The organism is Streptomyces fagopyri, assembly GCF_009498275.1.
Taxonomy (GTDB): domain Bacteria; phylum Actinomycetota; class Actinomycetes; order Streptomycetales; family Streptomycetaceae; genus Streptomyces; species Streptomyces fagopyri.
This window is the reverse complement of record NZ_CP045643.1, coordinates 5,977,384-6,035,054: the sequence shown is the minus strand read 5'-3', so window position 1 is coordinate 6,035,054 and position 57,671 is coordinate 5,977,384. Positions and strand designations below refer to the sequence as shown.

Here is a 57,671-nt window from a genome sequence, read left to right as displayed (position 1 = left end):
CGGCAGGTCGACCAGCGGAACGCCCTGCACGTCGCCCCGCGTGACCAGGTTGAACGAGATGTCGACGGCGTCCAGCGAGGCGACGTGCGCCTCGACCGCCGCCTCGTCGAGGGCGTCGAGCACCGCGGTCTCGGCGTGCCCGCCCGCCGCCGTGATGTCCTTCGCCACCGCGTCCAGCGTCTCGCCCGTACGCCCCACCAGGTGCACGCGGGCGCCCTCCTGGGCGAAGGTGCGTGCGACGGCGCCGCCGATGGATCCGCCGGCGCCGTAGATGATCGCGGTCTTGTCGGTGAGCAGCATGATGGTCTCTCCTGAAGATGCGTGACCGTACGCGTGCGTCGTCGTACGGGTCCGTCGAACGTGTCGGCCATACAGACGTACGCGCCCTCCCGCACTCATCGGTTTCCACTCGTCGGTTGTCACTCGTCGGTTTGCACTCGTCGGTCGTCACTCGTCACTCGTCGGCCGACACGCCTCGGCCCGCGCGCACGGCGGGTCGCTCATCGGCCGGCCGGGAGCCGCAGGGGCAGTCCGAACGCCGGGAAGAGGTGCGGCTCGAAGGAGGTGATCTCCACGACGCGGTCGCCCTCGATGCGCAGTACGTCGAGGACCTGGGCGCGGTACACGGTCGTACCGGGACGCCGTACGTAACCCCCGGCCGCAGGCTGCCCGTTGGCCCGAGCGGGAAGGTGACGCCAGTGGCCGAGGAACAACGGGGACGCGGGGTCGAGACTGATCCCGAGGAACTCGGTGATCGCGGCGCGGCCGACGAACCAGTACGGGTTCGGCGGCATGGTGAGCCTGATGTCCTCGCTGAGCAGGTCGGTGAAGGCGGCGAGGTCGAGGCTTTCCGCGGCGGCCATGTAACGCGCGAGGACCTGGCGCTCGCGGGCGTCGGCCTCGGCGGTCCATTCGGCGCGGCGGCGGGGCAGACGGTCACGCAGGGTCGGCCGGGCCCGCTGCAGAGCACTGTTCACCGAGGCCACCGTCGTCTCCAGGGCCTGCGCGGTCTCGGCCGCGGAGAGTCCGAGCAGGTCACGCAGGACGAGGACGGCACGCCGGCGGGGCGGCAGGTGCTGGATGGCGGCGAGAAGGGCGAGCTCCATGGTCTCCCGGGAGACGGCGAGGGTGTCCGGCTGGTCGTCGGCGGAGGGCAGGTCCTCGTCGGGGTACGGCTGGAGCCAGGTGATGCGGGCCGGGGGTTCGGCGCTGCCGTGGTTCATGCCGGGCAGCGGCTCGTAGCGCTGGGGACGGCGGGCGGTGCGCCGCAGGAAGTCCAGACAGGTGTTGGTGGCGATCCGGTACAGCCACGTCCGTACGCCCGCCCGCCCCGCGAAGCCGTCCCGAGCCCGCCAGGCCCGCAGGAACGTCTCCTGTACGAGGTCCTCGGCGTCGTCGTACGAGCCCGCCATGCGGTAGCAGTGCACGCGCAGCTCGCGCCGGTACGGCTCGACGAGCGCGGCGAAGTCGCCCTCCCCGAGGGTGACATGCGTACCGGAGTCCTGCGTCACGGAGGTCCGCGTGACGGAATCGGGCGTGACGGAAGGCCGAGTGTGGGAGGTCTGCTCCGCGGAGGTCTGCTCCGCGGAGATCCGGCCTCCGGAGGTCGTGCCTGCGGCGGTCCGGTCTACGGAGATCCGGCCCCCGGCGGTCGTACCTGCGGGAGCCTGGCCCCCGGATATCCGGCCTCCGGAGGCCGTACCTGCGGAGGCCCGGTCCGCGGCGGTCTCGCCGGCAGGTGTCCCCGTGGCGGAATCCCGCGTACGGGAGCCCTCGTCCGGGGAAATCCGCGGCGCGGTGGCGAGAGACGCGGCGCCGTCCGCGGTGGCGGGTTCGCCGACGGGGGCCGGCGGGCCCGGCGCTTTCGTCACGACGGCCCGCGTGACGGAATCGTCCTTCGCGGTGTCCCGGGCGACCCGGGCGATGCGGCGCAGCCGTCCGACCGAGGAGGCCAGGTCGCTCACGCCGGAGTAGAAGACGGACGGCGGCTGCGGAACCAGCGCCTCGACCTGCCGCCCGACCTCCTCGATCAGCCCGCGTACGGTGTCGACGGGCTCCGCCCGCCGCTCCCGGTACGCCTTCTGCCGGCAGGCGGCGGAGCAGTACACCGAACTCCGCCCCACCCGACCGGCCCGCCCGGCCAGCGGCTCGGCACAACTGCGGCACACGGCATCGGTCACGGGAACCTCCGGGGGACACGTCACACGGGATCGACGTGACGCTATCGCCGCGACCCGGCCCCGCGAAGGCGATCGGCCCGGTGCGAACGGCACTCCTCAGTCGCCCACCGCGGCTGTCACCGCCGCCTCGACCGCCTGCTCGTCGGGGTTCTCCGCGGCCCAGGCCACGTATCCGTCGGGCCGCACGAGCAGCGTCGTCCGCCGGTCGCTCGCCCAGTCCTCCACCACGAGACGGTCCTTGCGATTGCCGGCCTCGTACGGCCGGGGGGCCGATCCCGGCGTCACCAGGACGAACCTGCCGCCCCGCAGCGCCTCGTAGAGACGCCCGCCGCGCAGGGCGACGTCGGGGACGCGGGTGCCGACGAGGGCGTGCGAGCCACGCGGCGCCCGGTACGCGTACCCGATGCCGGTGATCTGGCCGACCGCCTTCCGGCCGACGGGTCCGACGCTGTTGAGGACCGTGGTGAGCGCGGCGCGCAGTGCCAGCGTCCACGGCCGCTTGGCCATCGCGAGCCGTACGATCCCGCCGCTGCTGCGCAGCACCGACCTGCCGACGGGGTGACGCTCGGCCTGGTAGGTGTCCAGCAGGGCGGGCGCCGCGTGACCGTTGACGACCAGGGCGAGCTTCCAGCCGAGGTTCGCCGCGTCCTGGAGGCCGGTGTTCATGCCCTGGCCGCCGGCCGGGGTGTGGACGTGCGCGGCGTCCCCGGCGAGGAAGACCCGGCCGACCCGGTACGCGGGTGCCTGGCGCTCGTCACTGTGGAAACGGGACATCCAGCGGGCGTCGTGCATGCCGTAGTCGCGGCCGAGGGAGAGCCGGGTGATCTCCTTGACCTCGTCGAGCCCGAGCGGTTCGCTGTCGGGGACGTCGCGGCCGCGGTGCCAGCCGATCACGCGGTAGTAGCCGTCGCCGAAGGGCGCGATGAAGGCGAAGGCGTCACCGACGGCGTCGGCGGTCAGCAGCGACTCCGGCTCCTCGGCCAGCCGGACGTCCGCGAGGACCACGGACCGGATGACCGACCTGCCGGGGAACGGCAGTCCGACCGCCTCGCGCACCACACTGCGCATCCCGTCCGTGCCGACGACGTACACGCCCCGCAGTTCCCCCGGTTCCCCGCCCGGGCCCCGGACGTCGAGGGTCACGCCGTCCGGGTCCTGGCGCAGCCCGGTCACCTCGGTCTCGTACACGAACCGCACCCCGGCCTCGACCGCCCGCCGGGTCAGCGCCTTCTCCACCTCGTACTGCGGGATCACCAGCAGGTGGTTGAACCGGGAGGGGAGGGTGTCGAGCTCCACGGTCAGCCGGTCGAAGAGCCGGATGCGGTCGAGGGTCCGGCCCCGGGCCTCCAGCTCGTCGGCGAGGCCGCGGGCGTCGAGCTGCTCCAGGGTGCGGGCGTGCAGGACGAAGGCGCGGGAGAGGTTGCTGATCTTGTGCGGGCGCTTCTCGACGAGGGTCACGGGGACGCCGGCGGTGGCGAGGTCGGCGGCCAGCAGCAGGCCGGTGGGGCCGGAGCCGACAATGATCACGGTCCGGGAAGCGGTGGCGGTGCGGGTCTTGCCGTTCATTGCGGCCTCCTGATGCCAACAATCGTGGTCCAACACTCGTTGACCGACCATCCCGCCGGGCGGCCCCCGCCGGGTGATGCTCAGCGATCGCCGGCCGCCCTCATGTCAACACTTGTTGGCCAACGCTCGTTGACAACGGTAGAACGGCCGCACTGGACTGTCAACACGTGTTGGCCTACGGTTGTTGGCATGCCCGTCAAGGAACCTTCGGCCACCACGTCCCAGACCCCGCCCCGCCGCTCCGACACCACCCGGACCGCGATCCTCACCGCCGCCCGCGAGCGCTTCGCCGCCGACGGCTACGAGCGCGCCACCATCCGCGCCATCGCCAAGGACGCCCGTATCGACCCGTCCATGGTCATGCGGTACTACGGCTCGAAGGAGGGACTGTTCACCGCGGTCCTCGACGTCGACCTGCGGCTGCCCGCGCCGGAGCAGCTGCACCGCGCGGACGTGGGTCACGCCCTCGTCCAGCACTTCCTGGACCTCTGGGAGGAGAACGAGGTGCTCACCGCGGTCCTGAGGGTGGGCGTCACGAATCAGGCCGGCGCCGGGCGCATGCAGGGCATCCTCCGCGACCAGCTGGTGCCGATCGCCCTGCACCTGTGCCCCGACGCTGAGCAGGCACCGGCCAGGGCCGCGCTCACCGCCTCACAGCTGCTGGGCCTAGCCCTCGCCCGCTATGTGCTGCGATTCCCGCCCGCCGTCGCGCTCACGCCGGAGGAGATCGTGGCGTGGCTGGCGCCGACGGTGCAGCGGTATCTCACGGCGCCGCACCCCTAGAGAGCGCGCCGCGCATCCGGAATCCCCGGAACTCCTGGAACTGCCCGGAACTCCTGGAACTCCCAGAACTCCCGGAACTCCCGGAACTCCCGGAACTCTTGGCGCTTTTGGCGCTTTTGGCGCTCCCGGCGCTCCCGGAAGGCGCCGCCCCCGGAAACGCGTCGAGGGAGTCCGCGCACACCCGGGCGGGTGGGCGCGAACTCCCTCGGCGGAGAGACGGAAGGGCGGAGGAGAGCCGGGGTCAGCCCCGCTTCGCCGGCTTGGGGGACTTGTCCAGGACCATCACGAGGCCGGCGATGATCGCGAACAGCAGGATCGGCGCGACGACGTAGAGGCCGACGGTGTCGATCACGCTCAGACCCTTGCCGGGGTCGTCACCGTCGTCGCGGGTCAGCGCGAGCGCGGGGGACGACATGAGCAGCATCATCAGCGTCGTACCGGAAGCCAGGGCGCCGGCGCGCAGGGCGTTCTTCTTGTCCACGGTGCAAACGTAGCGAACACCCGGATGAGCCGCGCGCCCGGGGGTGCCGTACGGAGGTCTCAGCGCGATGGGCGGCCTCCCCCGCCGTCTCCCGGACGCGCCCGCAGCACGTCGATGAGGGCGTACAGCCGCGGCGAGGCCGCCAGTTCCTCCAGCGTGACCGGGCGGCCGGCCGCGTCGGCGACGGGCAGCCGCCAGTTGGGGTACTGGTCCCAGGTGCCGGGCAGGTTCTGCGGGCGGCGGTCACCGACCGCGTCCGGGAGCCAGACCCCGACCATGCGGGCCGGGGTGCGCAGCAGGAACCGGTGCACGGCCTGGATCTCGGCCTCCTCCGACACCGCGGAGCCCGAGCCGCGCAGCAGCCCGAGCCGGGCGAAGAGCGCCAGCCACTCCCCCATCTCCGCCGAGGCCGCGGCGCGCTCGTCCGCCAGGACGCCGGTCAGCAGTCCGAGCCGGTCGCGGAGTTCGACGTGGTCGCCGGTGAGACGGGAGGCGGTGGGCGGCAGGTCGTGGGTGGTGGCGGTGGCCAGGCAGTCGGCGCGCCAGCGTTCGGGCGGAAGGGGCTGCCCGTCGCCGTCCCAGTCGCGTTCGAACCACAGGACGGAGGTGCCCAGCACCCCGCGCTCCTGGAGCGTCTCGCGCACCCCGGGCTCGACGGTGCCGAGGTCCTCGCCGATCACCAGGGCCCCGGCCCGCGAGGCCTCCAGCGTCAGGACGGCGAGCATCGCCTCGGCGTCGTAGCGGACGTACGTGCCCTCCGTGGGCGGCCGGCCCTGCGGGATCCACCAGAGCCGGAACAGACCCATGACGTGGTCGATGCGCAGCGCGCCTGTGTGGCGGAAGAGGGCGCGCAGCAGGTGGCGGTAGGGGGCGTAGCCGGAGGCGGCCAGCCGGTCCGGGCGCCAGGGCGGCAGCCCCCAGTCCTGGCCGCGCGCGTTGAAGGCGTCCGGGGGCGCGCCGACCGACATGCCCGCCGCGCAGTACTCCTGCTGCGCCCAGGCGTCGGCCCCGCCCGGATGCACCCCGACCGCGAGGTCGTGCACGAGTCCCACGGGCATGCCGGCGTCGCGCGCGGAGCGCTGTGCGGCGGCGAGCTGGGCGTCGGTGAGCCAGGCGAGGCGGCTGTGGAAGTCGACGCGGTCCATCAACTCGGCCCGGGCGCGGGCGGTTTCGGGTGAGCGGGGGTCGCGCAGGCCCACGGGCCACTTCTGCCACTCCGGGCCGTGGACCTCGGCGAGCGCGCACCAGGTGACATGGTCCTCCAGCGCCTCGCCCTCCTCCGCGAGGAAGTCGGCGTACGCGGCCCGGCGTCCCGGTCCGAGCGGCACCTCACGGATCAGTTCCAGCGCCTCGCGCTTGAGTTCCCAGACGGCGTCGCGGTCGATCAGCGCGTCCTTGTCGAGCACGGACGCGCGCAGTCGCCCGGCGCGCTCCAGCAGCGTACGGACGCGGTCGCGGTCGTCGACGTACGCGAACTCGGGGATGTCCTCGATCCGCAGGTGGACCGGGTCGGGGAAGCGCCGGGAGGAGGGGCGGTAGGGCGACGGGTCCGTGGGGGTGCCGGGCACGGCCGCGTGCAGGGGGTTGACCTGGACGAATCCGGCGCCGAGTGCCCGTCCGGCCCAGGCGGTCAGTTCGGCGAGGTCGCCGAGGTCGCCCATGCCCCAGGAGCGGCGGGAGAGCAGGGAGTAGAGCTGGACGAGGAGTCCGTACGCGTGTCCGGGCGGGGTGGGCAGCCGGTCGGGGGCGACGACGAGGTGGGCGTCGGCGGTGCGGCCGTCGGGTGCGGTGGCGCGCAACGCGTGGACGCCGGGCGGGAGTTGTTCGGCCGCGGCGCGGGTCTCGCCCTGTTCGGTCGTGATGCGCAGACGGGTGCCGTCGGGCAGCGCGGCGAGCGCGTCGGGCGGTCGGCCGCCCCAGCTGACCACGGTCGGCGGCAGCAGCCGGTCCCGTGTCTCGGCCTCGCGGGCGGCGAGGGCCGCGCGGACGGCGTCCGGGGTGCTCGCGTCGACGCCGAGCGCCGCCAGGGCGGCGACGACCGCGGTGTCGGTGGCCGCGACCGTGCGGCCGGGCGAGGGGCTGTAGGAGGTGGCGACGCCATGCAGTGCGGCGAGCCGGGACAGCGGCATCTAGACCCCCGAGGCATCCGTGGCGGCGCCGGTGGAGATGGGTTCGCTGGTCAGGTGCGCGGTGTCGGCCAGCGGCGGCTCACTGGTCAGCGGCTCGGCGTCGGGCAGAGGAGGTTCGCTGGTGAGCGGAGGCTCGGCGGCGGTGCCCTCCGAGGTGAAGAGGCAGAAGCGGGGTTCGGCGGAGAAACGGGGTTCGACGGTCGGTTCCGTCGGACGTTTGGAGAGGGCCGAGAGCAGAAGATGTGCCGATGCGGCCACGGGGGCCTCCTTGTCGGGTACGGCGGCGGGCGGGTTACCGCAGCCCTACCCAACGCGCGGGGCGGCAGACGTACACGGGCGAACAATGTGCTGTTGGTCACGTTCTGTTCCGGCGCGACCCTGCGGGGCCGGGGGTGGACACGGCACACCGGTCCCCGCCGTCGACACCCTCACCGGACGCACGCGCGATGGCGCGGACGGAGTGGAGCGGGCGGGGCCGAGCGGACAGGACGGAGTGGAGCGGGCGGGGCCGACCGGACAGGGCGGAGTGGGCGGGGCAACGGTGAACGCAGTGGGCGGCGCGAGACGGAGCGCAGTGGGCGGCGCGAGACGGAGCGCAGTGGGCGGCGCGAGACGGAGCGCAGTGGGCGGCGCGAGACGGAGCGCAGTGGGCGGCGCGAGACGGAGCGCAGTGGGCGGCGCGAGACGGAGCGCAGTGGGCGGCGCGAGGGTGAACCGGTGGCTCACGTGGGGTCGATAGACGGGGTGTGAGACTGTTCCGCCCCGTGAGGGGCCACCGGGAGGACGCCACGGACGCGGCACTGCTGCGGGCCGTCGCGGACGGGGACTCGGCGGCGCTGGCCGCACTGTACGACCGGCACGCGGGATGGCTGCACACGCGGCTGACCCGGCGCTGCGGTGATCCCGAGGTCGTCCGGGAGGTGCTGCAGGACACCTTCGTGACCGTGTGGCGGTCGGCGGCCGGACACCGGGGCACGGAGGCGGGCGGCTGGCTGTGGACGATCGCCGCGCGCCGGCTCGTCGACGCCCGGCGGGCCGGAGAGCGGGCCCTGCGCGCCGAGCGGACCGAGTACGCGCCGCCGCCCGCGCCCTCCGCGGAGGAACGTGTGCTGGCGGGCCTGGAGTACGGGGACGTGGGCACGGCCCTGGACCGCATCTCCCCCGAACTGCGCGAGGTGCTGCGCGCCACCGTCGTCGACGGGCTGACCACGCGCGAGACGGCCCGGCTGCTCGGGATCCCCGAGGGCACGGTCAAGACCCGCGCGATGCGGGCCCGCGCGGAACTCAGGGCGGCGCTCGCCCACCTCGGCCCCTCCGGGGACCCGTCACCGCTGGGAGGACCAGCATGACCGGCTGGCACGCCGCCGACGATCTCGTCGCCCGTTACACGGACGGCTCCCTTCCGGAGCCGGACGCCTGGTCCCTGGAGAAGCACCTGGAGAGCTGCGGTTCCTGTGCCGCGCGGGCCTCGCAAGCGGCCCGCGCGGGGGCGGCGGGACCGGTACTGGCGCAGGTGCGGGACGCGGTCCTGGACACCGTCCCGCACGTGCGCCGGGCCCGGACCCCGCTTCCGGCTCCCCCGACCGCTCCCCCGCTTCCCGCACCGCCCACGCCCGCCGTGCCGGCCTCCGCGCCACCGCGGCGCGCCCGAGCGGTCGGGGGACGGCTCGGGCGGATCGTCTGGGCCGCCGGGCCCGCTCTGCGCGGTGCCTGGACCGGAGCCGTACTGCTGGTGGCCGTGGGGGCGCTCGCACTGGCGTACGGCGGCGGGTCCGACAGTGCGCGCCCGCTGCTGCTGGCCCTCGCGCCGGTGGTCCCCGTCGCCGGGGTCGCCCTCTCCTACGGCCGGTACGCCGACCCGCTGTACGAGCTCGCCGCGACGTCGCCCTCCGGCGGACTGCGGCTGCTCCTCACCCGGACGGCCGCCGTGCTGGCGGTGAGCGTGCCGCTGCTGACGGTGGCGGGGCTACTGCTCCCCGCCGCGGGTCCCCGCCTGCCGCAGGCGCCCGCGGCGGCGGCCTGGCTGCTGCCGGGACTCGCCCTGACGCTGGCCGCGCTGGCGTTGTCCGGATACACCAGCTGCCGTACCGGCTCCATGGTGGTCGGCGGCGGCTGGCTGCTCGCGCTGGCGGCACCGGTCCTCGCGGCCGGCGGCGCGGGTCCGGCGTCGACCGGTTCGGGTCTGACGGCCCGTCTCGCCCAGCAGCTCTCCCTCTACTTCACCGGCGCACCCGCGCAGTGGGGATGGGCGGCGGGGGCCGCGCTCTGCGCCCTGCTGCTCACCGCGCGCCGTACCGCGTACGACCGTCTGGAGACGATGTGAACACCCCTGCCCCGCCCGGCACTTCCGTGAAGGGCGCGGGTCCGGACACCGGATCCGCCGCGATACGGGTGTCGGGGCTGACCGTCCGGCATCGCAGGACCACCGCGCTCGACGCGGTCGACCTGGACTTCGGCCCCGGCGTCCACGGGCTGCTCGGTCCCAACGGCGCCGGCAAGACCTCCCTCATCCGGGTCCTCGCGACCGTGGCCGAGCCCGCCCGTGGCCGTGTGGAGATGCTCGGCAACGATCTGCGCCGGCACCGGGAGCGCGGCGCCGTCCGCCGCGAACTCGGCTATCTGCCACAGGACTTCGGGTACTACCCGGGGTTCACGGTCCGGGAGTTCGTGGCGTACGTGGCCTGGCTGAAGGAGCTTCCGGCCGCCGGCGCCCCGGCATCGGTCGAGCGGGCCGTGGCCCGGGTCGGGCTCGCCGACCGCATCGACGCGAAGGTCCGGACGCTGTCCGGCGGCATGATCCGCCGGGTCGGCATCGCCCAGGCCATCGTGAACGACCCCCGCGTCCTGCTCCTCGACGAGCCCACCGCGGGACTTGATCCGGAGCAGCGCGTCGAGTTCCGGGCGCTGTTGCGGGAGTTGGGCGAGGAGGCCACCGTGATCGTCTCCACCCACCTGGTGGAGGACGTGGCCGCGGCGTGCACGGGGGTGACGCTGATCGAGGCGGGCCGGGTCGCCTATCGCGGCACCCCCGAGACGCTGGCCGCCCTCGGCGCGGACGGCCACGAGTCCGACGGCAACGCGATCGAGCGCGGCTACACCACGGCGCTGCGCGGCCACCGCTCGGCGACGGTGACGGGCGCGACCCGATGACCGTACGCAGCCGACCGGACGGGGACCACCCGGCCGACCATCGCCCCCACCCCCACGACACCGCCGGGACGAGCACCTCGGCCCCGGACGCCCCCCTCCGCACCGCAGACGCCCCCGTCCACGCGGTGGGCACCTCACTCCCGGTGGGCGCCGGAGCCACGGCACACACCTCACCCACGGCGGGCGCCCGGCCCGCGACGGCCGCCGGAGCCACAGCGGACGCCCGAACCCCGGCAAGCACCCCACCCACAGCGGCCGCCCGGCCCGCAGCAGCCGCCGGAGCCACAGCGGACGCCCGAACCCCGGCAAGCACCCCACCCACAGCGGGCGCCCGGCCCGCGACGGCCGCCGGAGCCACAGCGGACGCCCGAACCCCGGCAAGCGCCCCACCCACAGCGGCCGCCTCACCCACGGCAGGAGCCGGACCCACGGCAGCCGCTCCACTCCGGGCGGCCGCCCGGCCCGCGGCAGCCGCCCCCCATCCCCTCCGTATCGAGTTCCGGCGCGGGTTCGCCCCCTGGGCGGCCGCCGCGCTGCTGCTCGCTCTCGCCTGGGCGCTCGCCGCCACGGCGTCGCAGTGGCAGGGCAGTTGGGGTGACACGACGGGCAGGCTGAGCAGCGCGGCCGGGGCGATCGGCGTTCCGTTCGCGCTCGCCGCGGGAGCCTGGCAGGGCGGCCGCGAACGTCGCCTGCGGATGACGGAGCTACGGGCCACGACCCCTCGTCCACCACTCGCCCAGCTCCTGACGGCCGCCCTTCCCCTCGCCTGCGGGCCGGCGGCGGCCTACCTGGTGGTGGCGGCCGGCGCGCTGCTGGCCTGCGCGCCCTACGCGTCGGCGGGCGGCCCGGTCCCGACCGTCTTCGCCGGGACCGCGCTCTCGCTCGCCGCGTGCACGCTGCTCGGTCATGTGGCCGGGCGGGTGATGCCCTGGCGACTGACCGCCCCCGCGCTCGCGATCTGCGGATACGTCCTGGCCGGCGCCAGTACCCTCCACGCGTGGTCGGGCCCGGCCGACCTCGCTCCCGCGCACCTGCCCCTCCAGGGCGACGCCGACGTCCCGGTCTGGTGGTATCCGCTCGTGTCGGCCCTGTGGGTCACCGGGCTCGCCGCCGCCGCGATGCTGGCGCATTCCGCCCGCCGCCGCGTCACCGCGCTGCTGCCGCTCGCGGCGTCCTTCGCCGCCGCCGCGCTGCTGCTCCACACGGGTGACGGGATGCTGCGCGACAACCCACTCGCCCACCGCCAGGTGTGCGACGACTCGACCACCCCGCACGTCTGCGTCAACGCCACCCGTCCGGACCTGCTGCCGGAGGCGGTCCGCGTGCTGTCCGGTGTCACCGCCCGACTGAAGGGCGTACAGAACGTACCGGTCCGCTTCGAGGACCTGCCGCGCCGTCCGCGCGGGGACGAGGCGGAGCTGCCGCTGCTCACCCCGCTCGGCTGGTGGTCGGTCCGCGGCAGGGTGATCGATCCGCAGGGGTTCGCCTGGCAGGGTGCGCTGAACCTGGTCCGGGTCCGTCCGGAGTGCGGGGGGACTCCGGACGCGCGACGCGTCCAGGCCACCGACGGAGCCGTGCTGCGCTGGCTGGCACCGCGCTCCGCGTGGCAGGACGACCGCGAACGCTTCGTGGCCTCGGCCCGCGAGCGCCACGACACGGGGGAAACCGCGAGGTTCCGCGCCGAGGACACGGCGTACGCGCGCCTCACCGCCATGACCGACGCCGAGCGCCGTTCCTTCCTCAGCCGCTACTTCGCCACGGTCCAGGACTGCGGCCCCGGCGCGAGCGAGGTCCCGTCCCTGTGAACGCCCCGCGCGACGTCACCCGGCCGGCCCCTCTCGCCCTCTACGCCCGCTCTCGTGCCGTCCCCACCGTCCTGGCGGCCCTCGCCTGCGCCGCGCTGCTCACTGTCTGGGCCGCGAGCCGCACGGACGCCTTCCTCGACCCGTACCACAGGGTCCCGCTGCTCTCTCTCGCCCCGCTGCTGGCCTCGGCGGCGATCGGGACGAGCCTGCACACGTACACGCGGGACCTCGACGACACCGCGGTACGCCCCTGGTGGCCCAGGCGGCTGGCCCATCTCCTGGTCCTCACCGCGCTCGCGGCCACCGCGCTCGCGCTCACCGTTCCGGGTGACGCACAGGTGTTCGGTGCGGTGGGGATGGTCCGCAACACGCTGGGAGCCGTCGGTGTCACCGCGCTCGGGGCGGTGCTGTTCGGCGCGCGGGCCGCCTGGATGCCCACGATGCTGTACTTCAGCGCGGTGTACCTGTCGGCCGCCTCGCCGCACGTGAGGGCGGCGACGGTCCTGGCCTGGCCGGTGCAGACGGGCCCCCAGCGCGGCGCGTGGGCCGCCGCCCTCGCGCTGTTCGCGCTGGGCGCCGGACTGTACGCGGTGCGTGGCGCCCGCCCCGAAGGACCCCGCGACTGATCACGGGGCGCGGGGCGGGCCACGGCGCACCCGGGCCGGGGGTGCACAAAAGCCCGGATCGTCAGGCGGAAATGCCGTCGATCCGGGCCATCGCATCCTCCGCGCCGTACGGCTGCAGGTACGGCAGCCAGCGCGGGTCCCTGTGTCCTGTTCCGATGATGCGCCAGGCGAGCCCCGTCGGCGGGGCCGGTTTGTGGCGCAGGCGCCAGCCGATCTCGACCAGGTGGCTGTCGGCCTTGGTGTGGTTGCAGCGGCGGCAGGACGCCACCACGTTGTCCCAGGCGTGCTGACCTCCGCGGGAGCGCGGGACGACGTGGTCGACGCTGGTTGCGACGCCACCGCAGTACATGCACCGGCCGCCGTCGCGGGCGAACAGTGCCCGACGGGTCAGCGGAACGGGCCCCCGGTAAGGGACCCGCACAAACCTCTTCAGCCGGACCACGCTGGGTGCGGGGACAGTAACGGTCGCGCTGTGCATGAAGGCGCCGGATTCCTCGAGAGAGACGGCCTTGTTCTCAAGGACGAGGACGAGCGCGCGGCGGAGCGGTACGACGCCGAGTGGCTCGTACGACGCGTTGAGGACCAGGACATGCGGCACGGATGCCTCCTTGTACGCCGGCGGCGCGTGGCTCGCGCCGGGACGATCTGCAGTCAGTCTCCCCTCTTGCCTGGTGGAAGCGCCACCATGTCCCGGTAACGGGCTGGGAGTGTTTTCGACCACATTCTGTTCATCCCCAGGTGAGTACTGTCTCTCCCCCGAACATCACAACGATCCACACACGATGCCCCGTTAGTGTGGTTGTTCTGCCCGGCGGCGCCCCGTACCTGTCCCCCGGCCGCGGGCAGACCGCTACGCCTGGAGGTACCTGCTGTGTTCTCGACCGTCCTGCGGGCCGCAGGGTCCGGCCCGTCGCCCTCTCCCTCGGCGACGACGCACCCTACGGTCGCCACGCTCCAGGACGCCCAGGAAAGCGCGACCAACGCCGCGAGCTGGGTCGAGCAGAACTGGTCCACATGGCTCGCCATAGGCCTGCGTGTGCTGCTGATCCTCGTCATCGCGGCGGTACTGAGAGTCGCGGTCCGGCGGGCGATCACCAAATTGATCGACCGCATGACCCGCACCGTCCAGGCCGTCGACGGGACGGCCCTCGGCGGGCTCCTGGTGAACGTCGAGCGCCGCCGCCAGCGCTCACAGGCCATCGGCTCCGTCCTGCGCTCGGTGGCGTCCTTCCTGATCATGGGCACGGCCGCCCTGATGATCCTCGGCACGTTCGAGATCAACCTCGCGCCACTGCTGGCCTCGGCCGGTGTCGCCGGTGTCGCCATCGGTTTCGGCGCCCGCAACCTGGTGACGGACTTCCTCTCCGGCGTCTTCATGATCCTGGAGGACCAGTACGGCGTGGGCGACACGATCGACGCGGGGGTCGCCTCCGGCGAGGTCATCGAGGTCGGCCTGCGCGTCACCAAGCTGCGCGGCGACAACGGCGAGATCTGGTACGTCCGCAACGGCGAGGTCAAGCGCATCGGCAACCTCTCCCAGGGCTGGGCCACCGCAGGCGTCGACGTCACGGTCCGCGCCTCCGAGGACCTGGACCACGTCCAGTCCGTGCTGAACGAGGTCGCCGAGGCGATGAGCAAGGAGGAGCCCTGGAACGAGCGCCTCTGGGGCCCGGTCGAGGTCCTCGGCCTGGAGAGCGTGCTCCTCGACTCGATGGTGGTGCGGGTCTCGGCCCGGACCATGCCCGGCAAGTCGCTCGCCGTCGAGCGTGAGCTGCGCTGGCGCATCAAGCGCGCCTTCGACGCCGCGGACATCCGCATCGTGGGCGGCCCCACCGCCGCCGTCGAGGAGGAGCCCGTCGATCCGAGCGCCGCGGTGGCGGCCCCGTCGGTTCTCGGCAACCCGGCGTCCCCGCAGTCCGAGGCGGCCGCCCCGATCCTGCCGGCCACGGCACCGTCGGGCGCGCCGAAGTAGGCACGGCCCCACCGGTCCCCCACTCCCGCCGATCCCGCTCACGCTTCTTCCCGTCTTCTTCCTGTCGTCCCGGTACGACGAACACCGCCCCCGAGGTAACGACTCTGTTGCCTCGGGGGCGGTTTCTCTTGACGCCCCCTCGACACCCGGCCTAGGTTGCCCCCACCGAACAGGAAACTTTCCTAACAGTGATCTTGCGGTGTCGCCTTCTGGACGCCTCCGCCCACTCACTGGGAGGCTGGGCCGCACAGAGAGGCAGGTGTCGACACCATGGCAGGATCCGCCGGAACGCCGGGCACCCCGCGCGTCCTGCGCGCCATGAACGACCGCGCCGCACTCGACCTGCTGCTCGCGCACGGGCCGCTCTCGCGGACCAGGATCGGAAAGCTGACCGGGCTGTCCAAGCCCACCGCCTCCCAGCTCCTGGCCCGCCTGGAAGCGGCCGGGCTGGTGCTCGCCACCGGCACCAGCGAGGGGCGGCCCGGCCCCAACGCCCAGCTGTACGCGGTGAACCCGGTCGCCGCCCACGCGGCGGGCCTGGACGTCACCCCCGAGCGCATCCTCGCCGCCGTCGCCGACGTCACAGGGCGGACCGTGGGCGAGTACGAGCTGCCGACACCCGGCCGGCGCCCCGCGCAGCCCGTCGTGCGCCAGGTCACCGACGCCCTCGACGGCGCGGTGAAGGAGGCGGGGCTGGCCCGCGACGACGTCCACCGCCTCGTCATCGGCACACCCGGCGCCTTCGACCCCAACACCGGACGGCTGCGGTACGCCTCCCACCTGCCCGGCTGGCACTCCCCGAGCCTCCTCGACGAACTCGCGGCCGCGCTGCCCATGCCCGTCGAGTACGAGAACGACGTGAACCTCGTCGCCATCGCCGAACAGCGGCTCGGCGCGGCACGCGGACACGAGGACTTCGTCCTGCTCTGGAACGAGGGGGGCCTGGGCGCCGCCCTCGTTCTCGGCGGACGGCTGCACCGCGGCTGGACCGGCGGCGCCGGCGAGGTCGGCTTCCTGCCGGTGCCCGGCGCACCCCTCGTACGCCAGGTGACCAAGGCCAACAGCGGCGGCTACCAGGAGCTCGCGGGTTCCCAGGCCCTCCCGAAACTCGCCCGCGCGCTGGGCGTCCACCCGATTCCCGCCGGGTCGTACGCCGAGGTCGCCGCCGCCCTCGTCGGGCAGGCCGCCACCCGCGACGAGGGCCCGCACCGCAGGCTCCTGGAGACGTACGCGACCGGGCTGGCCACCGGTCTCGCCTCACTCGTCTCCGTGCTCGACCCCGAACTCGTCGTCCTCAGCGGCTCCTCACTCACCGCCGGCGGCGAACCGCTGCGCGCCCTGGTGCAGGCCGAACTGGAGGAGCTGGCCGCGTCCCGTCCGCACCTCGTGGTCGGCGACGTACACGAACACCCCGTGCTGCGCGGCGCGTTGGAGAGCGCGCTGGCGGCCACCCGCGACGAGGTGTTCGACACCTCCCGCTGAACCCCCGACCCACTCGTCCGTCCCGCCCACACCACCGCCCCGGCCCTGCCCTAGGGAGACCCCGCCATGCCCGGAATATCCAGGAAAGTCGCCACCGCTCTCGCCGCCTCCGCGTCCCTCGCCCTGCTCACCACCGCCTGTACCGGCCAGTCCGACTCCGGCGCGAGCGACGACGCGTCCAAGGAGACGACGATCAACTTCTGGCACGCCTGGAGCGCGCCGGGCGAGGTGCAGGGCGTGAAGACCCTGATCGCGGGGTTCGAGAAGGCGCACCCCAACATCCACGTCAACATCGTCGCCAACGTGACCGACGACAAGATCAACCAGGCGCTGCGCTCCGGCGGCACCAAGGCGCCCGACGTGATCTCCTCGTTCACCACCAACAACGTGGGCAAGTTCTGCTCCTCGGGCGCGCTCGTCGATCTCAACCCCTTCTTCAAGAAGGCGGGCATCGACCCGGCGACGACCTTCCCGAAGGCGATGAACGAGTACACCCAGTTCGACGGCGACCGCTGCACCGTGCCGCTGCTAGGTGACGCGTACGGGCTCTACTACAACAAGGACGCCTTCAAGAAGGCCGGGATCGCCGCTCCCCCGAAGACCTGGTCCGAGTTCGGGACGGACGCCAAGAAACTGACGGTCGCCAAGGGCGACTCGTACTCGCAGCTCGGCTTCATGCCGAACTACCACGGCTGGGAGTCGACCACCGAGCACTACTTCGGTCAGTTCTCGCCGACGTACTTCGACAGCAGCGGCAAGTCGAACATCGCCAAGGACCCCGCGTTCACGGCCGGTTTCACCCTCCAGAAGAAGCTGGTCGACGAACTCGGCGGCTTCAAGAAGCTGGAGACCTACCGTTCCAAGCTCGGTGACGAATGGGGCCCCAAGCACCCCTTCCACACCGGTCAGGTCGCCATGCAGCTGGACGGCGAGTGGCGGCTGGGCATGGCCGAGGAGGCCAAGCCCGGATTCGAGATCGGCGTCGCCCCGCTGCCCGTCCCCGACGACCAGGCCGACCAGTACGGCAAGGGCTACATCACCGGCACCATCGCGGGCATCGCCGCCACCAGCAAGAAGCAGAACGCGGCCTGGGAACTCGTCAAATACATGACCACGGACACGGACGCCGTCGTCGGCTTCGCCAACGCCATCCACAACGTCCCCTCCACGCTCGCGGCGCTCAAGTCGCCGAAGCTGAAGTACGACCCGCGCTTCAAGACGTTCCTGGACATCGCCTCGAACCCGAACTCGACGACGACCCCCGCGTCCATCAACGGCGGCACCTACCTCGTGACGCTCCAGCAGTTCGGCTACGACTACGAGAGCGGCAAGTCCAAGGATCTGAAGGCCGGTCTGGAGAAGACCGCCGCACAGATCGACACGGACATCGCGCAGGCGAAGTAGGAAGCGGCACGGACATGAGCGCCACCTACACCCTGCGCGCCAAGCGACGCCGGGCGGCCCTGAGAACAGCCGCCTTCATGTCGCCCTGGCTGATCGGCTTCGCGGTCTTCTTCGCCTACCCGCTGCTCTCGACCGTCTACTTCTCCTTCATGCACTACGACGGCTTCAAACCGCCGACGTGGAGCGGGACGAAGAACTGGTCCTATGTCTTCCAGCACTACCCGCTGTTCTGGCCCGCGCTGCGCAACACCCTGTGGCTGGTCCTGGTCATGGTGACCCTGCGGGTCGTCTTCGGACTGGGCGTCGGACTGCTCATCACGAAGATCAGGACGGCCACCGGGGTCTTCCGCACCCTCTTCTACCTGCCCTACCTCGCGCCGCCCGTCGCCGCCACGATGGCCTTCGCCTTCCTCCTCAACCCCGGTACGGGGCCGGTCAACTCGATCCTGGAGAAGGTCGGCATCCCGGCGCCCGGCTGGTTCAACGACCCCACCTGGTCCAAACCGGCCCTCACCCTGCTCGCCCTGTGGGGCATCGGCGACCTGATGGTCATCTTCATGGCCGCGCTGCTCGACGTACCGGCCGAGCAGTACGAGGCGGCGGAGCTCGACGGCGCGTCGGCCTGGCAGCGGTTCCGCTTCGTGACGCTGCCGAACATCTCGCCGATCGTCATGTTCGCGGTGGTCACCGGCGTCATCCAGACCATGCAGTACTACACACAACCGCTCATCGCCGGGAAGGTCGCCTCGGGCGTCATCCAGGGCGCCGGCACACAGTTCGAACCCGGCTACCCCGACAAGTCGACGCTCACCCTGCCCCAGCTCGTCTACAACCTCGGCTTCCAGCGCTTCGACTACGGCTCCGCCTGTGTGGTCGCGCTCGTGCTGTTCGCCCTGTCCATGGTGTTCACCGCGTTCCTGATGCGGCGCCGGGGCGGTCTCATCCAGGCAGGTGACTGACCATGACCCAAGCACCTCAGGTGTCCCGTGTGCTCGACCGTCCGGCGCAGCCGTCGTCGAGGACCGTCTCCCCCGCCGAACGCACGGCCCGCCGCAGGACGCTCCTGGAGTGGATCGCGGTCCACGCGCTCGGCGTCGCGGCCGCCCTCTTCTTCGTCCTCCCCTTCGTGTTCGTGTTCCTGACCTCGCTGATGAGCGACACCCAGGCGCTCAGCCGCGACCTGATCCCGCACACCTGGGAATGGGGCAACTACAAGAAGGTCTTCGACACCCCCGGCTTCCTCACCTGGTGGAAGAACACCCTGCTGTACGCCGGCGCCGGCACCGTCCTGACCGTCGTGTCGTCGATCCCCGTCGCCTACGCGCTCGCCAAGTTCCGCTTCCGCGGCCGGAATCTGTCGCTGATGCTGGTCATCTCGATGATGATGCTGCCGCCCCAGGTCGTCATCATCCCGATGTACCTGTTCTGGGCGAAGCAGCTGGACCTGTCCGGGACCCTCTGGCCGCTGATCATCCCGATGGCGTTCGGCGACGCCTTCTCCATCTTCCTGCTGCGGCAGTTCCTGATGACCATCCCGAACGAGTACCTCGACGCGGCGAAGGTCGACGGCTGCGGGGACCTGCGGACCCTGCTGAAGGTCGTCCTGCCGATGGCGCGGCCCGGGATCGCCGCCGTGGCCCTGTTCCAGTTCTTCTACGCCTGGAACGACTACTTCGGGCCACAGATCTACGCCTCCGAGAACCCCGGCGCCTGGACCCTGTCCTACGGCCTGGAGTCGTTCAAGGGCGCGCACCACACCGACTGGAATCTCACCATGGCCGCGACCGTACTGGTCATGGCCCCCGTGATCCTCGTGTTCTTCTTCGCGCAGAAGGCGTTCGTCGAGGGCGTCACGCTCACCGGAGTGAAGGGCTGACTATGAAACTGGCAGTAGTGGGCGGGGGCTCCACCTACACCCCTGAACTCATCGACGGCTTCGCCCGGTTGCGGGACACCCTGCCGGTCGAGGAGCTGGTCCTCGTCGATCCGGCCCCCGAGCGGCTGGAGTTGGTGGGCGGCCTCGCCCGGCGCATCTTCGCCAAGCAGGGGCACCCCGGCCGGATCGTCACCACCGACGACCTGGACGCCGGCGTCGAGGGCGCCGACGCCGTCCTGCTCCAGCTGCGCGTCGGCGGCCAGGCGGCCCGCGAGCAGGACGAGACCTGGCCCCTGGAGTGCGGTTGCGTCGGCCAGGAGACGACGGGCGCGGGCGGCCTGGCGAAGGCCCTGCGCACGGTGCCGGTGGTGCTGGACATCGCCGAACGCGTCCGCCGCACCAACCCGAACGCCTGGATCATCGACTTCACCAACCCCGTCGGGATCGTCACCCGCGCCCTGCTCCAGGCCGGACACCGGGCCGTCGGACTGTGCAACGTGGCGATCGGATTCCAGCGCAGGTTCGCCGGGATGCTCGGGGTCGCGCCCGCGGACGTCCATCTGGACCATGTGGGCCTCAACCACCTCACGTGGGAGACCGGTGTGCGTCTGGGCGGCCCCGAGGGCGACAACGTGCTGCCCAAACTGCTCGCCGAGCACGGCGACGCCCTCGCGGACGACCTGCGCCTGCCGCGCGACATCATCGACCGGCTGGGTGTCGTCCCGTCCTACTACCTGCGCTACTACTACGCCCACGACGAGGTCGTACGAGAGCTGCGCACCAAGCCGTCGCGGGCCGCCGAAGTCGCCGAGATGGAACGGGAACTGCTGAAGATGTACGGCGACCCGGCCCTCGACGAGAAGCCGGCGCTGCTCGCCAAGCGGGGCGGCGCCTACTACTCGGAGGCGGCCGTCGATCTCGCGGCCGCGCTGCTCGGCGGGGGAGGCAGCCCGTACCAGGTGGTGAACACGTACAACAAGGGCACGCTGCCGTTCCTGCCGGACGACGCCGTGATCGAGGTGCAGGCGGCGGTCGGTCCGCACGGGCCGACACCCATGCCGGTGCAGGCCGTGGACCCGCTGTACGCCGGGCTGATGGCCAACGTCACCGCGTACGAGGACCTCGCGCTGGAGGCCGCCCTGCGAGGCGGCCGCGACCGGGTCTTCCGGACCCTGCTCAGCCACCCCCTGGTCGGCCAGTACGAGTACGCCGACGCCCTGACCGACCAGTTGATCGCGCACAACCGGGAGCACCTCGCGTGGGCATGACCTCATCGGGATCCGAAGCCGGGACGGCCTCCGGGTCCGGCCCCGCGGGTCCGGTGCTCGCCATCGACGCGGGGAACAGCAAGACCGACGTCGCGGTGGTCGCGGCCGACGGCACGGTGCTCGCCACCGCGCGCGGCGGCGGGTTCCGGCCGCCGACGGTCGGTGTCGACGTGGCCGTCGACGCGCTCGCGGAGGCGGTCGGCCGGGCCTTCGCCGAGGCCGGGATCGACTCGGTCGCCCATGTCTCGGCGTGCCTGGCCAACGCCGACCTCCCCGTGGAGGAGGCCCAGTTGGCGGACGCGCTGCGGGCGCGGGCCTGGGGCGCCGGCGTGGAGGTGCGCAACGACACGTTCGCGATCCTACGGGCCGGGATCGCGGAGCCGCGCGGGGTCGCCGTGGTGTGCGGCGCCGGTATCAACTGCGTCGGCATGCTGCCCGACGGCCGCACCGCCCGCTTCCCCGCGCTGGGCCGCATCTCCGGTGACTGGGGCGGCGGTTGGGGCCTGGCGGAGGAGGCCCTGTGGCACGCCGCGCGGGCCGAGGACGGGCGGGGCGGCCCGACCGCGCTGACCCGCACGCTGCCCGGCCACTTCGGGCTCGACTCCATGTACGCGCTGATCGAGGCGCTGCATCTGGAGCGCATCGGGCAGGCGCGACGGCACGAGCTCACGCCGGTGCTGTTCGCCACGGCCGTGGAGGGGGATCCGGTGGCCCGCGCGCTCGTCGACCGGCTCGCCGACGAGGTCGTCGCGATGGCGACGGTGGCGCTGGCGCGGCTGGACCTCATGGACGAGGAGGCTCCCGTCCTCCTCGGCGGCAGCATTCTCGCCGCCCGCCACCCCCAACTCGACGACCGCATCCGCGAACTGCTCTCCGAACGGGCCCCCAAGGCCGTCCCCCGAGTGGTCACGGCCCGTCCCGTGCTCGGTGCCGCGCTGCTGGGTCTGGATCACATGGGTGCCGTGGGCGAGGCCCAGGCGCGCGTACGGGCGTTCTACGAGGGTTCCTGAGGTCACCCCGTCCCTGAGGGCTGCCGCCCCCGGGCCCCCGCATCGGCCTCAACGGCCTTGTCCTCAAACGCCGGACGGGCTGGGGGTGCGGGCGTGGCCGGATGATGTCCGCTCCGGCCGGAGCGGGAGGTGCGCGCGTTCGCCGCAGACGCGGACCCCGGCTGAGGACGCGGGCTCCGGCCGGAGATTCCGGGCGTGTGCTGATGGTTCCGGCCGGGGCCATGCCTTTCAGCCCGTCCGGCGTTTGAGGACGAGCCCTTCGGGCGAGCGGGGGTCCAGGGGGCGCGGCGCCCCTGGCGTGGGTCCAGAGGGGCGCGGCGCCCCTGGCGTGGGTCTGGGGGCGGAACCCCCAGGGATGCGTCGGGTAGGGGCGGCGGCGGCGAGGGAACCGAACGGATACCGAACGCGTATTCATGGTCAGGGGGATACCGCGAAGCGCCGACGTCGTAATCCGAACAAGATCCAGTCAAGGCCTGTGCGGATGTCGGCCCCGGCGGCGATACTTGCGGCCGTGCACCTCCCCTCGCGCTCCCGCGCGCGCGGGGGACGGTGACCGACGGATGACCATGGGGGAGGTCGGGTGACACACCCGCCGCGAGGCAGCACGGCACCACCACGGCCCACGGCCGCGGCCACGACGCCGGCCGTCCCGCCACAGTCCGGCTCCCCCGCACCGCCGGGCAGGCCCCCGGCGACGGCCCCCGACGCGATGCCCGCACGCCGCACGGCCTGGGCGGAGGGCGTCGACCGGCTGCGCGTCGCGGCGACGACGGAGCCTGGCCGGCTCCGTGTCATCGGCGCCGTACTCGCCCTGCTGGTCGTCGCGTTCGGCGCGGTCACCGCCTGGCAGACGACGGAGCGTTCGGCGGCGGCCGACGACGTGCTGCACAGCAGCCAGCCGCTGAGCGCCGGCGCGGCGGACATCTACCGTTCGCTCGCGGACGCCAACACCGCGGCCTCCAGCGGCTTCCTGGCGGGCGGCCAGGAGACGGCGGCCTCCCGCGACCTGTACGAGAAGGACATCCGGACCGCGGCCCAGGGACTGATCACCGCCGCGGCCAGCTCCGATCCCGGCTCCCCCTCGGCGCACACCATCACCCGGCTCAACCAGCTCCTGCCCGAGTACAAGGGCCTGGTCGAGCGGGCCCGTGCCAACAACCGTCTGGGCTACCCGCTGGGCGGCGCCTATCTTCGGTACGCGAACGAGAAGATGCAGGGGGAGATGCTTCCCGCCGCCAAGGACCTCTATGAGCGGGAGAACGAGCGGCTGGACGCCGACTACGCGGACGCCAAGCCCTACCCGTGGGCGGCCATCGGTCTCGGCGTCCTGGTGCTGGCGGGACTCGCCTGGGCCCAGCACCGCCAGTACCGGCACACGAACCGGGTGCTGAACCAGGGCATGGTCGCCGCCACCACCGCCTCGGCGGTCGTCCTGCTCTGGCTCGTCGTCGGCCACACGGTGGCCCGGGCCGAGCTGAACGCCTCGTACGACCACGGTGTCCGTTCGCTGAACGTGCTGCACGACGCCCGGATCGCGTCCCTGAACGCCCGGGGCAACGAGAACCTGACGCTGGTCAGCCGCGGCGCGGAGACCAAGAAGGTCTCGGCCACCGAGGTCGTGGACCGGTACGACTACGACTTCCAGCAGGACATGAAGACGCTCACCAAGGGCCTGGCCCTGGCGGCGGACCTCGCCGACGACAAGGCGGGCGAGGCCCCCGTGACCGCGGCGACCGGCAACATGAAGGTCTGGAAGGCCCGTCACCTGGAGGCCCGCAAGGCCGACGACGACGGCAACTACCAGGGCGCGCTGGACAAGGTCATAGGCGCCAAGGGCGCGACGGGCGAGTGCTTCGACGGCGTCGACACCAACCTGGCGCTGGCGCTGACGCACGAGGAGGACGAGTTCAAGCGGGCCGCGGGCGACGGACTGGGCGCGATGACCGGTCTGCCGGCCGGTGCGGCGGCCCTCGCGGTGCTGGCCGCCGCGGGCGCGCTGCTGGGCATCGGGCGCAGGCTTTCGGAGTACCGGTGAAGGGGGGACCGGCGATGACCGCACGGCGTCTGCGGGCGAGTCTGAAGGGCTGGGGCGGCGTGGGGGCGATGGCCGTCGCGCTGGCCGTCACGGCGCTCTTCGCCCTGCTGCTGCCGCTGAGCAGCGCCCGCGGGGAGGGCACCGCGGGCATCGGCGGCCAGGGTGTGGCCCGGGGCACCCAGGCGAAGGCCGGCTCGTGCACCGACGGCACCGCGCAGGACAAGAGCCCCGCCCCGTCCGGTGACGAGAGCGGCGACACGATCGCGGCCATCAAGGAGCGCGGCTATCTGTCGGTCGGCGTCGACCAGAACAGTTACCGCTGGGGCTACCGCGATCCGAACAGCACGAAGAAGAGCAGTGACCTGGAGGGCTTCGACATCGATCTCGCGCGCGAGATCGCGAAGGAGATCCTCGGCAGCCCCACCGCCGTCCGCTTCCACGCCATCCCCACCAACCAACGCGTCCCCGCGATCCAGAACGGCCAGGTCGACATGGTGGTCCGCACCATGACGATCACCTGTGACCGGCTGAAGGACGTCGCGTTCTCCGACCCCTACTTCGTGACCGGCCAGCAGGTACTGGCCCCGAAGGCCTCGGACATCAAGGGGTACGACAAGTCGCTGGCCGAGCAACGGATCTGCACGGCGTCGGGGTCGACCGCCCACGACAAGCTGGCCGCCGACCAGAAGGCGGGCAGGCTCGCCTCCTCCGCCGACATCTCCACCACGGTGCCCAACCAACTCGACTGCCTGGTAAGGCTCCAGCTCGGCCAGGTCGACGCCGTGGTCACCGACGGCGCGCTCGCCGCGAGTCAGGCGGCGCAGGACCCGACGGTCGAGCTGAAGGGCAACACCTTCACCACCGAGTACTACGGCGTGGCGATGAAGCGGGGCCCGGAGGATCTGGTACGCCGGGTCAACCAGGTACTCGTGGACTACGTCAAGAGCGGTGGCTGGCAGGCCTCTTACGACAAATGGCTGTCCCCGACCCTGGGAGCGGACTCGCCGTCGTCGAAGCCGCCCACGACGTGACACCGGCGGACACCTCGGGGCGAGCCGCGGGGACGACCGAGCTGATACGACTGGAGAGTTACCCCCGCACACCGGACGGGTGCGCGGGACACGACCGAGAGCGAGAGGTGATCGATGGGCGTCACGGGACCCCCCGGGCCGGTGATGGACCGGGACGAGGTGGACCGTGCGCTGGCGCGGCTCGGCGCGGAGCACGAGGCCATCGAGACCTCGCTCCTCGCCCTGCAGGACCACGCGGGCCGCAGACTCCTCGAAGGCGCCGAGCTCACGGGTACGACCAAGGAGCGCTGGTCGACCGCGGACGCGTCGATCACGCTGCTGTGGGCGTACTTCGACGCGTACACGGACGCGCTGCGCTCCGCCCGCGACATCCGTTCGCGGCGGCGCTGGTCGAGCCGTGAGGACCTGGTCGAGCTGACCGAACTGCTGCGTGGCGCGAGCGTCACGGTCGCCGGTTCGGCCACCGCGACGGCGAACGCCCCGACGCTGTCCGGAGCGGGCCGGCTCAGCGAGCAGTTCTCGCTGGCCGCCCTGGTCGAGCGGATGAACGAGTTGTACGCGTCCTCGCTCGACATGGTCGTGACCGCGGACGCCGTCTGGTCCGCGCTGCCCGCCCGGATCGATTTACTGGCCGCGGAGCTCCAGCGCACCCGCCGGCTCGCGCACTCCGTGGGTGTGCGCCCCGGCGAGCACCCCTCGGGCGACGATCTGGAACGGATCACCCGGACGCTGACCACCCTGCGCGAACGTGTCGTCTCCGACCCGCTGGCCTTCTGGACGCCCGCGCAGGGCAGTTCGGCGCCCGGCGGCGGCCGTCCCGACACGAAGGCGTACGACCGCGAGGCACGCGCCCTGGAGGACGTGCGCCGGGAGATCGACGCGGTGCTCACCGTCCGGCAGGACGCGGAGGCGCGTCTGGTGCGGCTGCGCGACCTGCTCAGCCGTGCCGACCGCACGCTCGCGGAGGCGCGCAGCGCCCGCGGTGAGGTGCTGGCGAAGATCGCCGCGTCCGAGGTGCCCGCCGTCAGCGGCCCGCCGACGGCGCTGCAGGAGCAGCTGGCGACGGCCGCGGAGTACCGCAGGCATGCCCAGTGGCACCGCCTCTCGCCGCTTCTGGAGGCCCTGGAGGAGAAGGCCGAGGACGAACTGCTGCGTGCCCGCGAGTCGTTGACGGCGGTCACCGCGCCGCTGGCGATCCGCGCGGAACTGCGCGGCCGCCTCGACGCGTACAAGGCGAAGGTGGCACGACACGGCCTCGCGGAGGATCCGTTCCTCATCGAGCGCTACGACGCGGCACGGCGCATGCTGTGGAGCGCGCCCTGTGACCTGCGGGTCGCGGAGGACGCGGTGCTGCGCTATCAGCACGCGGCGGCCGATCTGTTGAGCCCGCGGGTGCCGGAGCAGGGCGGGCCCACCGACCGGAGGGGGCCCCAGGCGTGAGCGTTGAAGGTGATGCGGCATGAGTGAACAGCCTGTGGGCGAGGAGCGGCGCGCGTGCCAGCGGCCCGGTTGCCCGGGGTCGTACGAGGACATGGGCGACGGCGAGCTGTACTGCGACACGTGCGGCCTGGCGCCGGTCGTCTCGGCGACCGGCTCGGTGGGCTCGCCCCCGACCGGGATCACGGCCGGCGGGCGGGGTTCGCGCGGGTCCGGCAGCCGCAGTGCCCGCTCCGGTTCGCCCGCCAGCTCCCGTACGTCGTCGCGCTCCTCGCAGTCCCGGCGCTCGGTCTCCGGCCGGCTCTCGCGCTCGGTGTCGGGCACGTCGACCGGCCGCTCGGTGTCGGTGCGCAGTTCCGGCTCGTCGACCGGTTCCAGTGGGCGCGGGCGGCTCGGCGCCGGTCTGGTTCAGGTCCCGGACGTGCCGCGGCCGGACCCGCGCGCGATGGTCCTGGAGAACCCGGAGGTGCCGGAGCGCAAGCGGTTCTGTTCGCGCTCCGACTGCGGTGCGCCGGTGGGGCGTTCGCGGGGTGAGCGGACCGGCCGCACCGAGGGGTTCTGCACGAAGTGCGGTCACCCGTACTCGTTCGTGCCGAAGCTCCAGGCGGCCGACATCGTGCACGGCCAGTACGAGGTGGTGGGCTGCCTCGCGCACGGTGGCCTCGGCTGGGTCTACCTCGCCGTCGACCGGGCCGTCTCCGACCGCTGGGTGGTCCTCAAGGGCCTGCTGGACACGGGCGACCAGGACGCGATGGAGGCCGCGATCTCCGAGCGGCGCTTCCTCGCGGAGATCGAGCACGCCAACATCGTGCGGATCTACAACTTCGTCGAGCACCTGGACCAGCGGACCGGGTCGCTGGACGGGTACATCGTGATGGAGTACGTCGGCGGCAAGTCCCTCAAGGAGATCGCCAACGGCCGCCGGACGGCGGACGGGAAACGTGATCCGCTGCCGGTGGAGCAGGCCTGCGCGTACGGGATCGAGGCCCTGGAGGCGCTCGGCCACCTGCACAGCCGCAACCTGCTGTACTGCGACTTCAAGGTCGACAACGCGATCCAGACCGAGGACCAGCTCAAGCTGATCGACATGGGTGCGGTGCGCAGGATGGACGACGAGGAGTCGGCCATCTACGGCACGGTGGGCTACCAGGCGCCGGAGGTGGCGGACGTCGGCCCGTCGGTCGCCTCCGACCTGTACACCGTCGCGCGCACGCTCGCCGTCCTCACCTTCGACTTCCAGGGCTACACGAACGTGTTCGTGGACTCCCTGCCGGACCCGGACACCATCGAGGTCTTCCGTCAGTACGAGTCGTTCTACCGGCTGCTGGTCCGCGCCACCGATCCCGACCCGGCCCGCCGGTTCGCCTCGGCGCAGGAGATGGCGGAGCAGCTGACGGGAGTGCTCCGGGAGGTCGTGTCCCTTCAGACGGGGCGTGCCCGTCCGGCGCTGTCCACGCTGTTCGGGCCCGAACTGAAGCTCACGGACACGGAGTTGTTCGGGAAGCTGGACGGGGACGTGTCGCGGCTGGGCGCGCGGGTGGTGCCGGTGAGACGAAGAAAGGGCACGCCGGCGCGGCGGGCCGACGTCCGGGGCACACCGGGCGCCGACGGCGTCCCCGCGCTCCCGACGTCTCCCGCCCCGGCTCCGGCTCCGGCTCCGGCGACTCTGGTCAAGCCGCTGAACGCCGCCGCCACGGCCCTCGCGCTGCCGGTCCCGCTCGTCGACCCGGGCGATCCCAACGCGGGCTTCCTCGCGGGCCTGATGGCGTCCGTGCCCGCCGAGCTGATCACCGCGCTGCGGTCGGCGCCCGCCGGTTCCCTGGAGCTGCGTCTGCGGGAGCTGCGGGCCCGCCTGGAGATGGGCGAGCCGACCGGCGCGGCCGGCACGCTGGAAGCCCTGGAGGCGGACCATCCGGACGACTGGCGGGTGGTCTGGTACCGGGGCGTCGCGGCGCTGGCGAGCGGGGAGTACGAGATCGCGGCGCTGTCCTTCGACGCGATCTACGACGCCTTCCCCGGCGAGCCCGCGCCGAAGCTGGCCCTCGGCCTGTGCGCGGAGGTGCTGGGGCAGCTGGACAACGCCGCCGAGTACTACCGCCTGGTGTGGACGACCGACCCCAGTCATGTCAGCTCGGCGTTCGGCCTGGCCCGCGTCCAGCTCGCGGCGGGCGACCGCCGTGGTTCCGTACGCACGCTGGAGTCCGTACCGGAGTCGTCGATCCATTACACGGCGGCGCGGGTCGCGGCCGTGCGGGCGCGGCTGCGGGAGCGGCTGGCCGAGGAGGCCGCGGCAGCACCGTTCCTCGATGATCTGACCGCCGCCGCGGGCCAGGTCGAGGCGCTGGACGGATACGGTCTGGACGCCGTGCGACGTGAGCAGTTGTCGACGGAAGTCCTCGGCTGTGCCCTGGACTGGGTACTCTCCGGTAGCCAGGGTTCCGCCCCGCACTCCGGCGGCGGACGGGTGCTGCTCGGCAGTGAACTGGACGAGCGCGGTCTCCGCTTCGGTCTGGAGCGCTCGTACCGCACGCTGGCCCGGCTCGCGCGGGGCGGCGAGGAGAGGATCGACCTGGTGGAACGTGCCAACCGTTACCGCCCCCGGACGTGGGTGTGATTGATGTCCCAGATGCCCCAGCCGACGGCTCTTTCGCGGTGCCCCAGTTGCGAGGAGCCGCTGGAGGCGGGTGACCGCTTCTGCGGTGCGTGCGGGTTCGACCTGTCCGCGGTGCCCGCACCGCCCGAGGACCACCCCACGATCACCATGAACGGCGCGGCGGCGCTTCCGCCTCCGCCCGGCGCCCCGGTGGACTGGCCCGTCGCGCCCGAGCCGACGAGTTCCGGCACACCCGTGCACCGGGCCACCGACATCCAGGGGACGGACTCGGGCGGCTCGGAGCTTCCGCACGGGCACGAGCACGGAGACGAACACCGGCACGGACACGGGCGTCCGGAGTCCGCGGACCCGCGGCCCCCGGACGTCCAGCCCTCCGGCGCGCAGTCCTTCGGCACTCAGCCCTCGGGTGAGCGTCCCTCCGCCGGGCACCCGGCCGGTACGCAGCCCTCGGCCGTCCAGCCGTCCGCCGTCCAGCCCGCCGGCGCGCAGCCCTCCGGCGCGCAGCCCGCCGGTGTGCGTTTCGACCGGCCCCCGGAGCCCGACGAGTACCCGCTCGCTCCCCCGGCCGGAGCGCCCGCGGAGGCGCCCGCCGGGCATCCGGCCGATCCGCGGACCGCCGATCTCGGGACGCCCCCCGCGGGCACCAAACTGTGCGTCGCCTGCCGCTCGGGTCACGTCGACAGCGACGGCTACTGCGAGAACTGCGGTCACGCCCAACCGCGCGAACGCGACCACATGGAGCAGGAGTTGACGGCGGTGGCCGCGGTCAGCGACCGGGGCCTGCGTCACCACCGCAACGAGGACGCCTTCGCGATCTCCTCGACGGCGCTGCCCGACGGCTCGCCCGCCGTCGTCGCGATCGTCTGTGACGGCGTCTCCTCGGCGACCCGCCCCGACGAGGCCTCGCTCGCCGCGTCCCGAGCCGCCGCCGAGGCACTCCTCGCGGCCCTGCCGGTGGGCACCCACCCGCAGCAGGCCATGCACGAGGCGATCGTCGCCGCCGCGGAGGCCGTCAACTCCCTGGCCGAGGCGCCCCCCGTCCACGACGAACACGCCCCGCACCAGAACGCGCCCGCCTGTACCCTGGTCGGCGCCGTCGTCACCCCCACGCTGCTGATCGTCGGCTGGGTCGGTGACAGTCGCGCCTACTGGGTCCCCGTCGACCGGAGTTCGCCCCCCGCCCGACTCACCGAGGACGACTCCTGGGCCGCGCAGATGGTCGCCGCCGGCCTGATGAGCGAGGCGCAGGCGTACGCCGACGAGCGCGCCCACGCCATCACGGGCTGGCTCGGCGCGGACGCGTACGAACTGGAGCCGCACACCGCTTCCTTCAAGCCGGACCGGCCGGGTGTGGTGGTGGTGTGCACCGACGGACTGTGGAACTACGCCGAGGCGGCGGAGGAGATGGCCGAGGTCGTCCCGCCCGACGCCGCCGAACGGCCGCTGCACAGCGCCCAGGTGATGGTCGGCCACGCCCTGGACGGCGGGGGCCACGACAACGTAACAGTGGCCGTCGTACCGTTCCCCGCGCCGTCGCAGGGGGCAGGATCGGCCTGAGGCCGCAAAAACACACAACCGCCGACACCGCCGACACCGACGACAACGGCGACCATGGCGACAACGGCGACAACGGGGTCGGCCTCGGACCGGAGGGGACCGGTTCGCGGACAGTCATCACCTCCGTCAACCACCGGAGGCCTTGAGGGGGACGAAGAAGGCATGGCCAATTTCTCGAAGTCGAACGTGCCGCAGTTCTCGGTCGACGTGTACCAGAACGAGTACCTGCCCGAGAACGGCCGTGAGGTCAACGCGATCGTCACGGTGAGCGCCACCGGCGGCGGCACCGTCGGGAGCGCGGTCGGCGCGCCCCATCTCTACACGGCGGGGCAGAGCCCGGACGCGGCCGTGGCGATCATGGTCGACTGCTCGGGCTCGATGGACTATCCGCCGACCAAGATGCGCAACGCGCGGGACGCGACGGCCGCCGCGATCGACACCCTGCGCGACGGTGTGCACTTCGCGGTCATCGGTGGCACCCACGTCGCCAAGGAGGTCTACCCGGGCTCCGGACGGCTCGCGGTGGCCGACGCGGCCACCCGGGAGCAGGCCAAGCAGTCGCTGCGCAGGCTGAGCGCGGGCGGCGGTACGGCGATCGGCACCTGGCTGCGCCTCGCCGACCGGCTGTTGTCCTCGGCGGAGGTGTCGATCCGGCACGGGATCCTGCTCACCGACGGCCGCAACGAACACGAGGCGCCCGAGGACCTGAAGGCCGCGCTGGACTCCTGCGCCGGACGGTTCACCTGTGACGCGCGTGGAGTGGGAACCGACTGGGAGGTCAAGGAGGTCACCGGGATCGCCTCGGCGCTGCTCGGCACCGCCGACATCGTCGCCGACCCCGCCGCCCTGTCCGCCGACTTCACACAGATGATGGAGACGGCGATGGGCAAGGAGGTCGCGGACGTCTCCCTGCGGCTGTGGACCCCCGTCGGTACGGCGGTCAAGTTCGTCAAGCAAGTCGCCCCCACCGTCGCGGAACTGACCGGCCGTCGCACCGAGGCGGGCCCGCGCGCCGGCGACTACCCCACGGGTTCCTGGGGCGACGAGTCCCGCGACTACCACGTGTGCGTCGAGGTCCCCCTGGCCGGGGTCGGCCAGGAGATGCTGGCCGCCCGGGTCTCGCTGGTGATCCCGCAGGGTGACGGGAGCGTGCAGAACCTCGGCGCGCAGGGTCTCGTACGGGCGGTGTGGACCGACGACATGGTGGCCTCGACGAGGATCAACTCACAGGTCGCGCACTACACAGGTCAGGCGGAACTGGCACAAGTCATCCAACAAGGTCTCGATCTTCGCAAATCGGGAGATGTGGACGGCGCAACGGCCAAGCTGGGCCGTGCCGTTCAGCTCGCGAACGTGTCCGGCAACGCCGATACTGCGAAACTGCTTGCGAAGGTGGTGGACGTGGTCGACGCCGCGGCAGGTACTGTGCGATTGAAGGCAAAGGTCGAAGAGGCCGACGAAATGACGCTCGAGACACGGTCCACAAAGACTGTTCGTGTAAAGAGGTAGCGAGCCCGGCTCCCGTGGGGGGCCGGAGAAACCCGGTCAGAACGACCGGAAGAGGAGAGGGGGAAGCGCCGACATGCCGACCTGCCCGAACGGACACCAGTCGGGTTCCGACGACTGGTGCGAGGTCTGTGGTCACCGCATGGCCGGTGCCGTGCCTCCGCCCCCACCGCCGCCGGCCGGATACGGCTATCCGGCGCCGGGCTCACCGCCCGGTCCCGGTGGACGGCCGCACCTCTCCGGCATGCCCGGCTCCGAGCCGGAACTCTGCCCGCAGTGCCGTACGCCCCGCGAGGGCGGCGCGCCGTTCTGCGAGGAGTGCCGGTGGAACTTCCTGACCAACACGGCGACCTCCTACACCCCGGCGGCGCCGCGTCCGCAGGCGCCCGCGCCCGGCCTGCCCAATCCCGCGCTGCGCTTCCAGCAGTCCGGTCCCGGACAACCGGGCGGTCCGGGCCAGCCCGGCGGTCCCGGCGGTGGCCCCGCTCACGACCCGTTCGACTACCAGAGCTCGCGGCCCTCGCAGATGAACCGTCCCGCGGAACCGATTCCGCCATACGGGGGTGACCCCTCCGGTTTCCGCGGTGATCCGTCACGCCAGGGCGGCCCTCCCGGCGGACCCGGTGCTCACGGCGGCTTCGGTGGCGACCCCTCGCGGCCGGGCCCAGCGGGCGGCGGCCAGGGCGGTCCCGGTGCCCCGCAGGCCTTCACGCAGCAGCCCTCCGCACCCGCGTTCCCGCAGCAGGGGCAGCAGGGCCCCGGCGGCCCGGGGACCGGGGGCCCGTCCTTCGGCGGCGGTGAGGACGACTGGGTGATCTCCCCGCCGGCCGGTGGCCAGGGCGGTCCCGGCGGCCGCCCCGGCGGTCCCGGCCCCGGTCAGGGCGGCGGCTACGGCTACCCGCAGCCGGGCGCGACCCAGGCCCCGCCCGGTGTCGGCTACCAGCAGCAGCGCCAGCCGCTGTCCTGGACCGTGACGATCGGTCCCGACCGCGACTACTTCATGGCGATGATGCAGCGCTCCGGCCCCGAGGCCGCGGGCCTGAACCTGCCCGCGTACTCCCCGGAGCAGCAGCGCCCGCTCACCGGCAACCAGCTGACGATCGGCCGCCGCAGGCACTCCACCGGCGAGTCCCCGGACATCGATCTCTCGGTGCCCCCGGAGGACCCGGGGGTCTCGCACCAGCACGCGGTCCTGGTCCAGCAGCCGGACGGCAGCTGGGCGGTCGTCGACCAGAACTCGACGAACGGCACCACGGTCAACGGCGGCGAGGAGCCCATCCAGCCCTTCGTCCCGGTTCCGCTCCAGGACGGGGACCGGGTGCACGTCGGCGCCTGGACGACGATCACCATCAGGCTCGGCTGAGGCGCTGGGCCCTGAGCGGCGCGTACCGGCGCGTACGGCGGCCTGTGCCGCGCGTGTGCGCCGGTTCACGCGGCCCTACGGCAGCGGCCAGACGTGCGGCCCCCCGGGGTCGTCCAGCCACGCCCACGCGTCCGCGCCGCTGACCGTGATCCCGTACCGCTCGCGCACCGGTCGCCGCTCGCGTTCCCACAGCGTGAACGCCTCGTAGGGATCGAGGCTGCCCGCCGTGAGCGTCAGCAGGAACCGGAACAGTTCGTCGCCGCGGGCCCGGCGCGGCAGCCCGCCGAGGTGCTGCGGCTGCGGGTCGTCGGGCCGGGTGTCGCCGCGCAGCGGGACGAAATAGGCGGGCGTGTGCAGGAAGCGCCCCTCGGCGTGCCCGGCGTCCCGGACCCGCAGCGCGATCAGGCCGGTGGCCAGCGGTGTGAGAATGAGCGCACCCGGGCGGCACTGGGCCAGCCACGGGCGCGGGATCGAGGTCAGCGTGCAGGTGGCGATGATCCGGTCGAACGGGGCCCGTTCGGGGACCCCTCGGGTGCCGTCGCCGGTGACGACGGCGGGATGCCTGCCGACGGCGTCCAGGTGCTGTCGTGCGGACTCGGTGATCTCCGGGTCGAGGTCGACCGTGGTCACCAGCCCGTCACCGAGGCGGTGGGCGAGCAGCGCCGCGTTGTAGCCGGTCCCGGCGCCGATCTCCAGTACGGCGTCCCCGTCCCGTATCTCCAGCGCGGTCAGCATCAGCGCCATCAGCGACGGCTGGCTGCTGGAGGAGACCAGTTCGGCGTCGCGGACCCGGGTGGCCAGCGCGGTGTCCGCGTAGGCGCCGCGCAGCCAGCGCTCCCGCTGCCCGGGGTCGGGGTCCTCGCACCACACCCGCTCGAAGCCGTCCGAGGTGCCGACGTAGTAGTAGGGCACGAAGAGGTGGCGCGGGACCTGCTGGAACGCCTCCCGCCAGACCGGGTCGGCGTCCCAGGCCCCGCTGGCCTCGATCACGCGCACCAGCGCGGCCCGCGCCGAGGTGGCGAGGTCGTCCAGATCCTTGTCGACTGTGTGCGCGCCCATACCTCCACTGTGCTGCCGCGAGGGCCGGGAGGCGAGCGCCGGCCGGGCCGATCGGGTGCCGGACGGCCGGGGGCGCGGACCTGGCCCGGCGCGGAGGACCGGACCGGCCTGATCCGCGGGCCCCAGGTGTGGTCCTAAGCCTGGAGTCCTCGGTCACCGGGTCTGAGACCATGGGAGACGTGAATGAGATTCGGCGCGGCACGCTTCAGGAGCAGACCTTCTACGAGCAGGTCGGCGGCGAGGAGACCTTCCGGCGCCTCGTCCACCGTTTCTACGAGGGAGTCGCCGAGGACCCGCTGCTGAAGCCCATGTACCCCGAGGAGGACCTCGGGCCGGCCGAGGAACGCCTCAGGCTGTTCCTGATCCAGTACTGGGGCGGCCCGACGACCTATGGCGAGAACCGCGGCCACCCCCGGCTGCGAATGCGGCACGCCCCGTTCGCCGTCGACCAGGCGGCGCACGACGCCTGGCTCAAGCACATGCGCGTCGCCGTCGACGAGCTCGGCCTCTCCGACGAGCACGAGCACACGCTGTGGAACTACCTGACGTACGCGGCGGCTTCGATGGTGAACACGGCGGGTTGACGGGCCGGGCGGCGCCGGCCCGGCCGTGAGCCGCCGGCAGTGAGGCGCCGGCAGTGAGGCGCCGATCGCGCGGTACCGGCCGTACGGTGCTTGCCGAGCGTTGCTGGTCGAACGTTGCTGGTCGAACGTTGCTGGTCGAACGTTGCTGGTCGCATGATGTCGGTCACGCGGCGCCGGTCGCACGAGAGTGGCCACGCGGCGTCGGTCGCACGATGGTGTCGCGTCGCGCGACGGTGATCGCGCGACGCCGGGAGCCGCCGGAAGGTCCGATCGTGCGGGCGGAGGCGGAGGCGGTCGACAGCCGGCTCAGCGGACGCTGACGTCCAGCGCCCCGAGTCCCGCCCCGCGTACGGCGATCGACCCGTAGGGCGTGCGGAGCCGGAGCCACGCTCCCGACGAGTACAGGACCAACGGGCTCTCCCCGAGGACGGACCGGCCGGCCGCGCGGAGGAACCCCAGCGACTGCGCCGCGTGCGCGGCCCGTACCGGAAGGCCGCTGTCACCGATCGGACGCGACCAGATCTCCCGCCCGATACCGTCCAGTTCGGCGCGGGTACGCCGCTCGGGCGCCAACCCCTCGGTACGGGACCGGAATTCGGCGACCGCGGCGCCCACCGACGCTCGCACGGCGTCGGGCGCGGGCAGCCCCGGCTCCTCCCGCCAGCCGCCGCGGGGCGGCAGCACGCCCGCCCACGGCGGTCCGGTGACGGCCGGGGGAACGGTGACCGTGGCCGCCGACTCCTCGACGGACTCGAGGAGTTCACCGGCTGAGACGGTCACGTCGAGCGTGACGTCGAGCCCGCTCTCGTACGGCTTCGCGAGCCGTACCGTACGGATCGCGAGGACCTCGAACGCCGGAGGGCGCCCGAAGACCGCGAACGCGGTGCCGGACACCTGGAGGCGCACGGCGGCCGCGCGGTCGTAGTGGATCAGCCGGGAGAGGAAGGCGGCGAGATCCGCCGCCTCCCCCTCGTCGGCGAGGTACAGGGCGGTCATGCAGCGACGGCCTCGTCCACGTCGTCCCGGTACTCCTCCAGGAACTCGCGTTCCTGCGCCGTGATCCGGCGCGGACGCTGCTGCGCGAAGTCGAACGGCACGATCACCGTCGAGGCCGTGACGTAGATCTGGCCCGGGTCCTTGACCTCGTAGGCGATCGTGAACGACGCCGCTCGTATCTGCGTCACCCACAGCTCGATGTCCACCGGCGTGTGCCGGTGGACCAGCTGCCGCTTGTAGTCGATCTCATGGCGCGCCACCACGGATCCCTGCTGGAAGTCCTTCTCCGGGCGGAACAGGAAGTCGATACGGGCTTCCTCCAGGTAACGGAGGAAGACCACGTTGTTCACGTGGCCGTACGCGTCCATGTCCGCCCAGCGCAGCGGGCAGCGGTAGATGTGCCGCAAGATCAGCCCCGGGTCAGCTTCTTGTAGGTGGCGCGGTGCGGGCGGGCCGCGTCGGCGCCGAGCCGCTCGACCTTGTTCTTCTCGTACGACTCGAAGTTGCCCTCGAACCAGTACCACCGCGACTCGCCCTCGTACGCGAGGATGTGCGTCGCGACCCGGTCCAGGAACCAGCGGTCGTGGGAGATGACCACGGCCGCGCCGGGGAACTCCAGCAGCGCGTTCTCGAGCGAGGACAGGGTCTCCACGTCGAGGTCGTTGGTGGGCTCGTCGAGGAGCAGCAGGTTGCCGCCCTCCTTGAGGGTCAGCGCCAGGTTGAGCCGGTTGCGCTCACCGCCGGAGAGGACACCCGCGGGCTTCTGCTGGTCCGGGCCCTTGAAGCCGAAGGCGGACACGTAGGCCCGCGACGGCATCTCGACCTGACCGACGTTGATGTAGTCGAGCTCGTCGGAGACGACGGCCCACAACGTCTTCTTGGGGTCGATGTTGGCGCGGCTCTGGTCGACGTAACTGATCTTGACCGTCTCGCCGACCTTGATCGCGCCGGAGTCCGGCGTCTCCAGGCCCTGGATCATCTTGAACAGCGTGGTCTTGCCGGCGCCGTTCGGGCCGATGACGCCGACGATGCCGTTGCGCGGCAGCGTGAAACTGAGGTCGTCGATGAGGACCTTGTCGCCGAACGCCTTGGAGAGGTTCTGGACCTCGACGACGATGGAGCCGAGGCGCGGGCCCGGCGGGATCTGGATCTCCTCGAAGTCCAGCTTCCGCATCTTGTCGGCCTCGGCCGCCATCTCCTCGTAACGGGCGAGGCGGGCCTTGGACTTGGTCTGACGGCCCTTGGCGTTGGACCGGACCCACTCCAGCTCTTCCTTGAGCCGCTTCGCGCGCTTCTCGTCCTTGCGGCCCTCGACCTTGAGGCGGGAGGCCTTCTTGTCGAGGTACGTGGAGTAGTTGCCCTCGTAGGGAATCGCGCGGCCGCGGTCCAGTTCGAGGATCCACTCGGCGACGTTGTTCAGGAAGTACCGGTCGTGAGTGACGGCGACGACGGCGCCCGCGTACTTCTGGAGGTGCTGCTCCAGCCAGTTCACCGACTCGGCGTCGAGGTGGTTGGTGGGCTCGTCGAGGAGGAGCAGGTCCGGAGCCTCGATCAGCAGCTTGCACAGCGCCACGCGGCGCTTCTCGCCACCGGAGAGGTTGGTGACCGGCCAGTCGCCGGGCGGGCAGCCCAGCGCGTCCATGGCCTGCTCGAGCTGCGCGTCGAGGTCCCAGGCGTTGGAGTGGTCCAGGTCGTCCTGGAGCTTGCCCATCTCCTCCATGAGCGCGTCCGAGTAGTCGGTCGCCATCAGCTCGGCGACCTCGTTGAAGCGGTTGAGCTTGCCCATCTGCTCGGCGGCGCCGTCCTGGACGTTCTCCAGCACCGTCTTGGACTCGTCCAGCTGCGGCTCCTGCATGAGGATGCCGACGCTGAAGCCGGGCGACAGGAACGCGTCGCCGTTGGAGGGCTGCTCGAGGCCCGCCATGATTTTGAGAACGGTGGACTTACCGGCACCGTTGGGACCGACCACACCGATCTTGGCGCCAGGCAGGAAGCTCAAGGTGACGTCGTCGAGGATCACCTTGTCGCCGTGCGCCTTGCGCGTCTTGCGCATGGTGTAAATGAACTCAGCCAAGAGAAACCGTCCGGACGCTTGAAATCGGCAGTGGGCAGATACACCCCATCTTGCCTGACGGCCACCCCTCCGGGGAAACCCGTTCGGTCCGGGGCCCGTGACCTGGCCGTTCACAGACCGCCCCAGTAGCTGATCTGTCACTGGCGGTCGCCGTTCGTCACTGTGGAGCGGCCTCGGACGGCCCGGAGACGGCCCGAAACTTCCGGCTCCCCTGCGCCCTCACCAGCTAGCATCGCCGCCAGAGACGCGGATTGGGGTACGTCATGGCACTCGGCCGCAAGGGTTCACGACGCATCGTTGTCGACGGCGTGACTTACCGCTGGCGCCTGCGCCGCCGGCCGACTTACGACCAGGCCCTCTGCGACAAGCCGTGTACCTATGCGGTGCAACGGGACACCCCCGGAACGACCCTCGTCGTCACCACGAATCAGCCGCATGCCGGCAACTGGTTCGGGGCGCCGAGCACTGCGGTGCTTCCCAGCGATGTCAGCACCGCCATCACAGCGGCCCTCGCCCGCGGCTGGCACCCGACGCGTCCAGGCTCGCCGGTCCGCCTGGACCAGTCCGACGGATTCGTCCGCTTCCGGCCCTGACACCGCTTTCCCTGCGACCGCTTCGCCCCGAAGCGACTTGGGTGGGAGCTGGGCCTGAGCCGGTGGGCCTTGGACCCGCTCCGGTGGTCCGCAGACGTTCGCGGGCGTCCGCCGTTGCGTGTCTGCGTTGTCACGCAGTGAGACACTCACCCGCCCAACCGTCCATCGCCGACAGGCGCGTTGTCAGTGCTTGCGCCTAGGGTCTCAAGCGCGCGGTCGGCTTCCGGGGGTTCCAGCTCTGAAAGAATGGCTTCATCCCCGGCCTGTCTGGGGGCGGCTCGGAGACTCGTCCGGGACCTAACCGACGGCCGGGCTTCGTCGATGGCCACGAGGTGACCTGCCAGCGCCGGCCGCGCGACCCCCTCACGCCCTCGTTCCGGCGGTGAGATGAGCACCACTTTAGGAGCGAGGTTGGGGATCCGGCCTCTGACCTGCGGCAGGAGCCAGTCCGACGGACTTGGGGTGCATGCACCACCGACGTCTGCGGTTCCCCGTGGTTCCCCGCTCGTTCTGGCACGGTTGTGTCATGCCGTCGCTGATCAGTCGCTGAGGTCCAGGCTCGACCGCCGTCGTCCGCGACTGTTGGTGTCATCCGCTGGCGTCAGGGTCGAGTCGGTCTTGGCACGGGACCACGCTGCCAGCGCTTTCCCATAATTGACACCCACCAATACGAGGCCGGAGGCCAGGAGGCAGCGTGTGATCGTGTCGTCTGCGGTGACGAGAAAGATCATGAGCGGTATCACCTGTATCAGGTGCCAGCGTGGGTGATGCCACCGACTGCTCTTGTCTGCCATTTCGATCCCCCCATGCGGCACCCTAGTGGCAGTCGGCATACGCTCGCAGGTGGTATCAGCCCTCAAGAACTGACGGTCCGGATGGGCGGCACGCCCGGCAGCGCCGTGGAGTTGACCCGCCAGGAAGTTGACTTTCTCCTCCACCGCACACAGACCGGGGACAGCGACGTTGTGCGAGTTGGGACGTATGGCGCCTGGTCCTACGCGGTCGGAAACGCGTCTCATCAGGGGGCCGCGACCTGGAGGTTCGGCCGCCCCCGCCGGCCACCGGACCGTCACTGAGCGTCGCCGGCCGGACGCGCGCCCAGGAACGCGCGACGGCGCGAAATGGCAGGAGCCGGACTCTCTTGCGATCCTGGTCCGGTGGCACGTGATCCTGGACCGGTGGCACACCGTGCCTCCGCACACGAACCGCACCCCGGTCCGGCACTGGACACGTCCCGGACCGACTACACGGGTGCGATCTACGGCTCGCTGCTGGCCGCTTCGGTGGTGGCCGGTGCCGGCGCGGTGGGCCCGCACCCGCGCGCCGAACTCGTGGCCCTGCTGCTCTGTACCGGTGTGGTGTTCTGGGCCGCGCACGCCTACGTCCGGTTCATCGGGAACCGGTTGCGGCATCGGTCGGTGACCTGGGGGGAGATCCGCCGGGTGTGCGCCGGTGAGTGGCCGATCGTGCAGGCGGCGTTCCTGCCCGCCGTCGCCGTGGCCATCAGCCCGATCCTGGGGCTCGGGGCCGGAGGGGCGGGATGGCTCGCGCTGGGCGTCGCCGTGGCCCAGCAGGTCGGCTGGGCCACGGTCATGGTCATCCGGGCCGGCGCCTCTCACGGCGCGGTGGTGTCCGTCGCCGCCGTCAACCTCGTCCTCGGACTGGTCATCGTGGCCGCCAAGGTCGCGCTCCACTGAGCGCCCCGTTTCCCGCGGTGGGCCTCCGGTTCTCGACGTGGGCCGGTGACTGCGGGGCGGGCTGCCACCTCCCGCGACGCGCCGGTGTGGCGACACTCCGTACGCGAACCACTACCGCGTGTTCACATCTCGCCCCACCCCGTGCGGAGCGGGGCGAAGAAGCACACTCTGGAAGGTAGGGCTGGGGTAGCAGGGGCTGGGGTCGGCCCCGGAGGTGATCGTGATGACGCAGACGACAGACATGAAGCCGACACGACAGCAGGCACGGACCGCCGTCGGCTGGCACGTCGAGATGGAGTTCGAGGAGGACGAGCACCGCACGCGCGCCGCCGCCCTCCTGCGGCTCGCCGACGGCAACGAGGTGCGCGCGCACGGGTACGCCAGCCGCCACCCCAGCGACTCGAACCAGCCGAGGGTCGGCGAGGAGGTCGCGGGAGCACGGGCGCTCAACGAACTGGCGATGAGACTGCTGACCAAGGCACACGACGAGATCGACGAGGCGTCGGGAAGAACCTCGCATCCACTGCGGTGACGGTCCGGCCGGCGAGCCTGATCCGGCACGGGCCGGACCGGCCGGATCAGGCTCGCCGGGTGAGGACTCGCGCCCACGACTTGGCGGGGCGAGAACGCGGCCCTGACTTGCCGGGTCCGGGCGTCCGGCGCCTTCGGACCCGCCTTCGACCCGCCTTCGACCCGCAGGCATTCGGCCGGCATTCGGCAGGCAACGACGTCAGCGCCCCTTGAACCACTCCCGTGTGCGGTTGGAGGTCGGCGAAACAACTCTGGCACCGGGCAGGCATCCAAAGCCCCTCCCCCGCGTCAGCACTGACCAGACACCCCAGTGTCCGCGCGAACTCCCGAAGGTCGGCGTCAGCCGCTGGCGTCGGCCTTCGCACGCGGCCCTGCCCAGGACGGTCCCGTCCGGCGTCCGAATGCCTGCCGGATGGGAGCACCGGTCCGGAAGGCGCCGTATGCGAACGACGGCCGACCTGGCGACCCACTGACCTGGATGAGGCGCGGTCCGATGGAGCCGGGGCGGTGCCGGACGGTCGGAGCGCGATCAGCGCTCCCGTTCCGCGTGAGTTCCCGTTGTGCGTCCCGCCCGACCGGGCACGCAACGGGCGCGGCTCCGGGCTGCGGCTCGTGCCGGGGCGACCCCGCACACATCCGGGCCGGCACGCTGCTGAAGTCCTCCCGCCGCAGAATCTCGAAGATCGCCTGTTGGAACCGGGGACCGGAGTGGAACCCCAGGTCCATGGCCGCGTCGAGCCGGTCCCCTTCCGGCGTGGTGGGATCGTCGATGATCTCGATCAGCTGAACCCCGACGGGGTCGTCCGGTGGCGTCGGCGTCGGCGGCATCGACGTATCCGCACGGGCCCGTCGCCGTGTCCCTCAACGCACCGAATTCATGGGGCGGTCCCCCGCCGTCCCCCCGGACGCGTGGTGGCCGACGACCGCGTCCGCTCGCGGCGCAACTGTGTCATGGCGCAAGAGTGACGTGTGCGACCCCTTGAACGGCGGCGGGGGCGGCCGGAGGATCCAGTGATCTTTCGCTCTTCGCCGCGTCCCAGGAGTCTTCCTTGCCCAAGGTTCCCATCCCCCGGCCCGGGCCGATCGCCCTCGCCGTGGCGGCCGCGCTGACACTCGGCGTCATACCGGCGACTGCCGCTGTGTCCGCGTACTCCGTCGGTGAGGTGTCGCACAACGACGCCGCACACCAGACCCCCGTCGCTGCCGGCACGCACACCGTCACCCTGATCACGGGTGACAAGGTCACCATCGGAACCGCCGCCGACGGCACCGTCGTGCGCTCCTTCCAGGCCGCGAGCGGAGCCACCACCGGCTTCCACCGCGCTGTCGTGGACGGCGCCACCTACGTCTACCCGGACGCCGCCCTGTCGTACGTGAGCGCCGGCAGACTCGACAAGCAACTCTTCAACGTGACGCGGCTGATAGCCGAGGGCTACGACGACGCGCACAGCTCCCGGCTGCCGCTGATCGTGCGCTACACCGACGCCGCCGCCAAGTCCCGCACCCGGGCGAAGATGGCCGGCTCGACCGGCGTCCGTCGCCTGGACAGCATCCAGGGCGCGGCCCTCGCGCAGAACCACCGGCAGGCACCGGAGTTCTGGTCCTCGCTCACCGGGGGTTCCGGCGCGGCGGCCCGGTCCGCGAAGCCGTCCTTCGCGGGCGGCGTCGCCAACGTGTGGCTCGACGGCAAGGTGAAGGCCGACCTGGCCGACTCCACCGCCCAGATCGGCGCGCCGAAGGTATGGGCGGAGGGCGACACCGGCCAGGGCGTGAAGGTCGCGATGCTCGACAGCGGCGCGGACGCCGAACACCCGGACCTGGCCGGGCAGGTGTCCGACAGCGCCAGCTTCGTGCCCGGCGAGGACGACATCTCCGACTTCAACGGCCACGGCACGCACGTCGCCTCGACCATCGTCGGCACGGGCAGCGCCTCCGACGGCAAGGAGCGGGGTGTCGCCTCCGGCGCCCGGCTGGCCGTCGGCAAGGTACTCAACTCCGAGGGCAGCGGCCAGGAATCGTGGATCATCGCGGGCATGGAGTGGGCCGCTCGCGACCAGAAGGCCAGGATCATCAGCATGAGCCTGGGCGGCGGCGGTGACAAGACCGACCCGATGAGCCAGGCCGTCGACCAACTCAGCCATGACACAGGCGCGTTGTTCGTGATCGCGGCGGGCAACGGTGGCCCGCACTCCATCAGCAGCCCCGGTACCGCGGACTCCGCGCTGACCGTCGGCGCCGTCGACTCCACCGACACGCTCGCCGACTTCTCCAGCCAGGGCCCGCGTGACGGTGACGGCGGGCTGAAGCCGGAGATCACCGCGCCCGGCGTCGACATCGTCGCGGCGCGCTCGCACTACAAGCGCGGCTCCGGCTACTACACCACGATGAGCGGTACGTCGATGGCGACGCCGCACGTCGCCGGTGCCGCCGCACTCCTCGCCTCCGAGCACCCCGACTGGACGGGCGCCCAGCTCAAGGAGGCGCTGGTCAGCAGCGCCAAGGCGACCCCGGCGTACACCCCGTACCAGGCGGGCGCCGGCCGGCTCGACGCGCTCGCGGCCGTGCACTCCACGGTCTTCGCCACCACGAGCGCCTACTCCGGCTTCTACACCTGGCCCCCGAAGCCGGGACAGACCGACACCCGGACGGTGACGTACACCAACGTCGGCGACGCACCGGCCAACCTCAGCCTGGCGGTCAACGGCACCGTCCCGGCGGGGTTGTTCAGCCTCTCCGCCGACCACGTCACCGTGCCCGCGCACGGCACGGCCACGGCCACGCTCACCGCGAATCTGGACAAGCTGGCCGGTGACCAGTCGGTCAGCGCCATGATCACCGGTACGGACGGCACCGGAGCCGTCCGCGCCCGGACCCTGATCGGCGCGGCCCGGGAGGGCCGGCGGCAGAATCTGACCGTCGTCGCGAAGGACCGTGCGGGCAAGCCGCTGGCGGGTCGGGTCGTCCTCACCGCCGAGCACCTCTTCACGGTGATGGACCTCGACGCGTCCGGCACCGGCACGACGCGGCTGCCCGTCGGCAGCTACAGCGGCTGGCTCACCGGGGACGTGCAGGGCGCCGAAGGCCCGAGCTCGCTCGGCATGGTGCTGCTCGCCTTCAACGACGTGAAGCTGGACCAGGACCGCACCGTCACGCTGGACGGCCGCAAGGCCCGCCGGATCCTGGCGCGCGTGCCGCAGCAGACCACCGCCGTCGCGCCGCGCCTGGACGCCCACCGGTCCTTCACCGACAGCCTGGTGGAGACGTCGATGCTGCCCGACCCCTCGTACGACAGCGTCTGGGCACTCCCCACCGGCAAGAAGGTCACCGACGGCGAGTTCGAGGCCGGCGCCCGCTTCCGCCTGGAGCAGCCGGCGCTGACCCTGAGCACGAAGTCGACGACGTTCAACGACCCGCTGGTCAAGCGCGCCGCCACACCGCTGCCCGCCGGCAGCCGGAACCTGACGGCGGTCTTCGCCGGCGACGGCACGGCCCAGGAGCTCGCGCGGCAGAACGTGCGCGGCAAGGCCGTCGTGGTGCGCGGTGCCGGCACGGAAGGGATCCAGGCGCAGGCGGAGGCCGCCGCGGCGGCCGGTGCCCGGCTGCTGCTCGTCGTCAACGACGGCGTCGGCCGCCTGGAGCCCTGGGACGAGAGCCCTTGGAGCCCGGCGAGCCCCGCCCCGGTGACGGTGGCGACGCTCACCGCCGACCAGGGCGCCGACCTGATCGGCTCGCTCCGGCACGGCGCGGTGTCCCTGAAGGTCACCTCGCACCCCACGACCGACTACGTCTACGACGTCGTGCACCACTGGACAGGTGCCGTCCCCGCGGACCCGACGTGGCGCGAGGACTCCAAGACCCTCGGCCGGGTGAACGTCTCGTTCCGGAACTACCGGCAGGGCAAGGCGATGGAGTTCCGTCCGGACGTCTGGCGGGGCTGGGCCGTCGGCAACCAGCTCACCGCGCCCGCCCAGGGCGAGCGCACCGACTGGGTCACCGCCGGCACCACGTGGCTGGACGACGCCTTCATCCAGGGCGAGACCGGGCAGCACTCGATCGACCCGCTGCACTTCCCGGCGCGCAAGACCGGCAAGGTCAGCTGGTTCGGCCCGATCCAGCGGCCCCGCATGGGCCCGCTCAACTACCAGCCGGTGCGCTACCTCGACACGATGTACATCACCGCGCCCGGCTGGGGTGACTCGGGCTCCGGCCATGTCGGCGAGGCCGGCGCGAACTTCGACGTCAAGGACTGGATGTCGCTGTACCAGGGCGACCAGCAGCTCAACTGGGGCAACGCCGAGTATCTGCAGGTTCCCGGGCTCGGTGCGGGGCGCCTGCCCTACCGACTGGTCCTCGACAACGACCGTGCCGCCTGGACCGCCCCGTACTCGACGCACACGCTGACCGAGTGGAACTTCACCTCCGCGGTCACCGGCAGCGAGTCGGCGGTGTCACTGCCGCTGATCCAGCTCGACTACGGCGTGGACACCGACAAGTCCGGCCGGGCCGACCGGCACGCCGGGCTGACGGTGACGGCCTCGCACCTGCCGGGCACCACCGCCGCCATCGCGAAGCCGTCCGTCGAGGTCTCGTACGACGACGGTGCGACCTGGCAGCGGACCGACCTGAGCCGGTGCGGCGACGGATGGCGGACGAACCTGCGCGCCCCGCGGTCGGCCGGTTTCGCCACCCTCCGGGTCGGCGCCCGGGACAGCGCGGGCAACACCGTCTCCCAGACGATCACCCGGGCCTTCGGCCTGCGCTGACGTCACACCCCGGGAGGTCACCCGGGACAGCACCGTGTGGGTGGGACCGCAGCCGGCGGCCCCGCCCACGCGGCGTTCACGGGCCAGGACACGCATCAAGGCCGCTGGAGACCTACCGGATCACACGAAAGACGTCCGACGCGCCTACGGAAATTTCGACACGCAGTCGCCACGGCGACCCGCCGAAACCCGGTGGCAACCGAACAGCACCTGCTCCTCCCCGCGATCACGTCGCGACGGCCCAGCTTTCGGTGTCGGTGGTCGAACATGCCTCGACCAGCAAAATGGCTCTTCACAGGGGAATTGCCACCCCTGCGAAGGAATCCGATGAATATGGGCACCCACCGGAATGACCTGTACCCGGACGTGACTGCTTCGGGTGGTCTCGTATTGGCGATGAGAAAGGCGTGCTGGAGCAGGAACCGGCCAAGGGACCGGTGGCACACGGCTGGCCGGACCACCTCCTCGGTCGCCGCGGGCCGCACTCGATCGGTTCGCCGACTTCGCCGACTCCTGGGGCAAGAAATACCCGGCGATCGCGCGGCTCACGGACGCCCCCCGCGACGTGGTGACCATCCTCAGGCGCGTGGAACGCAACTCTCGGCCCGTCTCGGCCCGTCTCGGCCCGGGAGGGCGCCGAGAGGGCCGACGAGGTCCCGAGAGCCGTCGACACGCGCCTCGACGGCAGACAGGCGGCGGCCTGGTCCAGGAAGCGGCACCGCCGCATCCTCAACGTCGTCATGAAGCACGCGATCCGGCGACGGAAGGCCGTCCTGCCCCCACACGTCTTCGAGTCCCCCACGGGACGGCGCGTGTACGACAACCGCCACACGCGCCTGACCAAGTGGCTCAACGACGGGATTCCACCCGCACAGGTGGCGGACTGGGCCGGCAACAGTGTCCCGGTGCTCCCGGCGACCTACGCCCGGTGCGTGGAGGGGCAGCTTCCTGACCTGAAACGACGCCTCGAAGCCGCGGGAGATCTCCCCGAACCGCCCGCCGCGGGCTGAGGCTTCCCGCCGAAAACTTCGACACGTATGCGACAGGGCCACCCGCGAAAACCCGGTGACAGCCGGACGGCCCAGGACCATCCCCTTGATCACCGGGGAGGCGTTCGGGGCTTCGTCGGTCCAAGGGAAACATGCCCTGACCTGCAAAAAGCCCTCCCAAGGGGGAGGGCGGAGACTTGCGCCCCCGGCAGGACTCGAACCTGCGGCCAAGCGCTTAGAAGGCGCCTGCTCTATCCACTGAGCTACGGGGGCCGGGTGTGGTGGCCGGTGTCGCAGTGCCCGGGTGTGGGCCGATCCGTGACCTTGTCGGGGACAAGGATAGGGCTCCCGAGTCCTTGTCCCTCGCGCTTCGCCTCCGTGGCTCAATGTGGAGGTTCAGTGAAGCGGTCCTGATAATCGCAGGCAGGTACGAATCATGCACCGCTTTTGGCGCCCGGCGCCCCGGGTGTTGTGCACTCGTTATGCCTGCACCCCAGTCGCCCCTTCCGCCCCATATATCCTCTCGGCGCGCAGGTGTGGCCATATGCTTCAGAAAGCCTCCAAAATTGGGCATTCTTCACATGTGGTGACCTTGGACGTACGGCCCCAGCTGCTCGACGCACTCTCCGCCCTGCGCGACCGTGTCGCCGCCGCACGCTTCCCGCTGCCCCTGGCGGGGGCTCCACGCGCGCGTGCCAACCGCGACGAACTGCTCGCACAGCTCAACGACTATTTGGTGCCCCGCTTGAGGGACCCCGAAGCGCCACTTCTGGCCGTGATCGGCGGATCCACCGGTGCGGGCAAATCCACCCTCGTCAACTCCCTTGTGGGGCGCCGGGTCAGCGAGGCCGGAGTGCTGCGGCCGACGACCCGTACACCCGTCCTGGTGTGCCATCCGGAGGATCATCACTGGTTCAGCGGAATGCGGGTGCTGCCCGACCTCACCCGCGTGTGGATGCCCCACCAGGAGCCCGGCGACGACCTGCCCGCGCCCGTCGAGCGCGGCGAACGGGTGCTGCGGGTCGAGACCGTCGACACGCTCCCCCGCGGCATCGCCCTGCTCGACGCCCCCGACGTCGACTCCCTCGTCGCCGACAACCGCGTACTCGCCGCCGAACTGATCAGCGCGGCCGACATCTGGGTCATGGTGACCACGGCCGCGCGGTACGCCGACGCCGTGCCCTGGCATCTCCTGCGCACCGCCAAGGAGCACAGAGCGACCCTGGTCACCGTCCTCGACCGGGTGCCCCACCAGATGGTGTCCGAGGTCTCGCGGCAGTACGGCGCCCTGCTGACCAAGGCCGGGCTCGGCGAGGTGCCCCGCTTCACGGTGCCCGAGCTGCCCGAGTCGGCGTGGGGCGGCGGCCTGCTGCCCGCCTCCGCCGTCGCGCCGTTGCGCACGTGGCTCGTGCACCAGACGCAGGACTCCGGCGCCAGACGCCAGGCGATGGCCCGTACCGCCCACGGGGTCCTCGACTCCCTGAAGGTCCGGATGCCGGAACTGGCGAGCGCCGCCGCGGCACAGTACGCCGCCGCGCTGCGGCTCACCGCGGCCGTCGACGGGGCGTACGACAGGGAGCACGCGCGCGTGCAGGGGCGTTTGCAGGCCGGCGCCGTGCTCGCCGGGGACGCGCTCAAGCGCTGGCGCGCCTATCCGCTGGACTGCACCGCCGGCGAGTTGCTCGACTCGCTCGTCGAGAGTCTTGGCGCCTTGATGCTGTGCACGGTCACGGCCGCCGACGAGCGCGTGGACGAGGCCTGGCGCCGCGAACCGGGCGCGGGAGTGGCGGAGCTGACGGACCGCGATCCGACCCTGGAGAGCCCCGAACATCGGATCGGGGTGGCCGTACGACGGTGGCGGCGGGTCCTGGAGGAGTACGCCGAGGAGGAGGTCCGTCACCTCGACAAGAGCGCGGCCCCGGACGCCGAGGCCGTCGCCGCGCTGGTCGCCACCACGCTCCTGGGCGGCCGCAGAGCGAGCGCCGCGGGTGAGCAGCTCGCCGACCGGATCGGCGCGCAGGGTGCCCTGCGGCTGCGCGAACGGGGCGGGCACCTCCTCACCGAGCTCCTCGACGAGACGTTGCACACCGAGCGCGAGCGGCGCCTGGCCCCGCTCGACGCCCTCGACGTCCATCCCGAGCCCCAGTCCGAACTCATCGCCGCGCTGTCCGTACTGCAGAAGGAGAGGTGACCGCGATGACCGCCGTCACAGATCACACGGACCACACGGACCTGGACCCCACGGACCGGACGGACCCGACGGATCGCGCGGACCACAGGGACCGCTCGGATCGCACGGATCGCCCGGATCACGGCAACCACATGGATCACGCCGACCTCATCGCCCTCGCCGGAGACCGACCCTCCGTCGACCGCGTGTCGGACCACGGCGTGTCCGAGCAGGGCGCGTCTGCCCAGGACACCTCCGCCCAGGGCACATCGGGCTACGGCCCCTCCGGGGGCTCGCGCGACGAGGACCGGTCCCCGGCGGGCGCCCGCGAGGAGGTCGCCGGCAGGGAGCCCGCGTGCGGGACCGCGCGGGGCGGCCAGAAGGGCCACACGGTTCACGAGGCCCACGGAACCCTTGAGCCGCACAACACTCGCGAGACTCGTGAAGCCCGTAAGACCCACGAGACCCGCGAGACCCGCGAGGGCATCAACGGCACGAAGGGCGCTGAGGACCCCAAGAACGCCCAAGGGGCCCAGGACGCCGAGAACCGCCCTCCGGACGCCCGCCCCCAAGCGGACCACCCTCACGCAGAGCGCGACGCCGCCCACGCGCGCGTGAAGGCCGACACCGGGCACGCGCGCGTACGGGACGACACCGCCCCCGCCCGCACCGAATCCGAGTCCGTCTGGGACGACGGTCTGATCGCCCGGCGCGCGTCCGAGGCCCCCGCGCCCCAGGAGACCTCCGCACCGGAGTCCAGGTCGGCCGCGCAGGCCCCACCCCCGCCTCTCGCGTACGACGGCCCCCTGCGCTCGCGGCTCGACGCGCTGCGGGAACTGGTCGGGCTGTCTCGCGCCCGTCTCGACGGGCGGACCCTCGCCGAGGCGGGCAGGGTCCTCGACGAGGCGGCCGCGCGGCGCAAGCTCTCCGGGCAGCACACCGTCGTCGCCATCGCCGGAGCCACCGGCAGCGGCAAGTCGCAGCTCTTCAACGCGCTCGCCGGGGTGACCATCTCCGAGACCGGTGTCCGCAGGCCGACCACCGCGGCTCCCATCGCGTGCAGTTGGAGCGACGGCGCCGCGACGCTCATCGACCGGCTCGGCATCCCGGGGCGGCTGCGCAGGCGTCCCCTGCAGAGCGCGGAGGCGGAGGCCCAGTTGCACGGCCTCGTCCTGGTCGACCTGCCCGACCACGACTCCGCCGCCGTCCAGCACCGCGAACACGTGGACCGCATCCTGGCGCTCGTCGACGCGGTCATCTGGGTCGTGGACCCCGAGAAGTACGCGGACGCCATGCTTCATGAGCGCTATCTGCGTCCGATGGCGGGGCACGCGGAGGTCACCTTCGTGGTCCTCAACCAGGTGGACCGGCTGCCCGGCGAGGCCGCCGACCAGGTCCTCGACGACCTGCGCAGGCTCCTCGACGAGGACGGGATCGCGCTGGGCGAGTACGGCGAACCGGGTGCGACCGTACTCGCGCTGTCCGCGCTCACCGGGGAAGGCATCGGTGAACTGCGTGAGTCACTCGGCCAGTTCGTCGCCGAACGTGGCGCCGCCGCACGTCGGATCTCGGCCGATCTCGACGCGACCGCCGCCAGGTTGCGGCCCCTGTACGCGACCGGTCGGCGCACAGGGCTCAGCGAGGAGGCGCGCGACGAGTTCTCGGACCGGCTCGCGGACGCGGTGGGCGCCACCGCGGCCGGCCAGGCGGCCGAGCGCGCGTGGCGCCGCAACGCCAACCGCGCCTGCGGCACGCCCTGGCTCCGGCTGTGGCACTGGTGTCACGACCGGCGCGAACCACCGACCGGACGCCACGCGCTGCGGGCACCCGCCGACGAGGAGGCCACGGCCCGCCAACGCGTCGAGCAGGCCGTCCGTACGGTGGCCGACCGGGCGTCCCGCGGCCTGCCTGCGCCCTGGGCACTGGCGGTGCGCGAGGCGGCCGTACGCGGCGCGCAAGGGTTGCCGGAAGCCCTGGACGACATGGCGTCGCAGGCCGCAGCACCGGCGGGACGGCCACCGCGGCCGGGCTGGTGGCCGGTGGCCGTTCTCGGCCAGGCGTCGATGACGATCCTTCAGATCGTCGGCGGGCTCTGGCTGCTGGGGCAGATCGTCGGGCTCATGGCGCCGAATCTCTGGGTGCCTGTGCTGCTGATGGTGGCGGGCATCGTCGGTGGTCCGTTCGTCGAGTGGAGCAGCAGGCTCGCGGCGCGCGGGCCGGCCCGGCGGTACGGATTCGACGCGGAACGACGGTTGCGGGAGGCCGCCGCCGGGTGCGGGAGGGCGCGGGTCCTGGATCCGGTGGCGGCGGAGCTGCTGCGGTACCGGGAGGTGCGGGAGCAGTTCGGGCGGGTCACGGGGGCGACGACCGGTCAGTCGAGCCGGCCGGCCGGCTGACCGGGGCCGCACGCCCGGTGAGGCCGCACTCCCACGGGTGACGCGGTTGTCCACAACTCCGGGGCCGTGCACAGCGCTCAGCGGGCTCGGTCCGGCACAGGCAGTCTGAACTCGCGGCGATCGCACGGCATGCGATCGCCGCGACAGACGCAGCCGTACGGGAGAGGGGTCCGGGCATGAACGAGACGATGGTCTGCGCGGTGGGCAACGTGGCGACACAGCCGGTGTACCGCGAGGTGGCGAACGGTGCTTCGGCGAGGTTCCGCCTCGCGGTGACAGCGCGGTACTGGGACCGTGAGAAGAGCACGTGGGCGGACGGGCACACCAACTTCTTCACGGTGTGGACCAATCGGGCGCTCGCCACCAACGTGGGGGCGTCCCTTTCGGTGGGTGATCCCGTCATCGTGCAGGGCAGGCTGAAGGTACGCACCGAGGTGCGCGAGGGGCAGAGCTGGACGTCGGCGGACATCGACGCGGTGGCGATCGGCCACGACCTCTCACGCGGCACCTCGGCCTTCCGGCGGCCGCACAAGGAGGGTGACACCGTGCCGGCCCACCGGCCCGAGCCCAACTGGGAGATGGAGCCCGGAAGTTCATCCGAGGCCGCTCCCCCTCAGCAGGCGGCACCGGCCGGAGTGACCTGAGTTCGGGTGGAGGCGGTCGGGCGGGGACGCTCGGGCCTCCTTCCGGACGGCGAGCGCGGCGCCGGTGCACCGCTCGTCCCAGTCGTCCGACGACCGACCGAACCGCCGCTTGTCCACGCATACATGCGATGCCGTCACGGAGCGCTTCTCCGACACCGCCACGGATCCGTCGATGAGCGCAGCTCACAGCCTTGCTGACCGATAACGATTCCGATTCGGATCGGTTATCGGATGGAATGCCCGGGGAGCGTGGTGCGCCGCGTCCTTAGGATGCCGGGCATAGCTCACGGGGCTTCTGATTCTGCTGGCGGGACCGTCCCCCATGTCAACGGGTCCTGCTCGAAGGGGAATTCTGTGTTTTCTGCGCTCTCTGCGTTCGCTGCGGCGTCGGCTGCGGCGCGCGGGCGAGGGGCCGGTCGCCTCGCCGCCGCGACGCTGGTGTCGGGACTCGTCGCCGCCGGGGCCATGGTCACCGCGGGTACGGCCGTCGCGGACGACGTCCCGCAGAGTCAGGGCGGCGCGACCGCGACCATAACCGGCCTGAAGACGTACGGGTCCGCGGTGATCCACGACAACGGCCAGGACCAGCAGGTGTCCGCCGGCCTGTTCGAGATGTCCGTCGACAACGGCGGCATGCTGCAGACCTACTGCATCGACCTCCGCAACCCGACGCAGCGGGACGCCAAGTACCAGGAGACGTCCTGGAGCGGCACGTCGCTGAACGGCAACAAGGACGCGGGCCGGATCCGCTGGATCCTGCAGCACTCCTACCCGCAGGTGAACGACCTGGCGGCGCTGGCCGAGAAGGCCGGGGCGAGCGGCCTCACCGAGCAGGACGCCGCGGCCGGCACACAGGTGGCCATCTGGCGATACTCGGACGGTGCCGACGTGGACGCGGTGAACCCGCAGGCGGAGAAGCTCGCGGACTATCTGCGCAGGAGTGCGCGGAACGTGCCGGAGCCCAAGGCCTCACTGACCCTCGACCCACCCGCGGTCTCGGGTCACGCCGGCGAGAGGGTGGGCCCGATCACCGTGCGCACCGACGCGGACAGTGTGACGGTGACGCCGCCCGCGGACGCCTTCGCCAGCGGTGTGAAGGTCGTCGACAAGGACGGCAGGCCGATCACCTCCGCGGCCGACGGCAGCCGGCTCTACTTCGACGTGCCGAAGGACGGCGCGGACGGCTCGGCGGCGCTTGCCGTGCAGGCGTCGACGACCGTGCCGGTCGGCCGGGCCTTCGCCTCGCAGACTCGCAGCCAGACCCAGATCCTGGCCGGCTCCAGCGAGTCGACGGTCTCCGCGACCGCGACGGCGACCTGGGCCGCGGAGGGCGCGATACCCGCGCTCTCCGCCGAGAAGAACTGTGCCGAGGGCGGTGTGGACGTCACGGTGGCCAACGCGGGCGACGCGCCGTTCACCTTCGAGCTGATGGATGCCGAGCACACCGTCGCGGCCGGGGCGTCCGTGAAGGTGACGGTCCCGCTGCGGGAGGACCAGGCGTACGCCTTCGCGGTCACGGGTGCGAACGGCTTCGAGAAGCGGTTCACCGGCATGCTCGACTGCAAGACACAGGACAGCGCGAGCGACGTCACCACCCAGACGGTCGGTGAGCCCAGCCCGGCCGTGTCGTACGCCACCTCCACCGGGGGCACCGACCTCGCCGAGACGGGCGGCTCCAGCGCGACCCCGATCATCGCGGGTACGGCCATCGCCCTGGTCGTTGTCGGTGGCGGGGTCGTGTTCCTCCTCCGCAAGGACGAAACACCGGCGCGGGACTGAACAGGCGCCGGACCGGCGCCGAGCGCCACCGCACCTTGGCAACTGGACAGCGAATGACCGCGAGCACGGTGACCTCATGGAGCACGGTGACCTCGTGAGCCCGCGGCCCCGGCCCGCCCCCCAGGCGTCCGGGGTCGCGCTCCTCTCCGGCCTCCGTGTCATCGATCGCGGCACGTTCCGCCAAAGCCCCGCCGCCCTTCCTGGCAGGCCGCTCCCGTCAGGAAGGGCTCGTCAGGCAGCCGCGTCGGCCGGCCCGCAGCGCTCGGCGGCGGACAGCGAGGCGATGAGCGAGGTACGGGCACGGGCCACCCGTGAGCGGACCGTGCCGACCGGGCAGTCGCTCACCAGGGCCGCCTCCGCGTAGGGCAGACCCAGGAGCTGGGTCAGCACGAAAGCCTCCCGTCGCTCCTCGGGCAGCCCGGCCAGCAGATCGTCGAGCGCGATGCCGTCGTCGAAGCCGGGCAGGCCGCGCGGCTGGGCGCGTTCGACCGCGAGCTGCCAGTCGTCGAAGTCGGCCCGCCTGGGCCGGGTGGCCGCGCTCCGGAAGCTGTCCACCACGGCGCGGCGCGCGATGGCGAGCAGCCAGGCGCGGGCCGAGGAGCGCCCCTCGAAACGATGCAGGCTGCCGAGGGCACGCAGGAAGGTGTCCTGGGCCAGGTCGTCGGCGGTCTGGGGGTCCGCGCCGAGATAGGCGACGTAGCGGCGTACGTCCCGGTGGAGGGCGCGCACGAAGTGGTCCACGGCTTCGGGGTCGCCGCCGCGGGCGGCCATCGCCCAGGCCGTCAGCGAGGCGTCACGTGAGGTGGGCAGGGCAGGAGTGGTCACCTGGTGTCCTTCTCGGATCGTCCGGGATCCGGCCCCGGCGCGCAGAGGTCGGCCGGGGTCCGGTGAGGGGGACGGCCGCACGCGAAGGCGCGGCCGGGCCCGGGGCGCGCGGTGGTCCGCCCGCCCCGGGACACCAGCTGTCGTCAGACGACAGCGGTCCCGGCGGGCGGACCCCGAGAGGTGATCGCGTGAACGAGGAGGAGCAGGCGCGGAGCGCGCGCCGGGCGATGACGGCGCGGGGCCGGGCGGGGCCGGACCACCGGGGCGGGCAGCGCGAGGAACAGTCGCAGCGGGGCGGCCAGCCGGGACGCGAGGGCCCGCAGGACGCGGAAGGCGGCGCGCTCTCCGTGCGCGAGCCAGAGGCCGCAGAGCAGGGCGGCCAGCAGATGGGCGGCGAGCATGCCGAGCGAGGAGGTCCCGCCCGCCGCGTCGCCCATGTGGTTCATGGCGCCCATGGCCTCCATGTTCATGGATCCCATGGGTTCGGGTCCCATGGGCATGGTGCCTGCGGACATCGCACCGTTGGACATGTCTCCCGCGGACATGGAACCCATGCCGGGGGTGTCTGTCGTGGGCGTGGCCGATGCCGACGTCCGGGCGAGCGAGAAGGCCGTGTGGAGCGCCGCCTGAGTGACCAGCACGGCGGTCACGATCAGGGGCAGTCCACGTTCCCGGCCGGCCAGCGCCCATCCCGTGCCGCCGATCACCACGGCCGAGGCACCGAGAACCCACGGGGGCACCTCATCGCCGGACATCATCACGTGTCCCAGGGCGGCGAGCAGCACACAGACGGCGGCGAACACCGCGGCGCGTACCGTGCGAGAACACCAGCCCACTGTCATGGCGGCCTCCTCCTCGCATCCGGGTTCCGGTCGTCACGGAGAGGTACGGAATTTTTCCGCGCCCCACTCACAACCCACAACCCACAACCCACAACTCACGGCTCACGGCTCACGGCCGGGCCTGACGGCCTCAGTGATCCTGGGCGGCCTTCGGTGCTCTTGGGCGGCCTTCGGCGGTGCACCGTCGCCCCGCCGGCCGCGAATGGCCGCGGGCGGGGCGACGGGCCGCCCAACCGCTGAGGCTACGAACCGGTGTTGCGGCCGCGTACGAGGGCGAACGCCGCCGCGCCGAGGCCGAGGACGCCCACGACCAGACCGGCGATGCCCAGGCCTCGCGCCGTGGAGTCACTGCTCGACGCCGAGTTCCCGGTCGATGCGGCCGGGGCCGAGCTCGACGCCGACGAGGCGTCCGAACCCGAGTCCGCGCCCGACCCCGAATCGGACGATCCCGCACCGGATGCGGCGTCGGAACCGGTCTCCGCCGCCGCCTTGGCGGTGAGAGCGAGCACCGGTGCCGGGTTCTCCGGCTCCTCCCCGCCCTTCTGCGTCTCCTCGATCCAGCGGGCGACATTGCCGTCCGAGTACGTCTGCAGCGTCTTGAACGCCAACTGCCCGGCGTCGTCGGGCAGTTGCCCGAAGGCGACGTCGAAGTCCTGGTACTGGCCGTGCCGAATCCGGCCACCGGTCCAGGTGATCTCCGAGACGGCCTCGGTGATGGTGCCGTCGTCGGTCTTGACGGGGGTCTTGAGCTTCGTGGTCGTGACCTTCGCCGTCCAGCCGCTCTGGGGGGTGACGAGCACCCCGAGGACCGGGTGGTCCGTCGGCAGGAAGACCTGCACCTTGGTGGTGCTGGCGGTGTCCTCCTCGTTCGGGACACGGAAGGTCAGGACACCGTCCGTGGCTCCCTTGGCGTAGCTCTCGGGGTGGACGGTCACATGCGCGGAGGCCGCACCGGCGGCCGTCAGGATCCCGGCGGCTGTGAGGGCGGCGACGAGGCCGGCGCGGCGCAGGCTGGTGCGTACCGGGGACGTGGGAGACATCGGGAACATCTGGGGGACTCCGTACTGGTGGGGATGCGGTCAGGACGCGTACGACAGCCCCGGCGGTGGTCCCCGGCGGGAGACCGCGTGCCGCAGCAGTACCTGCCGAAGCGGCCCGGGCGTGGCCGCCTTCGGGCGGACGGCGTCCGGCCGGACCGGGCCGGCCGGCGGTCCCGTCCGCACCCGCCACCAGGCCGCGAGCCCCGGCACCAGCCCGACGGCCCGGCGCAGCAGACACCAGAACGCCGCCTCGCCGCGCCGCAGCCACCAGGTCGCCAGCACGGCGGCCGCCACATGGGCCGCTGTGGCGTGCGGGGTCATCGCGTGCGCGTGCGGGGGGCCCATGGGCATGCCGTGCATGTTCATCGTCATCCGCGGGCGGGCCGCCTCGAACGCGACGTGCAGTCCGGCCTGCGTGGCCAGCATTCCGCCGCCGATCCCGAGGAGGGAGCGTTCGCGGCCGCTCAGCAGACAGCCGACGGCGAACACGACGAGGAATCCGGCGCCGTCCGCCCACAGCGGCGGTGCCTCTCCCGAAGCGAGTCCGTGACCACCGGCGGCCAGCAGCACGCACAGCACGGCGAACATCGCCGCGCGCAGGCTCCGTACCTCTGGGGACGCACTCATGAAGCCCAGATACTCCCACGGGGAGCGAACGGGCGTCGCGGCTTCCCCCGCGGTCGCCTCCCGCCGGGACTCCGCGACGGCCGTGAACGTCTCTCGGTTAGGCTCCGGTCGAACCTGGGAGGGACCTGACATGGGACTTCGCTGTGCTGTGCTCGACGACTACCAGGGGGTGGCGACCGAGGTCGTCGACTGGTCGCCGGTCGCGGACGACGTCGAGGTGGTCGGGTTCGGCGAACACCTCGACGACGAGGACGCGCTGGCCGTCGCGCTCGCGGACTTCGACATCGTCGTGACCCTGCGCGAGCGGGTGCCCTTCCCCGCCTCGCTGCTGGCCAGACTGCCCCGCCTGAAACTGCTGATCGCCTCCGGGATGCGCAACACGGTGATCGACTACGCGGCCGCCGAGGCACACGGGGTGACCGTGTGCGGGACCCCGAGTTCCTCGACGCCCCCGGTCGAGCTGACGTGGGCGCTGCTGCTGGGCCTCGCGCGGGGGCTCGTCGAGGAGAACGGCGCGTTGCGGGCGGGCGGCCCCTGGCAGAGCACCGTGGGTGCCGATCTGCACGGACGCCGGCTGGGTCTGCTCGGGCTCGGGAAGATCGGCGGCAGGGTGGCGCGGGTGGGCCTCGCGTTCGGGATGCGGGTCGGCGCGTGGAGCCGGAACCTCACCGAGGAGCGCGCCGAAGAGGTCGGGGTGGAACGGGTCGGTTCCAAGGAGGAGTTGCTCGCGAGCAGCGACTTCGTCTCCGTGCATCTCGCGTTGGGCGAGAGCACCCGTGGTCTGGTG

General features: G+C 72.2%; 46 protein-coding genes, 1 tRNA gene and 1 pseudogene (2 of these 48 only partly in view). 31 read left to right on the top strand and 17 right to left on the bottom strand.

The features are described 5' to 3' along the window. The 4 genes and pseudogenes from GFH48_RS26020 to GFH48_RS26005 form a co-directional block, all read right to left on the bottom strand. Nucleotides 1–300, bottom strand: partial view of an SDR family NAD(P)-dependent oxidoreductase gene (locus GFH48_RS26020; RefSeq protein ID WP_153290564.1) — the 5' portion only. 477 nt of this gene lie to the left of the window's left edge; 300 of the gene's 777 nt are visible here — the first part of the coding sequence; its start codon is at nt 298–300; its stop codon lies off the left edge, out of view. 200 nt (nt 301–500) lie between these two features. After that, nucleotides 501–1,511 carry a sigma-70 family RNA polymerase sigma factor gene (locus GFH48_RS40170; protein WP_407698721.1) on the bottom strand — a complete coding sequence of 337 codons (1,011 nt, stop codon included), beginning with the start codon at nt 1,509–1,511 and terminating at the stop codon, nt 501–503. A 40-nt stretch (nt 1,512–1,551) separates the two neighbouring features. Beyond that, nucleotides 1,552–2,166, bottom strand: a pseudogene (locus GFH48_RS40165) (hypothetical protein); the annotation flags it as partial. Nucleotides 2,167–2,276: 110 nt separating this feature from the next. Further along, nucleotides 2,277–3,746 (bottom strand): FAD-dependent monooxygenase, encoded by a 1,470-nt coding sequence (locus tag GFH48_RS26005; protein WP_153290563.1) that lies wholly within the window; start codon nt 3,744–3,746, stop codon nt 2,277–2,279. A gap of 189 nt (nt 3,747–3,935) precedes the next feature. On the opposite strand from GFH48_RS26005, the gene GFH48_RS26000 reads away from it, so the two are divergent. After that, the gene (locus tag GFH48_RS26000; RefSeq protein ID WP_153290562.1) at nt 3,936–4,529 is read left to right on the top strand and encodes a TetR/AcrR family transcriptional regulator; all 594 of its coding nucleotides are present in this window, start codon (nt 3,936–3,938) and stop codon (nt 4,527–4,529) included. A 241-nt stretch (nt 4,530–4,770) separates the two neighbouring features. Here the strand turns inward: GFH48_RS26000 and GFH48_RS25995 are convergent, their stop codons facing one another. Genes GFH48_RS25995 through GFH48_RS25985 form a run of 3 tightly spaced genes read right to left on the bottom strand, consistent with a single transcriptional unit; the run spans nt 4,771 to nt 7,397 of the window. Further along, complete coding sequence (locus GFH48_RS25995) at nt 4,771–5,010, bottom strand: hypothetical protein (RefSeq protein ID WP_153290561.1); 240 nt, start codon at nt 5,008–5,010, stop codon at nt 4,771–4,773. A gap of 59 nt (nt 5,011–5,069) precedes the next feature. Beyond that, nucleotides 5,070–7,139: a 4-alpha-glucanotransferase gene (gene malQ / locus GFH48_RS25990; RefSeq protein ID WP_153290560.1), complete on the bottom strand. Its 2,070-nt coding sequence runs from the start codon at nt 7,137–7,139 to the stop codon at nt 5,070–5,072. Beyond that, the gene (locus GFH48_RS25985; RefSeq protein ID WP_153290559.1) at nt 7,140–7,397 is read right to left on the bottom strand and encodes a hypothetical protein; all 258 of its coding nucleotides are present in this window, start codon (nt 7,395–7,397) and stop codon (nt 7,140–7,142) included. Between the two features lie 506 nt (nt 7,398–7,903). On the opposite strand from GFH48_RS25985, the gene GFH48_RS25980 reads away from it, so the two are divergent. From GFH48_RS25980 to GFH48_RS25960, 5 genes are all read left to right on the top strand, one after another. Beyond that, nucleotides 7,904–8,488 carry an RNA polymerase sigma factor gene (locus tag GFH48_RS25980; RefSeq protein WP_407698662.1) on the top strand — a complete coding sequence of 195 codons (585 nt, stop codon included), beginning with the start codon at nt 7,904–7,906 and terminating at the stop codon, nt 8,486–8,488. Beyond that, nucleotides 8,485–9,462 carry a zf-HC2 domain-containing protein gene (locus GFH48_RS25975; protein WP_153290557.1) on the top strand — a complete coding sequence of 326 codons (978 nt, stop codon included), beginning with the start codon at nt 8,485–8,487 and terminating at the stop codon, nt 9,460–9,462. Before GFH48_RS25980 ends, GFH48_RS25975 begins: the two co-directional genes overlap by 4 nt. A gap of 68 nt (nt 9,463–9,530) precedes the next feature. Continuing rightward, on the top strand, nt 9,531–10,289 hold the full coding sequence (locus GFH48_RS25970; protein WP_153293112.1) for an ABC transporter ATP-binding protein: 759 nt from the start codon (nt 9,531–9,533) through the stop codon (nt 10,287–10,289). After that, nucleotides 10,286–12,094 carry a hypothetical protein gene (locus GFH48_RS25965; RefSeq protein WP_194280670.1) on the top strand — a complete coding sequence of 603 codons (1,809 nt, stop codon included), beginning with the start codon at nt 10,286–10,288 and terminating at the stop codon, nt 12,092–12,094. Before GFH48_RS25970 ends, GFH48_RS25965 begins: the two co-directional genes overlap by 4 nt. Next, nucleotides 12,091–12,720, top strand: a complete 630-nt coding sequence (locus GFH48_RS25960) for a hypothetical protein (protein ID WP_153290556.1) — start codon at nt 12,091–12,093, stop codon at nt 12,718–12,720. The genes GFH48_RS25965 and GFH48_RS25960 overlap by 4 nt, the downstream gene beginning before the upstream one ends. A gap of 61 nt (nt 12,721–12,781) precedes the next feature. On the opposite strand, the gene GFH48_RS25955 is transcribed toward GFH48_RS25960, so the two are convergent. Then, nucleotides 12,782–13,318, bottom strand: a complete 537-nt coding sequence (locus tag GFH48_RS25955; RefSeq protein ID WP_153290555.1) for an HNH endonuclease — start codon at nt 13,316–13,318, stop codon at nt 12,782–12,784. A 273-nt stretch (nt 13,319–13,591) separates the two neighbouring features. Here GFH48_RS25955 and GFH48_RS25950 point away from each other — a divergent pair, with 273 nt between their 5' ends. The 14 genes from GFH48_RS25950 to GFH48_RS25885 all read left to right on the top strand — a co-directional run bounded on the left by GFH48_RS25950 (nt 13,592) and on the right by GFH48_RS25885 (nt 33,275). Further along, a complete protein-coding gene (locus tag GFH48_RS25950; RefSeq protein WP_407698661.1) occupies nt 13,592–14,692 on the top strand; it encodes a mechanosensitive ion channel family protein in 1,101 nt (366 codons plus the stop codon). Nucleotides 14,693–14,962: 270 nt separating this feature from the next. After that, complete coding sequence (locus tag GFH48_RS25945) at nt 14,963–16,174, top strand: ROK family transcriptional regulator (protein ID WP_153290553.1); 1,212 nt, start codon at nt 14,963–14,965, stop codon at nt 16,172–16,174. A gap of 66 nt (nt 16,175–16,240) precedes the next feature. After that, a complete protein-coding gene (locus tag GFH48_RS25940) occupies nt 16,241–17,578 on the top strand; it encodes an ABC transporter substrate-binding protein (RefSeq protein ID WP_153290552.1) in 1,338 nt (445 codons plus the stop codon). A gap of 14 nt (nt 17,579–17,592) precedes the next feature. Beyond that, on the top strand, nt 17,593–18,537 hold the full coding sequence (locus tag GFH48_RS25935; RefSeq protein WP_153290551.1) for a carbohydrate ABC transporter permease: 945 nt from the start codon (nt 17,593–17,595) through the stop codon (nt 18,535–18,537). A gap of 2 nt (nt 18,538–18,539) precedes the next feature. After that, complete coding sequence (locus GFH48_RS25930) at nt 18,540–19,454, top strand: carbohydrate ABC transporter permease (RefSeq protein ID WP_407698660.1); 915 nt, start codon at nt 18,540–18,542, stop codon at nt 19,452–19,454. 2 nt (nt 19,455–19,456) lie between these two features. Then, complete coding sequence (locus GFH48_RS25925; protein WP_153290550.1) at nt 19,457–20,722, top strand: 6-phospho-beta-glucosidase; 1,266 nt, start codon at nt 19,457–19,459, stop codon at nt 20,720–20,722. Then, complete coding sequence (locus tag GFH48_RS25920) at nt 20,719–21,732, top strand: N-acetylglucosamine kinase (RefSeq protein ID WP_153290549.1); 1,014 nt, start codon at nt 20,719–20,721, stop codon at nt 21,730–21,732. The genes GFH48_RS25925 and GFH48_RS25920 overlap by 4 nt, the downstream gene beginning before the upstream one ends. Nucleotides 21,733–22,312: 580 nt before the next feature. Further along, entirely contained in the window at nt 22,313–23,767 is a 1,455-nt protein-coding gene (locus GFH48_RS25915) for a hypothetical protein (protein ID WP_153290548.1), read from the top strand. Between the two features lie 14 nt (nt 23,768–23,781). Next, nucleotides 23,782–24,798 (top strand): glutamate ABC transporter substrate-binding protein, encoded by a 1,017-nt coding sequence (locus GFH48_RS25910; RefSeq protein WP_153290547.1) that lies wholly within the window; start codon nt 23,782–23,784, stop codon nt 24,796–24,798. 114 nt (nt 24,799–24,912) lie between these two features. Next, on the top strand, nt 24,913–26,238 hold the full coding sequence (locus GFH48_RS25905) for a coiled-coil domain-containing protein (RefSeq protein ID WP_153290546.1): 1,326 nt from the start codon (nt 24,913–24,915) through the stop codon (nt 26,236–26,238). 19 nt (nt 26,239–26,257) lie between these two features. Further along, nucleotides 26,258–28,849 carry a serine/threonine-protein kinase gene (locus tag GFH48_RS25900; RefSeq protein WP_153290545.1) on the top strand — a complete coding sequence of 864 codons (2,592 nt, stop codon included), beginning with the start codon at nt 26,258–26,260 and terminating at the stop codon, nt 28,847–28,849. 3 nt (nt 28,850–28,852) lie between these two features. Beyond that, nucleotides 28,853–30,406, top strand: a complete 1,554-nt coding sequence (locus tag GFH48_RS25895; protein ID WP_153290544.1) for a PP2C family serine/threonine-protein phosphatase — start codon at nt 28,853–28,855, stop codon at nt 30,404–30,406. A 162-nt stretch (nt 30,407–30,568) separates the two neighbouring features. Next, a complete protein-coding gene (locus GFH48_RS25890; protein WP_153290543.1) occupies nt 30,569–31,915 on the top strand; it encodes a vWA domain-containing protein in 1,347 nt (448 codons plus the stop codon). Nucleotides 31,916–31,988: 73 nt separating this feature from the next. Next, nucleotides 31,989–33,275: an FHA domain-containing protein gene (locus GFH48_RS25885; RefSeq protein ID WP_153290542.1), complete on the top strand. Its 1,287-nt coding sequence runs from the start codon at nt 31,989–31,991 to the stop codon at nt 33,273–33,275. A gap of 75 nt (nt 33,276–33,350) precedes the next feature. On the opposite strand, the gene GFH48_RS25880 is transcribed toward GFH48_RS25885, so the two are convergent. After that, nucleotides 33,351–34,334: a methyltransferase domain-containing protein gene (locus tag GFH48_RS25880; RefSeq protein WP_153290541.1), complete on the bottom strand. Its 984-nt coding sequence runs from the start codon at nt 34,332–34,334 to the stop codon at nt 33,351–33,353. Nucleotides 34,335–34,504: 170 nt separating this feature from the next. Here GFH48_RS25880 and GFH48_RS25875 point away from each other — a divergent pair, with 170 nt between their 5' ends. Then, nucleotides 34,505–34,918: a globin gene (locus GFH48_RS25875; protein WP_194280669.1), complete on the top strand. Its 414-nt coding sequence runs from the start codon at nt 34,505–34,507 to the stop codon at nt 34,916–34,918. 306 nt (nt 34,919–35,224) lie between these two features. Here the strand turns inward: GFH48_RS25875 and GFH48_RS25870 are convergent, their stop codons facing one another. From GFH48_RS25870 to ettA, 3 genes are read right to left on the bottom strand one after another with little or no spacing between them, the layout of a single operon-like run. Continuing rightward, entirely contained in the window at nt 35,225–35,914 is a 690-nt protein-coding gene (locus GFH48_RS25870; RefSeq protein ID WP_153290539.1) for a hypothetical protein, read from the bottom strand. Then, nucleotides 35,911–36,321 carry an acyl-CoA thioesterase gene (locus GFH48_RS25865; RefSeq protein ID WP_153290538.1) on the bottom strand — a complete coding sequence of 137 codons (411 nt, stop codon included), beginning with the start codon at nt 36,319–36,321 and terminating at the stop codon, nt 35,911–35,913. The genes GFH48_RS25870 and GFH48_RS25865 overlap by 4 nt, the downstream gene beginning before the upstream one ends. Nucleotides 36,322–36,323: 2 nt before the next feature. Next, nucleotides 36,324–37,988, bottom strand: coding sequence for an energy-dependent translational throttle protein EttA (gene ettA, locus GFH48_RS25860; protein WP_153290537.1), 1,665 nt, complete (start codon nt 37,986–37,988; stop codon nt 36,324–36,326). A 263-nt stretch (nt 37,989–38,251) separates the two neighbouring features. On the opposite strand from ettA, the gene GFH48_RS25855 reads away from it, so the two are divergent. The 5 genes from GFH48_RS25855 (at nt 38,252) to GFH48_RS39320 (ending at nt 46,582) form a co-directional block, all read left to right on the top strand. Continuing rightward, nucleotides 38,252–38,581, top strand: coding sequence for a hypothetical protein (locus GFH48_RS25855; protein WP_153290536.1), 330 nt, complete (start codon nt 38,252–38,254; stop codon nt 38,579–38,581). 1,178 nt (nt 38,582–39,759) lie between these two features. After that, a complete protein-coding gene (locus GFH48_RS25850; RefSeq protein ID WP_153290535.1) occupies nt 39,760–40,278 on the top strand; it encodes a hypothetical protein in 519 nt (172 codons plus the stop codon). Nucleotides 40,279–40,501: 223 nt separating this feature from the next. Beyond that, entirely contained in the window at nt 40,502–40,810 is a 309-nt protein-coding gene (locus GFH48_RS25845) for a DUF1876 domain-containing protein (protein WP_228120940.1), read from the top strand. A 1,048-nt stretch (nt 40,811–41,858) separates the two neighbouring features. Further along, on the top strand, nt 41,859–45,572 hold the full coding sequence (locus GFH48_RS25840) for a S8 family serine peptidase (RefSeq protein ID WP_153290534.1): 3,714 nt from the start codon (nt 41,859–41,861) through the stop codon (nt 45,570–45,572). A gap of 740 nt (nt 45,573–46,312) precedes the next feature. Beyond that, nucleotides 46,313–46,582, top strand: coding sequence for a hypothetical protein (locus tag GFH48_RS39320; RefSeq protein ID WP_228120938.1), 270 nt, complete (start codon nt 46,313–46,315; stop codon nt 46,580–46,582). A gap of 179 nt (nt 46,583–46,761) precedes the next feature. Here GFH48_RS39320 and GFH48_RS25830 read toward each other — a convergent pair. After that, nucleotides 46,762–46,834, bottom strand: a tRNA-Arg gene (locus tag GFH48_RS25830). A 310-nt stretch (nt 46,835–47,144) separates the two neighbouring features. Between GFH48_RS25830 and GFH48_RS25825 the strand changes: the two genes are divergently transcribed. The 4 genes from GFH48_RS25825 to GFH48_RS25810 all read left to right on the top strand — a co-directional run bounded on the left by GFH48_RS25825 (nt 47,145) and on the right by GFH48_RS25810 (nt 53,550). Next, nucleotides 47,145–48,752 (top strand): dynamin family protein, encoded by a 1,608-nt coding sequence (locus GFH48_RS25825; RefSeq protein ID WP_153290533.1) that lies wholly within the window; start codon nt 47,145–47,147, stop codon nt 48,750–48,752. 131 nt (nt 48,753–48,883) lie between these two features. Further along, nucleotides 48,884–51,127 (top strand): GTPase, encoded by a 2,244-nt coding sequence (locus tag GFH48_RS25820; protein ID WP_407698659.1) that lies wholly within the window; start codon nt 48,884–48,886, stop codon nt 51,125–51,127. Nucleotides 51,128–51,303: 176 nt separating this feature from the next. Then, a complete protein-coding gene (locus GFH48_RS25815) occupies nt 51,304–51,771 on the top strand; it encodes a single-stranded DNA-binding protein (protein ID WP_153290531.1) in 468 nt (155 codons plus the stop codon). Nucleotides 51,772–52,206: 435 nt separating this feature from the next. Beyond that, complete coding sequence (locus GFH48_RS25810; protein ID WP_228121398.1) at nt 52,207–53,550, top strand: Cys-Gln thioester bond-forming surface protein; 1,344 nt, start codon at nt 52,207–52,209, stop codon at nt 53,548–53,550. Between the two features lie 231 nt (nt 53,551–53,781). Here GFH48_RS25810 and GFH48_RS25805 read toward each other — a convergent pair whose 3' ends face one another. The 4 genes from GFH48_RS25805 to GFH48_RS25790 all read right to left on the bottom strand — a co-directional run bounded on the left by GFH48_RS25805 (nt 53,782) and on the right by GFH48_RS25790 (nt 56,884). Further along, nucleotides 53,782–54,375 carry a sigma-70 family RNA polymerase sigma factor gene (locus GFH48_RS25805; protein ID WP_153290529.1) on the bottom strand — a complete coding sequence of 198 codons (594 nt, stop codon included), beginning with the start codon at nt 54,373–54,375 and terminating at the stop codon, nt 53,782–53,784. A gap of 143 nt (nt 54,376–54,518) precedes the next feature. Further along, nucleotides 54,519–55,217 (bottom strand): hypothetical protein, encoded by a 699-nt coding sequence (locus GFH48_RS25800; RefSeq protein ID WP_153290528.1) that lies wholly within the window; start codon nt 55,215–55,217, stop codon nt 54,519–54,521. A gap of 242 nt (nt 55,218–55,459) precedes the next feature. Beyond that, nucleotides 55,460–56,257, bottom strand: a complete 798-nt coding sequence (locus GFH48_RS25795; protein WP_153290527.1) for a YcnI family copper-binding membrane protein — start codon at nt 56,255–56,257, stop codon at nt 55,460–55,462. Between the two features lie 39 nt (nt 56,258–56,296). Next, nucleotides 56,297–56,884 (bottom strand): hypothetical protein, encoded by a 588-nt coding sequence (locus GFH48_RS25790; protein WP_153290526.1) that lies wholly within the window; start codon nt 56,882–56,884, stop codon nt 56,297–56,299. Between the two features lie 130 nt (nt 56,885–57,014). Between GFH48_RS25790 and GFH48_RS25785 the strand changes: the two genes are divergently transcribed. Then, nucleotides 57,015–57,671, top strand: partial view of a D-2-hydroxyacid dehydrogenase family protein gene (locus GFH48_RS25785; RefSeq protein WP_153290525.1) — the 5' portion only. 303 nt of this gene lie beyond the right edge of the window; 657 of the gene's 960 nt are visible here — the first part of the coding sequence; it begins with the start codon at nt 57,015–57,017; its stop codon lies beyond the right edge, outside the window.

What these genes read in the sequence shown, in the direction of transcription:
- GFH48_RS25880 (WP_153290541.1), bottom strand. Translation starts at nt 34,334, where the DNA reads ATGGGCGCGCACACAGTCGACAAGGATCTGGACGACCTCGCCACCTCG.
- GFH48_RS25890 (WP_153290543.1), top strand. Translation starts at nt 30,569, where the DNA reads ATGGCCAATTTCTCGAAGTCGAACGTGCCGCAGTTCTCGGTCGACGTG.
- GFH48_RS25820 (WP_407698659.1), top strand. Translation starts at nt 48,884, where the DNA reads ATGGATCACGCCGACCTCATCGCCCTCGCCGGAGACCGACCCTCCGTC.
- GFH48_RS25920 (WP_153290549.1), top strand. Translation starts at nt 20,719, where the DNA reads ATGACCTCATCGGGATCCGAAGCCGGGACGGCCTCCGGGTCCGGCCCC.
- GFH48_RS25930 (WP_407698660.1), top strand. Translation starts at nt 18,540, where the DNA reads ATGACCCAAGCACCTCAGGTGTCCCGTGTGCTCGACCGTCCGGCGCAG.
- malQ (WP_153290560.1), bottom strand. Translation starts at nt 7,139, where the DNA reads ATGCCGCTGTCCCGGCTCGCCGCACTGCATGGCGTCGCCACCTCCTAC.
- GFH48_RS25845 (WP_228120940.1), top strand. Translation starts at nt 40,502, where the DNA reads ATGACGCAGACGACAGACATGAAGCCGACACGACAGCAGGCACGGACC.
- GFH48_RS25910 (WP_153290547.1), top strand. Translation starts at nt 23,782, where the DNA reads ATGACCGCACGGCGTCTGCGGGCGAGTCTGAAGGGCTGGGGCGGCGTG.
- GFH48_RS25935 (WP_153290551.1), top strand. Translation starts at nt 17,593, where the DNA reads ATGAGCGCCACCTACACCCTGCGCGCCAAGCGACGCCGGGCGGCCCTG.
- GFH48_RS25940 (WP_153290552.1), top strand. Translation starts at nt 16,241, where the DNA reads ATGCCCGGAATATCCAGGAAAGTCGCCACCGCTCTCGCCGCCTCCGCG.
- GFH48_RS25925 (WP_153290550.1), top strand. Translation starts at nt 19,457, where the DNA reads ATGAAACTGGCAGTAGTGGGCGGGGGCTCCACCTACACCCCTGAACTC.
- GFH48_RS25855 (WP_153290536.1), top strand. Translation starts at nt 38,252, where the DNA reads ATGGCACTCGGCCGCAAGGGTTCACGACGCATCGTTGTCGACGGCGTG.
- GFH48_RS25975 (WP_153290557.1), top strand. Translation starts at nt 8,485, where the DNA reads ATGACCGGCTGGCACGCCGCCGACGATCTCGTCGCCCGTTACACGGAC.
- GFH48_RS25875 (WP_194280669.1), top strand. Translation starts at nt 34,505, where the DNA reads ATGGGAGACGTGAATGAGATTCGGCGCGGCACGCTTCAGGAGCAGACC.
- GFH48_RS25815 (WP_153290531.1), top strand. Translation starts at nt 51,304, where the DNA reads ATGAACGAGACGATGGTCTGCGCGGTGGGCAACGTGGCGACACAGCCG.
- GFH48_RS25905 (WP_153290546.1), top strand. Translation starts at nt 24,913, where the DNA reads ATGGGCGTCACGGGACCCCCCGGGCCGGTGATGGACCGGGACGAGGTG.
- GFH48_RS25790 (WP_153290526.1), bottom strand. Translation starts at nt 56,884, where the DNA reads ATGAGTGCGTCCCCAGAGGTACGGAGCCTGCGCGCGGCGATGTTCGCC.
- GFH48_RS25965 (WP_194280670.1), top strand. Translation starts at nt 10,286, where the DNA reads ATGACCGTACGCAGCCGACCGGACGGGGACCACCCGGCCGACCATCGC.
- GFH48_RS26000 (WP_153290562.1), top strand. Translation starts at nt 3,936, where the DNA reads ATGCCCGTCAAGGAACCTTCGGCCACCACGTCCCAGACCCCGCCCCGC.
- GFH48_RS39320 (WP_228120938.1), top strand. Translation starts at nt 46,313, where the DNA reads ATGAAGCACGCGATCCGGCGACGGAAGGCCGTCCTGCCCCCACACGTC.
- GFH48_RS25800 (WP_153290528.1), bottom strand. Translation starts at nt 55,217, where the DNA reads ATGACAGTGGGCTGGTGTTCTCGCACGGTACGCGCCGCGGTGTTCGCC.
- GFH48_RS25885 (WP_153290542.1), top strand. Translation starts at nt 31,989, where the DNA reads ATGCCGACCTGCCCGAACGGACACCAGTCGGGTTCCGACGACTGGTGC.
- GFH48_RS25945 (WP_153290553.1), top strand. Translation starts at nt 14,963, where the DNA reads ATGGCAGGATCCGCCGGAACGCCGGGCACCCCGCGCGTCCTGCGCGCC.
- GFH48_RS25795 (WP_153290527.1), bottom strand. Translation starts at nt 56,257, where the DNA reads ATGTCTCCCACGTCCCCGGTACGCACCAGCCTGCGCCGCGCCGGCCTC.
- GFH48_RS25870 (WP_153290539.1), bottom strand. Translation starts at nt 35,914, where the DNA reads ATGACCGCCCTGTACCTCGCCGACGAGGGGGAGGCGGCGGATCTCGCC.
- GFH48_RS25900 (WP_153290545.1), top strand. Translation starts at nt 26,258, where the DNA reads ATGAGTGAACAGCCTGTGGGCGAGGAGCGGCGCGCGTGCCAGCGGCCC.
- GFH48_RS26005 (WP_153290563.1), bottom strand. Translation starts at nt 3,746, where the DNA reads ATGAACGGCAAGACCCGCACCGCCACCGCTTCCCGGACCGTGATCATT.
- GFH48_RS25895 (WP_153290544.1), top strand. Translation starts at nt 28,853, where the DNA reads ATGTCCCAGATGCCCCAGCCGACGGCTCTTTCGCGGTGCCCCAGTTGC.